At 38.8% G+C, this 57,671-nt stretch carries 46 protein-coding genes (1 of these 46 running past the window's edge); 31 read left to right on the forward strand and 15 right to left on the reverse strand.

What is annotated here, in order from left to right:
• Positions 1 to 144 precede the first annotated feature (144 nt).
• The 10 genes from ACKWBX_RS14570 (at position 145) to ACKWBX_RS14615 (ending at position 12,577) form a co-directional block, all read left to right on the forward strand.
• Positions 145 to 1,047: a DUF4238 domain-containing protein gene (locus tag ACKWBX_RS14570; protein ID WP_413969450.1), complete on the forward strand. Its 903-nt coding sequence runs from the start codon at positions 145 to 147 to the stop codon at positions 1,045 to 1,047.
• 244 nt (positions 1,048 to 1,291) lie between these two features.
• Positions 1,292 to 1,642: a transposase gene (locus tag ACKWBX_RS14575; RefSeq protein WP_413969451.1), complete on the forward strand. Its 351-nt coding sequence runs from the start codon at positions 1,292 to 1,294 to the stop codon at positions 1,640 to 1,642.
• Positions 1,642 to 2,499, forward strand: a complete 858-nt coding sequence (locus ACKWBX_RS14580; RefSeq protein WP_413969452.1) for an IS3 family transposase — start codon at positions 1,642 to 1,644, stop codon at positions 2,497 to 2,499. Before ACKWBX_RS14575 ends, ACKWBX_RS14580 begins: the two co-directional genes overlap by 1 nt.
• Before the next feature lie 45 nt (positions 2,500 to 2,544).
• Positions 2,545 to 3,147, forward strand: coding sequence for a hypothetical protein (locus ACKWBX_RS14585; RefSeq protein WP_413969453.1), 603 nt, complete (start codon positions 2,545 to 2,547; stop codon positions 3,145 to 3,147).
• Between the two features lie 1,962 nt (positions 3,148 to 5,109).
• On the forward strand, positions 5,110 to 5,865 hold the full coding sequence (locus ACKWBX_RS14590; RefSeq protein WP_413969454.1) for an FRG domain-containing protein: 756 nt from the start codon (positions 5,110 to 5,112) through the stop codon (positions 5,863 to 5,865).
• Between the two features lie 792 nt (positions 5,866 to 6,657).
• Positions 6,658 to 7,005, forward strand: a complete 348-nt coding sequence (locus tag ACKWBX_RS14595; protein ID WP_413969455.1) for a VOC family protein — start codon at positions 6,658 to 6,660, stop codon at positions 7,003 to 7,005.
• 582 nt (positions 7,006 to 7,587) lie between these two features.
• On the forward strand, positions 7,588 to 8,700 hold the full coding sequence (locus ACKWBX_RS14600; RefSeq protein ID WP_413969456.1) for a YaaC family protein: 1,113 nt from the start codon (positions 7,588 to 7,590) through the stop codon (positions 8,698 to 8,700).
• 508 nt (positions 8,701 to 9,208) lie between these two features.
• Entirely contained in the window at positions 9,209 to 9,907 is a 699-nt protein-coding gene (locus ACKWBX_RS14605; protein WP_413969457.1) for a hypothetical protein, read from the forward strand.
• 575 nt (positions 9,908 to 10,482) lie between these two features.
• On the forward strand, positions 10,483 to 11,091 hold the full coding sequence (locus ACKWBX_RS14610) for a hypothetical protein (protein WP_413969458.1): 609 nt from the start codon (positions 10,483 to 10,485) through the stop codon (positions 11,089 to 11,091).
• A gap of 511 nt (positions 11,092 to 11,602) precedes the next feature.
• Positions 11,603 to 12,577 (forward strand): hypothetical protein, encoded by a 975-nt coding sequence (locus ACKWBX_RS14615; RefSeq protein ID WP_413969459.1) that lies wholly within the window; start codon positions 11,603 to 11,605, stop codon positions 12,575 to 12,577.
• A 343-nt stretch (positions 12,578 to 12,920) separates the two neighbouring features.
• On the opposite strand, the gene ACKWBX_RS14620 is transcribed toward ACKWBX_RS14615, so the two are convergent.
• The 4 genes from ACKWBX_RS14620 to ACKWBX_RS14635 all read right to left on the reverse strand — a co-directional run bounded on the left by ACKWBX_RS14620 (position 12,921) and on the right by ACKWBX_RS14635 (position 16,127).
• The gene (locus ACKWBX_RS14620; RefSeq protein ID WP_413969460.1) at positions 12,921 to 13,388 is read right to left on the reverse strand and encodes a DUF6730 family protein; all 468 of its coding nucleotides are present in this window, start codon (positions 13,386 to 13,388) and stop codon (positions 12,921 to 12,923) included.
• Between the two features lie 17 nt (positions 13,389 to 13,405).
• Positions 13,406 to 14,275 carry a relaxase/mobilization nuclease domain-containing protein gene (locus tag ACKWBX_RS14625; protein ID WP_413969461.1) on the reverse strand — a complete coding sequence of 290 codons (870 nt, stop codon included), beginning with the start codon at positions 14,273 to 14,275 and terminating at the stop codon, positions 13,406 to 13,408.
• On the reverse strand, positions 14,272 to 14,616 hold the full coding sequence (mbpA, locus tag ACKWBX_RS14630; protein ID WP_413969462.1) for a mobilization protein MbpA: 345 nt from the start codon (positions 14,614 to 14,616) through the stop codon (positions 14,272 to 14,274). Before mbpA ends, ACKWBX_RS14625 begins: the two co-directional genes overlap by 4 nt.
• A gap of 302 nt (positions 14,617 to 14,918) precedes the next feature.
• Positions 14,919 to 16,127 (reverse strand): phage integrase SAM-like domain-containing protein, encoded by a 1,209-nt coding sequence (locus ACKWBX_RS14635; protein ID WP_413969463.1) that lies wholly within the window; start codon positions 16,125 to 16,127, stop codon positions 14,919 to 14,921.
• Between the two features lie 348 nt (positions 16,128 to 16,475).
• Here ACKWBX_RS14635 and uvrA point away from each other — a divergent pair, with 348 nt between their 5' ends.
• From uvrA to ACKWBX_RS14660, 5 genes are all read left to right on the forward strand, one after another.
• Positions 16,476 to 19,307, forward strand: a complete 2,832-nt coding sequence (uvrA, locus tag ACKWBX_RS14640; protein WP_413969464.1) for an excinuclease ABC subunit UvrA — start codon at positions 16,476 to 16,478, stop codon at positions 19,305 to 19,307.
• A 9-nt stretch (positions 19,308 to 19,316) separates the two neighbouring features.
• The gene (locus ACKWBX_RS14645) at positions 19,317 to 20,003 is read left to right on the forward strand and encodes an LOG family protein (protein WP_413969465.1); all 687 of its coding nucleotides are present in this window, start codon (positions 19,317 to 19,319) and stop codon (positions 20,001 to 20,003) included.
• 8 nt (positions 20,004 to 20,011) lie between these two features.
• Positions 20,012 to 22,861, forward strand: coding sequence for a gluzincin family metallopeptidase (locus ACKWBX_RS14650; protein WP_413969466.1), 2,850 nt, complete (start codon positions 20,012 to 20,014; stop codon positions 22,859 to 22,861).
• A 155-nt stretch (positions 22,862 to 23,016) separates the two neighbouring features.
• Positions 23,017 to 25,428, forward strand: coding sequence for an alpha-ketoacid dehydrogenase subunit alpha/beta (locus ACKWBX_RS14655; RefSeq protein WP_413969467.1), 2,412 nt, complete (start codon positions 23,017 to 23,019; stop codon positions 25,426 to 25,428).
• A gap of 118 nt (positions 25,429 to 25,546) precedes the next feature.
• Positions 25,547 to 25,924: a DoxX family protein gene (locus ACKWBX_RS14660; RefSeq protein WP_413969468.1), complete on the forward strand. Its 378-nt coding sequence runs from the start codon at positions 25,547 to 25,549 to the stop codon at positions 25,922 to 25,924.
• On the opposite strand, the gene holA is transcribed toward ACKWBX_RS14660, so the two are convergent.
• Complete coding sequence (gene holA, locus ACKWBX_RS14665) at positions 25,925 to 26,926, reverse strand: DNA polymerase III subunit delta (RefSeq protein ID WP_413969469.1); 1,002 nt, start codon at positions 26,924 to 26,926, stop codon at positions 25,925 to 25,927.
• Between the two features lie 26 nt (positions 26,927 to 26,952).
• Here holA and ACKWBX_RS14670 point away from each other — a divergent pair, with 26 nt between their 5' ends.
• The 3 genes from ACKWBX_RS14670 to ACKWBX_RS14680 all read left to right on the forward strand — a co-directional run bounded on the left by ACKWBX_RS14670 (position 26,953) and on the right by ACKWBX_RS14680 (position 29,368).
• A complete protein-coding gene (locus ACKWBX_RS14670) occupies positions 26,953 to 27,399 on the forward strand; it encodes a type I restriction enzyme HsdR N-terminal domain-containing protein (protein WP_413969470.1) in 447 nt (148 codons plus the stop codon).
• Between the two features lie 12 nt (positions 27,400 to 27,411).
• Complete coding sequence (locus ACKWBX_RS14675; protein WP_413969471.1) at positions 27,412 to 28,413, forward strand: glycosyltransferase family 2 protein; 1,002 nt, start codon at positions 27,412 to 27,414, stop codon at positions 28,411 to 28,413.
• Positions 28,414 to 28,510: 97 nt separating this feature from the next.
• A complete protein-coding gene (locus ACKWBX_RS14680; RefSeq protein WP_413969472.1) occupies positions 28,511 to 29,368 on the forward strand; it encodes an OmpA/MotB family protein in 858 nt (285 codons plus the stop codon).
• A gap of 112 nt (positions 29,369 to 29,480) precedes the next feature.
• On the opposite strand, the gene ACKWBX_RS14685 is transcribed toward ACKWBX_RS14680, so the two are convergent.
• From ACKWBX_RS14685 to ACKWBX_RS14705, 5 genes are all read right to left on the reverse strand, one after another.
• Positions 29,481 to 30,101 carry an L-threonylcarbamoyladenylate synthase gene (locus ACKWBX_RS14685; protein WP_413969473.1) on the reverse strand — a complete coding sequence of 207 codons (621 nt, stop codon included), beginning with the start codon at positions 30,099 to 30,101 and terminating at the stop codon, positions 29,481 to 29,483.
• 101 nt (positions 30,102 to 30,202) lie between these two features.
• Positions 30,203 to 30,811, reverse strand: coding sequence for a zinc-ribbon domain-containing protein (locus tag ACKWBX_RS14690; protein ID WP_413969474.1), 609 nt, complete (start codon positions 30,809 to 30,811; stop codon positions 30,203 to 30,205).
• 182 nt (positions 30,812 to 30,993) lie between these two features.
• Complete coding sequence (locus ACKWBX_RS14695) at positions 30,994 to 31,293, reverse strand: hypothetical protein (RefSeq protein WP_413969475.1); 300 nt, start codon at positions 31,291 to 31,293, stop codon at positions 30,994 to 30,996.
• A 209-nt stretch (positions 31,294 to 31,502) separates the two neighbouring features.
• Positions 31,503 to 31,868: a hypothetical protein gene (locus ACKWBX_RS14700; RefSeq protein WP_413969476.1), complete on the reverse strand. Its 366-nt coding sequence runs from the start codon at positions 31,866 to 31,868 to the stop codon at positions 31,503 to 31,505.
• 71 nt (positions 31,869 to 31,939) lie between these two features.
• Entirely contained in the window at positions 31,940 to 34,267 is a 2,328-nt protein-coding gene (locus ACKWBX_RS14705) for an ATP-dependent helicase (protein WP_413969477.1), read from the reverse strand.
• A gap of 130 nt (positions 34,268 to 34,397) precedes the next feature.
• Between ACKWBX_RS14705 and ACKWBX_RS14710 the strand changes: the two genes are divergently transcribed.
• From ACKWBX_RS14710 to ACKWBX_RS14730, 5 genes are all read left to right on the forward strand, one after another.
• Positions 34,398 to 34,949, forward strand: a complete 552-nt coding sequence (locus ACKWBX_RS14710) for a DsrE family protein (RefSeq protein ID WP_413969478.1) — start codon at positions 34,398 to 34,400, stop codon at positions 34,947 to 34,949.
• Positions 34,950 to 34,954: 5 nt separating this feature from the next.
• Complete coding sequence (locus tag ACKWBX_RS14715; RefSeq protein ID WP_413969479.1) at positions 34,955 to 36,235, forward strand: amidohydrolase; 1,281 nt, start codon at positions 34,955 to 34,957, stop codon at positions 36,233 to 36,235.
• A 100-nt stretch (positions 36,236 to 36,335) separates the two neighbouring features.
• Complete coding sequence (locus tag ACKWBX_RS14720; protein WP_413969480.1) at positions 36,336 to 37,892, forward strand: FMN-binding glutamate synthase family protein; 1,557 nt, start codon at positions 36,336 to 36,338, stop codon at positions 37,890 to 37,892.
• Between the two features lie 12 nt (positions 37,893 to 37,904).
• Positions 37,905 to 38,675, forward strand: coding sequence for an OmpA family protein (locus tag ACKWBX_RS14725; RefSeq protein ID WP_413969481.1), 771 nt, complete (start codon positions 37,905 to 37,907; stop codon positions 38,673 to 38,675).
• A 96-nt stretch (positions 38,676 to 38,771) separates the two neighbouring features.
• Positions 38,772 to 39,290 (forward strand): DUF7935 family protein, encoded by a 519-nt coding sequence (locus tag ACKWBX_RS14730; protein WP_413969482.1) that lies wholly within the window; start codon positions 38,772 to 38,774, stop codon positions 39,288 to 39,290.
• Between the two features lie 165 nt (positions 39,291 to 39,455).
• On the opposite strand, the gene ACKWBX_RS14735 is transcribed toward ACKWBX_RS14730, so the two are convergent.
• Together ACKWBX_RS14735 and ACKWBX_RS14740 are read right to left on the reverse strand one after the other, a co-directional pair.
• Positions 39,456 to 40,370 (reverse strand): patatin-like phospholipase family protein, encoded by a 915-nt coding sequence (locus tag ACKWBX_RS14735; protein WP_413969483.1) that lies wholly within the window; start codon positions 40,368 to 40,370, stop codon positions 39,456 to 39,458.
• A complete protein-coding gene (locus tag ACKWBX_RS14740; protein WP_413969484.1) occupies positions 40,367 to 42,478 on the reverse strand; it encodes a M1 family metallopeptidase in 2,112 nt (703 codons plus the stop codon). The genes ACKWBX_RS14735 and ACKWBX_RS14740 overlap by 4 nt, the downstream gene beginning before the upstream one ends.
• A gap of 137 nt (positions 42,479 to 42,615) precedes the next feature.
• Here ACKWBX_RS14740 and ACKWBX_RS14745 point away from each other — a divergent pair, with 137 nt between their 5' ends.
• The 4 genes from ACKWBX_RS14745 to ACKWBX_RS14760 all read left to right on the forward strand — a co-directional run bounded on the left by ACKWBX_RS14745 (position 42,616) and on the right by ACKWBX_RS14760 (position 48,636).
• A complete protein-coding gene (locus tag ACKWBX_RS14745) occupies positions 42,616 to 43,647 on the forward strand; it encodes a PorV/PorQ family protein (protein ID WP_413969485.1) in 1,032 nt (343 codons plus the stop codon).
• 122 nt (positions 43,648 to 43,769) lie between these two features.
• Complete coding sequence (locus ACKWBX_RS14750; protein ID WP_413969486.1) at positions 43,770 to 46,310, forward strand: DUF559 domain-containing protein; 2,541 nt, start codon at positions 43,770 to 43,772, stop codon at positions 46,308 to 46,310.
• 122 nt (positions 46,311 to 46,432) lie between these two features.
• The gene (locus ACKWBX_RS14755; RefSeq protein ID WP_413969487.1) at positions 46,433 to 47,551 is read left to right on the forward strand and encodes a hypothetical protein; all 1,119 of its coding nucleotides are present in this window, start codon (positions 46,433 to 46,435) and stop codon (positions 47,549 to 47,551) included.
• Complete coding sequence (locus ACKWBX_RS14760) at positions 47,542 to 48,636, forward strand: Ig-like domain-containing domain (protein ID WP_413969488.1); 1,095 nt, start codon at positions 47,542 to 47,544, stop codon at positions 48,634 to 48,636. The genes ACKWBX_RS14755 and ACKWBX_RS14760 overlap by 10 nt, the downstream gene beginning before the upstream one ends.
• A 59-nt stretch (positions 48,637 to 48,695) precedes the next feature.
• On the opposite strand, the gene ACKWBX_RS14765 is transcribed toward ACKWBX_RS14760, so the two are convergent.
• Entirely contained in the window at positions 48,696 to 49,814 is a 1,119-nt protein-coding gene (locus ACKWBX_RS14765) for a DUF2911 domain-containing protein (protein WP_413969489.1), read from the reverse strand.
• Between the two features lie 212 nt (positions 49,815 to 50,026).
• Between ACKWBX_RS14765 and leuC the strand changes: the two genes are divergently transcribed.
• The 4 genes from leuC to leuB all read left to right on the forward strand — a co-directional run bounded on the left by leuC (position 50,027) and on the right by leuB (position 54,790).
• Positions 50,027 to 51,448 carry a 3-isopropylmalate dehydratase large subunit gene (leuC, locus tag ACKWBX_RS14770; protein WP_413969490.1) on the forward strand — a complete coding sequence of 474 codons (1,422 nt, stop codon included), beginning with the start codon at positions 50,027 to 50,029 and terminating at the stop codon, positions 51,446 to 51,448.
• Between the two features lie 83 nt (positions 51,449 to 51,531).
• Entirely contained in the window at positions 51,532 to 52,128 is a 597-nt protein-coding gene (gene leuD / locus ACKWBX_RS14775) for a 3-isopropylmalate dehydratase small subunit (protein ID WP_413969491.1), read from the forward strand.
• A gap of 2 nt (positions 52,129 to 52,130) precedes the next feature.
• Positions 52,131 to 53,645, forward strand: a complete 1,515-nt coding sequence (locus ACKWBX_RS14780) for an alpha-isopropylmalate synthase regulatory domain-containing protein (RefSeq protein ID WP_413969492.1) — start codon at positions 52,131 to 52,133, stop codon at positions 53,643 to 53,645.
• A gap of 89 nt (positions 53,646 to 53,734) precedes the next feature.
• Positions 53,735 to 54,790 carry a 3-isopropylmalate dehydrogenase gene (gene leuB / locus ACKWBX_RS14785; protein WP_413969493.1) on the forward strand — a complete coding sequence of 352 codons (1,056 nt, stop codon included), beginning with the start codon at positions 53,735 to 53,737 and terminating at the stop codon, positions 54,788 to 54,790.
• Positions 54,791 to 54,864: 74 nt separating this feature from the next.
• Here leuB and ACKWBX_RS14790 read toward each other — a convergent pair whose 3' ends face one another.
• Positions 54,865 to 56,130: a serine hydrolase domain-containing protein gene (locus ACKWBX_RS14790; RefSeq protein WP_413969494.1), complete on the reverse strand. Its 1,266-nt coding sequence runs from the start codon at positions 56,128 to 56,130 to the stop codon at positions 54,865 to 54,867.
• 183 nt (positions 56,131 to 56,313) lie between these two features.
• On the reverse strand, positions 56,314 to 57,671 hold the 3' portion of the coding sequence (locus tag ACKWBX_RS14795) for an NADP-dependent glyceraldehyde-3-phosphate dehydrogenase (protein ID WP_413969495.1). Its footprint extends 229 nt past the window's final position; the window shows 1,358 of its 1,587 coding nt (coding positions 230–1,587); the start codon falls outside the window, past its right edge; it ends in the stop codon at positions 56,314 to 56,316.

Below are 57,671 nucleotides of genomic sequence, written 5' to 3' on the forward strand. Positions count from 1 at the left end.
ACAACAATGGCTATAAGTAATTGCTTTTACAGGCTTATCCTGAAAATTCCTGCGGAATTTTCAGCTTGTCGTGCACTTGCGAAAGTCCGTGCTAACCCACGCAACTATTCATAGCCGAGACCGTTGTGTGTCATTTGACTAAAAATGAAGAATATTTCTTGGCGACATCATTATTTACCTGTTTTCTATCTCAAAGGGTTTACAAACCAAAATCAAAAGTTTTTAATCTTCGACAAAGAGCAGAATAGATTTATAAAAAAAGGAAAAGAATTTTCACCATCCTCGTACTTTTTTGAAAAAGATGCAAACACCTTTTTTAAAGACGGAGAAAAAGATGATTTTCTCGAAACAAAATTCTTGGCTCGATTTGATGATAAAATCTCAAACTTATTTGAGCAAATTCAGTCATCTGGACCTGAAAATAAATTCTCTGTATCCGAAAATGATATGCCAATGCTTCAAAATTTTGTTAATCTAATGTATTGGAGATTACCTCACAGAAGAAATGATTTAGAAGAATACTTACAGAAAGAAGATTTAAAAGGTTTTGGACTTTTTGTAAAAAACGAAGATGGTTCTACAGATGAAAACACAATTAAATTTGAAGAAAAATTAAAAAACGATTCGGAGTTTAAAAAAAGTCTTGGATTTCTAATGTCAATGGTTGATACGGTTAAGATGGTTAACTGTAGAACACCATTAACTATTCAACCATTTATAGAGGGACTGCCATATGTTTGCTCGGACAATCCTGTATTATTTGAAAGTGAGAACAAACCAAAAGTTTATGAAGATGATTTCATTTTTCCTATGTCCGGTAATATGTTCTTTATTAGAGCAAATAAAACAAAAGAGTACAATCTAGTTTTCAAGCTCTTAGTGGACACTTTAGTTTTCAAACAAGCTGTCAAATACGTTAGCTTTTCAGATATGCGTTATTATCATTCTCTGAACGAATTTTATAATAAACATTTTAAGAATACTGCTGAATTAAGAAAAAAGATATTCGCGTATATAAAAGAAAACGACACACAACAAAACCTATAAACAATACGGGCTTCGGGCTTAAACGCAGGGTTTGTGTATTTTTATGAAGTCCGCAAAATCTTTCGGATTTTGCTCTGGACAGGAAAAATTAAATCAAAACAAAAAGATTTTGCTATGTACGTGGCGGAAAGCAAACGCTAGTTTGCTCCCGTACTGTTCATAGCTCAACCGTTGTAAAACATTTTGACCCGTCCTGAAATATGTATACAAAAAACAAATGTATATGTATAAAAATGATGGATACGTGAGACGTTATAGCGAAAGCTTCAAACTCAAAGTATTAGCAGAACTTACCAAGGGAAACCATTCCAAAAGACAAATTGCATTAACTTACGGTATACAATCCAGTACAATCAATGTATGGATCAAGAAGTATGACCGTAAAGATCTAATGAACACCCGTGTAACCGTGCAAACAGACGATGAATTAAGCCGTATCAAAGCCCTTCAGAAAGAGCTAAAACAACTTAAAGACCTTCTTATCAAAAAGGACCTTGATAAGCTAGTAACGGACAGTTATCTTGAAGTAGCTGCTGAGAACCTGGGATATAAAGATGTCGAAGAATTAAAAAAAAACTTAAACATCGAGCCCTAATGAAAACAGCACCTAAAAACCGAAAGGAGAGGCAGTTCACTATCGAAGCTATATGTGATGCTTTCTCCTTAAAAAGAGATGCCTATTACAAATTCCATAAACGGTATCTAGCTAAAAAAGAAGTAGAACAAATCGTTGTCGGACTTGTTCGAAATAGCAGAAGGACCCTGCCTAGGGAAGGCACTAGAAAACTGATGAAATCCCTACATGACGACTTTCGAAAACATCGCCTGAAAATCGGCAGGGACCAGCTATTCCGTATCTTGAGGGAGAACGGGCTGCTCATAAGGAGAAAAAAGTACTCCTCCAGAACGACCAACTCGCACCACAGGTTCTATAAATACGGGAACATCATAAAAGACCTGAAAATATATAGACCCAATCAAGTTTGGGCCTCGGATATCACCTATATCAGAACCATAAAGGGATTCTGCTATCTGGCGCTCATAACAGATATGTATTCAAGAAAAATAGTAGGCTTCGACCTAAGTGATAGTCTTGAACTAAAAGGCTGTGTAAGGGCACTCAACAAAGCAATTTACAATGCTAAGAACATTAAACAGCTTATTCATCATTCGGACAGGGGTATTCAATACTGTAGCAACATTTACACCCGAATATTAAAAAGAAAGAAAATAGAAATCAGTATGACCGAAGAAAATCATTGCTATGAAAACGCAATGGCCGAAAGGGTAAACGGAATACTCAAAGACGAATTCTATCTCGACCAAACCTTTACCAGCGTGGTCCAAGCTAAAAAAGCGACCAAAAACGCAATCAAATTGTACAACAATAAAAGATTGCATTTATCTTTAGAATATAAAACACCTAATTACGTGCACCAATATGCCGCTTAAAAACAAGTATTAACCTGTAGCCGTATTTTAGGACGTGACATTTGAATGAAAATTCCAATAACAATTATATTGCTTCTGAATTTTGGAGTTTCTAACTCTCAAAACTTTATCGAGGGAATAATTTATTGTGCGAAAGATCGAGCGGAAGAAAAATTACGATTTGTTGTTGGAAATGAATTATTAAAAACAAATTTCAAATTTGAAGAATCAAAAACAATCATAGAAATTCATAATCCAGAAAAAGGACTCGAACGGATAAGTTTAGCGGAATTTAAAAAATCTGAACATCCAGCGATACAATTTTGGATTAACTATAAAATATCGGACGAAAACCTTGAATTGACCGAATTGTCAGTCCCATTTAATCTTAATTGCACAACACCTTGGAATTCAAAAGATACTCAAGAAATATTAGAACCATATTTAAAAGTTTTACGAAACAAGACAAAAATAGACTTAAAAAAAGCACTTGAAATCGGAAATAAAAACGGACTGAATGAAATATATTTTTGGGAAATTGATTATGAAAAAAAGAAACTAATTTGGACTTTGAAAAGTAAACTGAAAAATAATCAATCAAAAGTGATAAAAATAAATTCTAAAAATGGAAAAGTGATGTCGGAATTTATTGAAATCCCAATTGATTAAAAAACGTTTTACAACAACGTGTATAATTAATTGCTACGGATTTTCCCATCGGAAAATCTCTCGCATTAATTATCTTAGCCAACAGCGGAATGTTTCTCGCGAACCATCCCGCAACTAATCATACACAAACCGTTGGCAAACATTTTGAAAAGATTTGGAACTAAAAGTAAAAATCGGGTTTACATTATTATTTATTGTGGGTTTTTTCATCCTCAAGGGAATCTCAAAACTGAATAATAATCGACTAAAAAAAAGATTAGAAGCAACGAATCCAAAGTTAGTGGAAAAAGCACCTGGATTCTTTTCTGAACGCAAACAGAACGCACTTAACTGGTTGGTCGGAATAATGATTTTTATCTTTCTGGTCTTAATGTGGGCTAATGTTATCGTTATTCCTCTTAAGTAGTGGATTTTAAAACTCTTTTTGGACTTCACTCTGACGCAACTGTTATGTTGATGGACTTACCAATCGTATGGAAAAGCTAACTCGGACGGAAAAAACGATTTGCCAACAATGCCTATAATTAATACGGACTTTGGTCTTTAAGCCAAGGTCTGTTTATATTTATAAAGTCGCAAAATCTTTCCGATTTTGCTTTCGAACAAAAAAGAAAAAACAAAACCAATAGCTTTTGCTTAGCGCGCCGCTGGAAATGCGTCGGATTTTCGCGCCGCACTAATCATAGCCGAACCGTTACCAACAATAAAAGTCTGTAAAAACACAAATGGCTTGGTTCTGTCCGCTAATGTTTTCTGTTTTGTTCACGTAAAAAAGCTCTAAAAATAAATATACTGTGTGTTTATCGTGGTACGCTTTTTTTTAGGTTTACTTGCTTTTGGTCTCTGTATTTTTGTGTAGGTTTTGCTAGAGTTGGTTGGCGCAAAAAAGCTCAAGAACAAATTCTCTTTGTGTTTATCGTTGTACGCTTTTTTCGCAGTCTATTTTTTGCGATTTTACTGATGACGTACGCCAGCTTTATATTACTATCCTGTAAGTCAGTTTTTATTCAAATCGTTCTCGTGGTGCTGCCCTATTTCGGCTTGTTGTGTATAACGGGAAGATTTTCCTTTTTCGCTATTGGCGAATAAAACAGTACTCTTGCATATTTTGGCTGCCTGATTTAAAAAAGTTGGTAACACTATGTATAGCTAATGCGGGCGGCTTGGGTGGCTCGAAGTAAGTTTTTGTTTTCAGTCCCGGCAATACTTTTATTCGTATTTTTATTCTTAATTTAAAATCAAAAAAAGTATTGCCTCGTGCTAGGCTTGAAATGCCCTGCATTTCTGCGCCGCACTAGCCATACATTTCACCGTTACCAACAATAAAAGTCTGTAAAAACACAAATGGCTTGGTTCTGTCCGCTAATGTTTTCTGTTTTGTTCACGTAAAAAAGCTCTAAAAATAAATATACTGTGTGTTTATCGTGGTACGCTTTTTTTTAGGTTTACTTGCTTTTGGTCTCTGTATTTTTGTGTAGGTTTTGCTAGAGTTGGTTGGCGCAAAAAAGCTCAAGAACAAATTCTCTTTGTGTTTATCGTTGTACGCTTTTTTCGCAGTCTATTTTTTGCGATTTTACTGATGACGTACGCCAGCTTTATATTACTATCCTGTAAGTCAGTTTTTATTCAAATCGTTCTCGTGGTGCTGCCCTATTTCGGCTTGTTGTGTATAACGGGAAGATTTTCCTTTTTCGCTATTGGCGAATAAAACAGTACTCTTGCATATTTTGGCTGCCTGATTTAAAAAAGTTGGTAACACTATGTATAGCTAATGCGGGCGGCTTGGGTGGCTCGAAGTAAGTTTTTGTTTTCAGTCCCGGCAATACTTTTATTCGTATTTTTATTCTTAATTTAAAATCAAAAAAAGTATTGCCTCGTGCTAGGCTTGAAATGCCCTGCATTTCTGCGCCGCACTAGCCATACATTTCACCGTTGTGCGCAAGCCAAAAACAATACTACTAAATGACAAACAAAACCGAAAAAATTAAAAGTTCGACAGAATTTGTTAAATATGTGAGTGATTTCAAGGCTAAAAACGAGACTTTAGGAAATAACTCTGAATTATTATTTCGGGGCCAAGGAGTGGACAAACCTCTTTTGCCCAAAATAGCAAGATTGAATTTGCGTATCAATAAAGATAAAATTGCAAAAACAGAAAAGCTTATTTTGAAGGAATTTAAGCGTGGAATTCTACCTCTATCGGAGTTTAGACCAGAAAACAATTGGGACTTATTAGCGCTTGCACAACATCACGGACTTCCAACAAGACTATTAGATTGGACTTTTAACGCTTTGGCGGCAATGTGGTTTGCTGTTCAAAGTGAACCTAAAAAAGACGACGACGGAAAATTAATGAATGGAGTAGTTTGGGTTTTAGCCGCTAACGTTGATGACTTCAGAACCAATACCGATAAAACCGACCCACTTTCAAATAAAATAACAAAGATATTTCGCTCAACCGTTGTTTCGAGACGAATCTCGGCTCAATCAGGAGTCTTTACAGTTCATAAAATAAATGACAAAGGAAAAATGTACCAGTTTGAAACTGTTTCTAATTTTAAAGACAAATTAACTAAGCTTATTATACCCCATGAAAATTTTGCGAATATAAGGAGTGAATTGAATATTTTAGGAGTGAATAACTTTACAATATTCCCCGATTTAGATGGTTTTTGTCGACATCTGACTTGGAGATTTGCAAAAAAAACTGACGAATAGGCCAGCGCACAACAACGAATATAAAACATAGCTACATTAAGGCTTTCGAGAGAATTAATGCCCGGAAAGACCGCCGAATTTTCGGATTCAACTTTTAAGAAAAAATAAGGTAAAAAGAGAATCCGAAAATACGGCTCCAATACAATACCAAGAACCAGCGTCGCTAAGACACGCTACGTTTCATATTCAATCCCGATGATGTCGAATACGCCTGCGGCGTACTTTTGTTGCACTGCTAACGCAGCTACCGCACCAAAAGCGGGTCGACATCATCGCCGCGCTATGCCGGATCGCCAAATCCGTAGGATAAGGGACCTTCTTGCCATAATCGCCGCAACGGCTTAACCACTCGACATATCAGGACACTAAATGCAATCCGGTCGGCGAATTTTATTCCCAATAACGCAAAATCCCAAGGCTTCACGGCCTGCACGGCAGGCCTGACCGAGAACCATGACAGAAGATAAAGCGGATGTCCGACTTCTCCTGTCATGGTTGAAAGGATTTTGCTATATTTCCTTAAAATTCGCCGGACTGCACATAGCGCGGCGTTGTATGGCATTACAAAAAAATGAATAAAGAGACAAAAGTATGTAATGAATGTAGTTCTGAGTACTATAAATTCACTTCAAAAATGACTAACCTATGTCCTGACTGTTCACATAAATTATACGGATATAAAAACTGCTCTCACAAGTTTGATAACGGGAGATGCATAAAGTGTTACTGGAATGGAAAAACCTCTGAATTCCTTAAAGACAAAACTAACTGAACAATAAATTGACATTTAAAATGAATATTAATCTTCTTGTAATAAGAACTGAAAATCCAGAAATTTTAAAAGAACAATACGAAAAGCTTGGTTTTGAGTTTGACTATCATAGACACAGAAAAGGACCTTACCATTATGCATCTGAGCAGAATGGATTTGTTTTTGAGATTTACCCTTTAACAAAATCAATGAAAAAAGCTGACGGAAATCTTAGACTTGGATTTGATATTTATGATTTAAGTGTGGTCATTGATAGATTAAAAGATACTGATTGGATTATAAAATCTGACATTAAAGAAACTGAATGGGGAATTATTGCTGTTATTCAAGACTTAGATGGACGAAAAATAGAATTGAAAAACAAATAAAAACGCCATACAACACTATATATAGCAAATTGGGCGATTAGTGCTTAATCGAAAGGTTGTTGTCTATTTGCAAAGTCGCCAAATCTTTTGATTTGGTATTAAAAGAGAAAAATTAAAACAAAATAAAAAGATTTGGCTTGTGCTTAATTCGAAATTAATCGCTTATTTTCTGCACAACTTGCCATATATTTAACGATGATGTCGAATACGCCTGCGGCGTACTTTTGTTGCACTGCTAGCGCAGCTACCGCACCAAAAGCGGGTCGACATCATCGCCGCGCTCTGTCAGATTGCTCAATCCCTAGGATAAGGGACCTTCTTGCCATAATCGCCGCTACGGCTTAACTACTCGACATATCAGGACACTAAATGCAATCCGGTCGGCAAATTTTATTCCCAATACCGCAAAATCCCTAGACCATAAGACCGCTGCGCGGTCCGGCCGGGAACCATAACGAGAGACTAAGCGGAGGAACCTTTCTCACGTTATGGTTTTACAGGATTTTGCTATATTTCCTTAAAATTCGCCGGACTGCACATAGCGCGGCGTTGTGCAACATTTAAATTAACCACCTGAACTAAATGACACAAATTGAAGACGAGCTTGGAGAGCAGGTAAGACGAGATTTTAAAGCTGTAAAATACTTTCCATTTAAGAATGATTCGGGAGCGCCCTTTATCCTAACATCAGACCCATTTAGCTATCTGCAGGCATGGTTAGACAACAAAATAAATCGTATTAAACGTGATAGGGGAAAACAAAGGAGTTTACTTATTAAAGCAAAATATTTTGCTGAATTGTCAGAAGGTTTTCATAATTCATCACAGCAGGCTAAAATGCCTTCAAAAGGGACTTTAATTTACTACACTTTCATAAATCTTGTTAAAACATTTCTCCTCGTCAAAGGATATGATTTGGAGACCAAGATGGAACACCACGGTCTTTCTCTTCCTTCTGATAAAAAACTTCAGTTGAAGCTAACGACCATTGGAAATGAAGGTATTTCTATATTTCATGAGTTCGCAAAGACCATCGGAATAGAAATAAATAATGGAGATGGATTAGAAATTAAGTTTGATGAAATTTTACGAGAACTCCCAGAAGTACACGAGATTGGGTATGCGCTAAATTTATTTCCTGGCACAAAAAGAAAACATTTACCTATAGATATTACAATTAGGACTAATAAAAACAGGAATCGGATTTATTACACGATAGCCTACGAAAAAAAATTTGATAAAATAATGAAGACTGATAAACTCTTGAAAGGAGTTTTTAAACAAAAAATCTATCCTATTGATTGCAACGCCGATTCTGGGAAAAAGTATTTTAGGTCAAAATTGATATTCAACTATACTTGTAATTCAGATATAAGCCATCGTCGAGCTTATAAACGAATATGCGCCGATATTTTACCACTAAGAATCAATCAATTGATAACTAGAAATGGTTATCGGAGTTATTTGAACTTGGAGCCAAGTCGAATGCATAGATTGTCCGCAACCTTGGCGTTTGGATATTATATAGGTACAGTTGCGAGATACAGACCAACCTTAAACAACGAGATTTTAAAAGGTAAATATCAAGCACTTGTTCAAGAAGCTGTTAGTTCTTGTCCAAATCAATTTTTTTACCTTTTGGTAAGCCACATAACAAATCAAATATGTGCAATTCCAATGGCAAAAATCGAATAGGAAAAACGTTGCACAACAACGAATAAACGCAATACGGGCCACTATGTTGAAATTGAACCTCTTAGGTCTTAAAATCAAAAGAGATAACCATAACCCTACACCGCTCCGAGCCCGTACTGCGCTTATTCAAAGCCGATGATGTCGAATACGCCTGCGGCGTACTTTTGTTGCACTGCTAACGCAGCTACCGCACCAAAAGCGGGTCGACATCATCGCCGCGCTATGCCGGATCGCCAAATCCGTAGGATAAGGGACCTTCTTGCCATAATCGCCGCAACGGCTTAACCACTCGACATATCAGGACACTAAATGCAATCCGGTCGGCGAATTTTATTCCCAATAACGCAAAATCCCAAGGCTTCACGGCCTGCACGGCAGGCCTGACCGAGAACCATGACAGAAGATAAAGCGGATGTCCGACTTCTCCTGTCATGGTTGAAAGGATTTTGCTATATTTCCTTAAAATTCGCCGGACTGCACATAGCGCGGCGTTGTGAGCAAGCTAAATATGAAAAGAGTTTTAATAATATCGATTTGTTCCATAGTATGGTTTTGTTCTTGCAAACAAAAAAGTACATCGAAAACAGAAAAAGTAGCCATTCAATCGGAAATAAAAACCATTGCCCATAGTAATAAGGGACAACCATCACGGAATCATGATTTTGAAAAATACATCTACGCGGATACTACATACACCCTCGTTAATGGAAAAAGGATTACCGTACAAAACAGTTTCCCAAAGGGAGGAATGATTGAACCGAATGGATTACAATATTCTAACTCAGCTGGAAAATTACATGGGTTTGCAGCCTTTTGGACTCGAATAATAAATGAAACTGATATCCCTTTAGAGTTGAACATAAATGTTCCCGCTGATTCATTTCCAATTTTCACTCCACCTGACTCATACTTGAAGTTATTTTTACCTAAAGAAAAATTCTCGGTTAATAAACTTTCAAAATTTAACTATGGCTTAACTGAAATAAAGTCATATTTAGACGCAAATTTTGATAATGCCAGCATATTACAAAGAACCATTAATCCTAATGAGGAGTATATTTTTTATGTAATAACATTATCTTATGAAGCAGCTGGAACCCCAAGGGCTGGACTTATCTTGAAAGAACAAGACCTATACTATAAAATGAGTATAGCGCCTCATGGTTCTGGAATTATTCCATTAGGTGCAATTACACTAAAAAAATAAAAAGCCAGCTCACAACAACGGCTATAAAACATAGCTAAATCAGGCTTTCCGAAAGGTTTGTGTGTGTTTGCGAAAACCGCCAAATTTACAATTTGACGATTTAAATGAAAGAAAGTTAAAGCGAAAATTGTAAATTTCGCTAAGTGATAATCCGAAATGTCAGCGTCAATTCGCACGCTACGTTTCATAGCCCAACCGATGATGTCGAATACGCCTGCGGCGTACTTTTGTTGCACTGCTAACGCAGCTACCGCACCAAAAGCGGGTCGACATCATCGCCGCGCTATGCCGGATCGCCAAATCCGTAGGATAAGGGACCTTCTTGCCATAATCGCCGCAACGGCTTAACCACTCGACATATCAGGACACTAAATGCAATCCGGTCGGCGAATTTTATTCCCAATAACGCAAAATCCCAAGGCTTCACGGCCTGCACGGCAGGCCTGACCGAGAACCATGACAGAAGATAAAGCGGATGTCCGACTTCTCCTGTCATGGTTGAAAGGATTTTGCTATATTTCCTTAAAATTCGCCGGACTGCACATAGCGCGGCGTTGTGCGTCATTTAGTAAACTATGAACCGAAAATTACTCATACTTATCATTTTTCTATTTATAGTTGCTTGTTCAACAAAGAAAAAAGACATTTCACAAGATAAGTCAGGTACAACATTTATCGACTCGACCGATTTCAAATATTTCAGACTTGAGAACTTCGATATACAGGATTGGTATGACGGAAAATTAAACCTTAAGTCTCTGAACAATGCTCAAGCTAAAAAATACTATCAATATCGACTTAGAGATGTCGCTGTTGATTCTAATTATTACCAATTCTATTCAATTCAAAAAAATAACGACAAACTGAAAATTATCACAATTGTAGACGGTGCGACTGGCAATTTTCCGGACTTAAGAATGCTGATTTATGACGAAAAAGACAGCTTAATCGGTTTTCATCCTGTGGCCGGTATTGGAACTGACACTGATCTGGATTTAAAATATAAGGTGACATCTGACAGAATTAATGATACAACTTACCTAAGTACTCAAATTAGAGAATATATAGGGGAGTTTGATTTGGGTAAAGTAAGGCGGGACTCTATCGTAACGGAATTTATAATTGAATTAGGATATATGAAAGAGAGCAAAACTAGTAGTAAACAGAAATATACCTTGGAATAAAAAACGAACGCACAACAACACCTATAATTAATTGCGGTCGGATTTTCCCTTCGGAAAATCCACGCTTATTTAGTATGTTTAGTCTGAGGGTCGAAATCCTGTCGGATTTCACACCGCAACTAATCATAGCTTAGACGATGATGTCGAATACGCCTGCGGCGTACTTTTGTTGCACTGCTAGCGCAGCTACCGCACCAAAAGCGGGTCGACATCATCGCCGCGCTCTGTCAGATTGCTCAATCCCTAGGATAAGGGACCTTCTTGCCATAATCGCCGCTACGGCTTAACTACTCGACATATCAGGACACTAAATGCAATCCGGTCGGCAAATTTTATTCCCAATACCGCAAAATCCCTAGACCATAAGACCGCTGCGCGGTCCGGCCGGGAACCATAACGAGAGACTAAGCGGAGGAACCTTTCTCACGTTATGGTTTTACAGGATTTTGCTATATTTCCTTAAAATTCGCCGGACTGCACATAGCGCGGCGTTGTGCGTCATTCTAAAAATATGGAGAAAATTAAACATCCTTTTAAACTTTCAAGAGCAAACTGGATTTTTGCCGTGATTGTAATAGCAATTTCTGCTTTTATCTTTTTAAGAAAAGATGGTGTCAATGCTTATAGTTTGGGTTCACTAACTGGTGGAATCGTAATTGCAGGAATAGTACCGTTAATAGCTGCACTTTTTGTTTGGCTAATTAGAGGTCGAAAAGAATATGCCGGAACACATACTTTCAACATTGTATTGGCTCTCTTGTGTTTTGGAATGATAAAAGAAATTGGGGTTATAAGCCAAGAAAAATCGGATAGTATTAATGAAATCACCAAATCCGTATCAGAATACAAAGAAAAAATAAATAATGATGGAGATGCTGTTTCTGCATATCAAGAGCATTCTGCAAATTTCAATGAAGAAATATCTAAAATGATTAGAAATAGCTCTGGCAATGAGCAAAAAGTATATCAAAATCTTCAAAGATTTAACTCAGTTAACAGCTCCGTTATGATAGCTTGGCAAAAAGCTTATGATTCAGTTATGGAACCGAGAATTTTAGATTATTCAGTTTTAAATAATCAAAAAGAATTTGAATACCAAATTGGTGTACTACAATATTATCAGGAGCAATCTGAACTATACAAAAGTCATTTTCAGAACAGAAAATCGTTAATTGAGGATCTTAATAAAAATATACCAAAAGAAAATCAGACGCTGAAAGGTGTCATGAAAGGCATAAACAAAAAAGATTCAGTTCAAAAACCAATCTTTAGGCCGTTTATAGATTCACACATCAACTACAGCAACCATTTGATTGAAATCGTGGAATTTCTCAATGCCAACAACGGAAAATGGGAATATCAAAACGACGAACTGATTTTTGATAACTCAGCCCTTGAGAAAGAGTATTCTGAATTAATTCAAAAAATCGTAGAAGACGAAAATCAGATTAATGAATGGACTGATAAAATGATTGAGGTGATGTAAATAACGACCGCACAACATTGGCTATAATTCATTGCTAGATTCTGACTAACTTGAGACCTTAAAACAAATAAACGGCTGGATTTCATACGGGGGAAATGCTCCGCATTTCAACCCCGCAACGAAATCATAGCCGAGACCGTTAGCACACATTAAAAAAGTCCTCCCTTCTTCTCGATTTTTTTTGCTGTTTAGGATAGTAAGAGCTCGTTTTTCAATCTCAAGGTAATTCTTAGCAACTATTGTGTCCCAAATTCTTACCCTAAAACTTTGCGCATGGTTCCTGTCCTGTTTTTGCAGTGTTCCGGTAGATAAACGTTAAGCAAAAACAGGATAGGGCGCATAACTACTTTTGATTTGGAACACTATCTTTCTTCTTAGTCCAATTTTTAAAATCTTCATGAATAACAGGGTGGTCTTCGAAATATCGTCTTACGCTTTCATTGCTTTCTTTTTGACCTTCAATGAATGCTACTTTGTTTCTCTCCTCGAAGTGGATGAAGTGATAACCAAAATAACTAAGTGAAAGAACCTGAATTGATAGTAGAACACAAAACAAGGTCGCCAACCAATTCGGGATTATCCGTGCCGATCTTAATCCCTGTTTGATTTCCGTTGTTTTCTCTTTGTAAATGTTTATGGCTTTCTTCTGTTCCTTTGTAAGGCTTTTTATGTAGTTTTCGATACTTGAAGTATCGGCCTTTATTTTCAAGTCCTTAAAATTCTTTGACAAGGCTTCCAACTTGCTTATCGATTTATGGAACCCTTCAATTTCCTCGGTCAGGAGTTCCATCATCTCTTCCATCTTTTTCATGCTTCGATTCTTTACGTTTATATTCCTATACCTCGATCCAATGTCCTTTTAATGACCTTCTTCAAGACTCTCTTCGCAATACTGGTCGCTATATTCGTGCTCAGCCCCGTTGTCTTTCCCGCTAGCTTGATTTTGTCCCCTTTTTTAAGTTGGATGCCCATTGTAGAGTTATTGGCTATTTGAATGGCCAATTTGCTACCCGACATTGAACGGTGTACTTCGCTTCCTTTTAGATTATGTCCTTTATAATCGAATCTAAACCCCTGTAACCGGTTTTGCCCATTGATGCTTGGTATGACTTTTATCCCGTTTTGTTTCATATACTTGAGATACTGGTCGAAATCCCTGGGCCTCTTTTCCGTCATTACCTTTTCATGAACTTTTTTTATCACTTTGCGTATCCTTTTTAGTTCGTTTAGTTTTTCCTGTTGTACTTCCCGTGCCGTTGTAAGTCCCATTTCCTTGGCAACCCACTCGGCCGCATATTGGCTTCTCTTACCAATGAAGTAGTCCTTATAGGCCGTCCCATCGAAATTGATCCTATTGACGTATACATGTACATGGGTATGCTGTTTGTCCCGATGAACAAAACCGATTCCCTGATGCTCTTCAAGTTTCATTTCAATAATGAATCTTTGGGTAAGTTCTTGGATCCGTTCACTGGATAAATCCTTCCCATCTTCTATAGTCGGACTTAGTACAAAACTTAGGGTATTGTTCTTCGTTCTTATGTTCTGCTCTTGGATGATCCTGAACTCCTCTGTGATCTCCCTTGGGTTATCCCCTGCCAAATGTTGCTTGTAGACTACCTCTGCACTTTTTTCCTGGTTCCATCCATAACCCATGGAAGCTCCTGTATGCGATATTGATTTTCCCTTTCCTATCATTTTTTGAAATTGAATAAATGCATCCGTATTTCATTGGCAAGCTGCTCCACTTCCCTTGCCAATTTGGGATTCCGTTTTTTGAACATATTGCTTATCCTTGTAAAGTTGTTCTTGTACTTGACCAGCATTGCATAATGTTCCAATTGTTCCGAGGTAAGCCTTTCTACGATGTCGTTTTCAAAAGCCGCACTCCTGCAATATTCGGATAGGGAGAGCCCTGCCTTTTTGGCCTTTAGCTTGAGCATTTTTTTCTCATAAATGCTACACCGGAACTGTACGAACTCTCGCTTCACTTTTCTTTTTTCTTTTGCGACCTTCGGGAGAAAAAGCAAGATTGTCATGACAATGACACATCTTGAATTGCCGCCCAACTACAAATTAGCTGTTGGATTGAGCGGGGGCAGCAAGTACTTTGATTTTAACTAAGGAAAGAAGGTTCTTTTAAGGAATATTCAAGGAAATCCAGCAATCATTGGAAATTCAAAATCCAATAAAAAGACAAGTTCTAACTGGGACTAAAAAGAAAATAGCATGTGCGCCCTATTTCGATTTTAACTGACGCTTACCCATCTGGACACTATAAAATCGAAACAGGATCCCGCGCGGTCAAGTTATGGTAAGATTTGAGGATGGGCTTTTAAATTTAAAAGTTGACCACTTTATCTAAAGCCTCGTCCTGTTCATCATTCATAAAATTAGCCTGATAAGAAATCGTAGTGGTTATCGAGGAATGACGATACAACTTCTGTAGCATTTGAATCGGGATTTTATCTCCCGAGATATTACCAAAGGTGTGCCTGGCAATATGCATACTTAAATTTTTATCTATTCCTGCCTTTTTGGCAATGCGTTTAAGATGTCGGTTAAAATTTCTAGTTGTAGTCTTGATTCTAGTACGCAGCTGTTTCGCATTATTAAAATCAGTGTTTCGAAGCTCCTTAAAAACAAACTCTTCCGAATCATTTGATGACTCTCTATAGATATTCAAAATCAACTTAGCTTTAATCGGTATTCTTAAAGAAACACGTTTATCATTCTTGCTCATACGGTAATGCAACCGATCATCACTGAAATCACTCCATCGTAACTGAATTATATCTGTTATTCGAATTCCAGCAAAATAAAAGCTTAAGAGCCAGACGTTCAATGCGTGCTGCTGGGCCTCGGTCAGGCCAACTGCATTTTCCAAAAGTTGAACCTCCTCAACGTTTAATCCGACCTTTTCTGAGTCTGGAAATTTAATCTGATACTTTCCACGACCGAATGGATAATTATTCCTTTCGGCAATAGATTCAGCAATGGCCAAATTATAAATGGTTCTAATAGGAATTATATAGTTCATTACAGTCCGAAATGCCAATCCTTTTTTGTGAAGAAGATGTGTTTCAAACCTACGAAGTAAATTAACCGTTATACTATTGAAAGGTAATTCTTGATGTTTGGTGAATTCCAAAAATCGATCAATTCTACTTTTTTCATTGTCATATCGGTGGAATTGTTTTCTATTTCGAAGGTTTGCGAGATATAATTCTGCCACGGAATAAAAATCATGCCTGTTCTTATTCTGAATATTATCCTTTATAGTTTGAACGGATTTATACTCCTTAGAAATTTCCGATTCTAGAAGTTTACTATTTACTTCAGATACCCGTGTTAAAATCAATTGATTTAAATGGGCAGAATTGGGATGTGAACGCTTTACTTTGCACTTGACTTTATCCCACAATTTTTTCTCGATATACTGACCTGTATAAATGAAAGATGACCTACGATTTTTAGTTATCCGAATGGCAATTGGATATTTATCGTGTGAATTTTTCTTATTTCTGAGGACAGCTTGTACCGTTGCCATAACTTATCTTTATTTTAAAGATACAAAATCTTAGGTACAACATAGGTACAACATTTATTGCTTTTAGACCCTATTATTTGATATCAAACAAGATTAAAATATTCATAACTAATTGAATATTAGTGTATTTGAATTATTTTGATAACATGTGTCGTCTTTTTCATAACCCGGAGGCCGAGGGTTCAAGTCCCTCTCTCGCTACAAAAAAGACCATCATTTTTATGATGGTCTTTTTGTTTCTTGAATGTTATAGTGATGTTATTTTAATTTCTTCTTAACAAAACCAAGATCAATACCGGTACCTAGTTAGTCCCCAAAATTGTACTTTTGCAACTTTGCTATGAATTCATGATCAACTACGAAGAAAATATAGAGGTTAGAGGAGCCCGTGTTCACAATCTCAAAAATATAGATGTTACCATTCCAAGGGGAAAATTGGTCGTTATTACGGGCCTTTCAGGGAGTGGGAAATCATCTTTGGCCTTTGATACGATTTATGCCGAAGGGCAACGCAGGTATATTGAAACATTTTCGGCGTATGCACGTCAGTTTTTAGGCGGGTTGGAAAGACCTGATGTGGATAAAATCGACGGCCTCTCCCCAGTAATCGCCATTGAACAAAAGACCACCTCAAAATCCCCTAGGTCTACTGTGGGCACTATTACGGAAATTTATGATTTTCTTAGGCTCCTTTTTGCCCGTGCAGGCGATGCGCACAGCTACAATACGGGAGAAAAAATGGTAAGTTATAGCGATGAGCAGATTAAAGATTTGATCATCGAGTCCTATCGGGACAAAAAAATAAACGTACTTGCTCCTGTAATTAAATCCAGGAAAGGACATTATAGGGAACTCTTTGAGCAAATTGGAAAGCAGGGTTTTGTAAAGGTCAGGGTAGATGGTGAAGTAAAGGATATTGTCAAAGGCATGAAAGTGGACCGCTATAAGACCCACGACGTTGAGATTGTCATTGATCGCCTAAAAGTGGTTGAAAATGAAGATTTGCACAAACGCTTGGCCGAAACTATCAATACGGCTATGTATAGTGGTAATAATGTATTAATGGTTTTGGAAGAAGGTACAGACGAGCCCAGGTATTTTAGCCGGGACCTAATGTGCCCTTCCACGGGCATCTCTTACCCCACTCCTGAACCCAATACGTTTTCGTTCAACTCTCCCAAAGGAATGTGCTCCCACTGCAATGGTCTGGGCCATGTGTATGAAGTAAACGAAAAGAAAATTTTCCCGGACAAAAAACTATCTATCAAAAAAGGCGGAATTGCGCCTTTGGGGGAATACAAAAAATCCTGGGCTTTCAAACAGATAGAAACCATAGCCCAAAGATTCAATTTTGAACTTACAGATGCCATCTCGTCCATACCAAAAGAAGCGATGGATATTCTGTTAAATGGAGGAAAGGAAAGCTTTGAAGTAGATTCTAAGGCATTAGGTGTAAAGCGAAGCTATAAAATTGATTATGAAGGCATTGCCAACTTTATAAAAAGTCAATATGAGGATGCGGAGTCTACTTCAATAAAAAGATGGGCTAAGGATTATATGGATAAAATCGAGTGTCCGACCTGCAATGGTGCTCGACTCAAAAAGGAATCGCTCTATTTTAGAATAACTGATAAGAATATTGCTGACTTGGCCAATTTCGATATTGCCGAACTATCCGATTTTTTTCAAGGGCTTGAAAAACAGCTTGGTGAAAATCAACTGAAAATAGCGGAAGAAATCATAAAGGAAATTAGGACTAGAATCAAATTTCTTTTAGATGTTGGGTTAGATTACCTTTCGCTGAACAGAAGTTCTAAATCCTTGTCCGGAGGAGAGGCACAACGTATTCGCTTGGCCACACAAATCGGTTCCCAGTTGGTAGGCGTACTCTATATCCTGGACGAGCCCAGTATTGGTCTGCACCAACGTGACAATACACGATTGATCAAATCCCTTGAATCTTTGCGGGATATCGGTAATTCGGTCATTGTGGTGGAACACGATAAGGATATGATAGAACGCGCAGACCATGTCATTGACATTGGACCTAAAGCCGGTAAACACGGAGGAAATATTATTTCGGAAGGAAGCCCTTCGGAACTCAAAAATTTTCGGACTTTAACGGCCGATTATATAAATGGCGTCAAAGAAATTGCCGTTCCCAAAAAGCGGAGAAAAGGAAACGGGAAAAGCATCGTCCTATCCGGATGCACCGGTAATAACCTAAAAAATGTCACCTTAGAATTTCCGTTGGGAAAAATGATAGGGGTCACCGGTGTTTCCGGAAGTGGAAAATCGACCCTGATCAACGAGACACTCTATCCCATTATGAACGCCCATTATTTCAATGGGGTCAAAAAACCTATGCCCTATAAGAAAATCAAAGGGCTGGAACATATAGATAAGGTCATAGATATTAATCAATCCCCTATCGGTAGAACACCTCGCTCCAATCCGGCTACGTACACAGGGGTATTCAGTGAAATCCGGTCGTTGTTCACCAAAACCCCGGAAGCATCCATACGAGGTTACAAACCTGGAAGATTCAGTTTTAATGTGAAGGGAGGTAGATGTGAAACTTGCCAAGGGGGTGGATTGCGCGTCATAGAAATGAATTTCTTGCCAGACGTATATGTAGAATGCGAGACCTGTAACGGGAAACGCTTCAATAGAGAAACTTTGGAGATTCGCTACAAAGGAAAATCTATTGCAGATGTGTTGGAAATGACCATAAACGAAGCGGTTGAATTCTTTGAATTGATTCCTAAAATACATCGTAAATTAAAAACCATTCAAGATGTAGGTCTGGGATATATTTCTTTGGGACAGCAATCTACAACCTTATCCGGTGGCGAAGCACAACGAATAAAACTGGCAACAGAACTATCAAAAAGAGATACGGGAAATACCTTTTATATTTTAGATGAGCCTACCACTGGACTTCATTTTGAAGATATTCGTGTTTTAATGGAAGTTTTGAACAAATTGGCAGACAAAGGAAACACCGTCCTTGTAATAGAGCATAATATGGATGTCATTAAAATGGTGGATTATATTATCGATATTGGATATGAAGGAGGGCGTTCCGGAGGGCAGTTGGTGGCCAAAGGAACACCGGAACAGGTGAGCAAGGACAAAAAAAGTTATACGGCATCCTTTTTGAAGAAGGAACTAGAATAAAATAAGTTTATGAGAAAAGAACAGCATCACAAAGGATGGAACGAGATTAAAACCAATGACTCATGGGCCATTTTTAAAATTATGGGCGAGTTTGTAAACGGTTTTGAAAGAATGAGCCAGATAGGACCTTGTGTTTCTGTCTTTGGTTCGGCCCGTACCAAACCGGATGAAAAGTACTATCAATTGGCGATTGATGTTGCCAAAAAATTGGCAGAATCCGGTTATGGAGTCATTACCGGCGGAGGACCAGGTATTATGGAAGCGGGGAACCGAGGGGCAAATCTTGCGGGAGGTACTTCCGTAGGTTTGAATATAGACCTACCTTTTGAGCAGCACGATAACCCCTATATAGATGATGATAAAAGTTTGGATTTTGATTACTTTTTTGTCAGAAAAGTGATGTTCGTAAAGTATTCCCAAGGATTCGTAGTCATGCCAGGTGGCTTTGGTACCTTGGATGAACTTTTTGAAGCCATTACCTTGATCCAGACCCAAAAAATAGGAACATTCCCTATCGTGTTGGTCGGTACGGAATATTGGAGCGGTCTATTGAGTTGGATAAAAAATACGATGTTGGAAGCCAAAACAATCAGTGCTTCGGATTTAGATCTTATCAAATTGGTAGATTCCCCACAGGAAGTTGTTGAAATTATTGATGCGTTCTACAAAGGACACACCATGAGTCCTAATTTTTAAGTTAAGATTTGCAGACGATTTCCCTGAAAAAAATAGCGTTATTCCTTTTGTTGTTGCTTTTAACGACGCAAGCCACAGTTTCCCAGTACGAAACAAAGCTACAGGTACGCCTCAATGAACATACCAAGGAATTGGACATAAAACAGGAATTCGTTTATTACAATAATTCCAACTATACCTTGGGCCTTATTTATTTTAATGATTGGGCCAATTCCTATTCCAGTAAAAAAACCCCCTTGGCCAAACGCTTTGCGCAAGAGTTTAAAAGAAGTCTGCACCTGGCCAAAAAAAGCGAACGGGGTTATACCACAATTGTTAGCGTTGTAGACAATGATTACCAAGGGCTGCAATGGGAACACACAAAAGAAAAGGATATCTTAAAAGTTAGGTTGGACAAACCTTTGCCCCCAAAAACTTCTACAAAAATTTTTATAACCTACACGGTAAAACTTCCTCCCAATAAATTTACTGCTTACGGTTATAACAAAGACGGTAGTTATTATTTAAAGGATTGGTATATTACCCCGGCAGTATATGATGGGAAATGGCACTTGTATTCGAATAAAGATTTAGAGGACCTTTACACGAATATGACCAAAACGGTCATCAATTTTTCATATCCGGACAGTTTATATTTAACCACCAATTTTGATAAGGTCGATGAAACGTATTATCCAAACGGGCAATTTGTAACGCTACAGGCCGATAAAAGGAAAAGTGCCGAACTTATTCTCCAAACCGAAAAAAGGTTTACCACTCATATTACCCCTCAAATGACCGTAGTCACTGATATTTCACCGCCAAGATACAGCCCTGTTGAGCAAGGCATATCCATAAATAAGGTCACGGCATTTATAGAAGAAAATCTAGGGAAGTTCCCACATTCCAAATTGGTAGTGAGCCAAATGGATTATCAAAAAAACCCTTTATACGGCTTAAACCAACTCCCCTCCTTTATACGTCCTTACGAGCAACAATTTCAATTTGAAATGCAGTTCCTAAAAACGGCCCTTACAGCAATCTTAAAGGAAACGATGTTTTTGGACCCAAGAAAAGAACAATGGTTGAATAGTGCCATTGCCAATTACTTGATGATTGCCTATGTGGACCAGTACTTTCCGGATCAAAAACTATTGGGAAAGCTCTCTCGCATTTGGGGAGTGCGTAGTTTTCACTTGGCTAAAATGGGATTCAATGAGCAATATCCGTTTTTATATAATCTGATGGCCCGTACAAATAGGGACCAACCATTGGACACTCCTAATGATTCCTTGCTCAAATTCAACCAGAAAATCGCAAATAAATATAAAGCAGGCCTTGGTTTGGCCTATATGGCCAATTATGTGGGAAAGGATAAGGTGGACGAAAGTATCAAGACCTTCTTCAAGTATTACCAAATGAACAAAGTCAAAGTGTTGGATTTTGAGTCCATTCTTAAAAGAGCAACGGATAAGGATATTGACTGGTTTTTTAAAGAATATGTTTCTACGGACCGAAAGATAGATTTTAAAATAAAGGATATTGAAAAGACCGATGATTCGTTAAAAGTCCTGATTAAAAATAAGGAGCGTACCAATGTTCCCATTTCTATGTTCGGGCTTAAAAATGATTCCGTTATTTCCAAATATTGGTTTAAGGATATTGATAGTTTAAAAACCTTCACCATTCCAAATAACAAAGAGGATAAATTGGTGCTGAATTATGACCAGAAAATCCCGGAGTTCAATCAAAGGGATAATTGGAAATCGGTAAAAGGCTCAATTTTTGGTAACAAGAAATTGCATTTTACTTTTTTTAAGGATTCCGAAAATCCCTATTACAACCAAGTATTTTATGTTCCGGTACTCAACTTTAATATTTATGACGGATGGACCCCTGGAATGAGGCTCTACAATAAGACTTTATTGGAAAGACCCTTTGTCTATGATTTTGCTCCCTCCTACTCTTTTAGGGAAAAAGCCTTTGTGGGCTATGGTAAGTTCAGTTACCGTAAATACTTGAGCAAAAGCGGACTTTATGTGGCCAATTATTCCATAAATGCCTCTACATCGCACTTTAACGTCAACTCAAGAGTGGTCTCGGTTACACCGTCAATCAGTTTTGGCTTTCGCCCTGCAGATTTAATTTCAAACAAGCGTGAATTTCTTTCCTTCAGATATCTCAATATTTTCAGGGACTTTGCCGATAATTCCCTAAACGACTCTTTTGACCCGGACAATCCGGATTATCGTGTTTTCAATGCGCGCTATATCAACAGGGACAATGATATTCTAGATTATAAATCATGGTTTTTGGATTTCCAATTGGCCGGTAATTTTAGCAAGCTCTCCTTTGAATATGAATATCGAAAGTTATTTGAAAACAACAGGCAATTGAACCTGCGTTTCTTTGCAGGTAAGTTTCTGAGCAACAAAACAGATTCCGATTTCTTCAGTTTTGCACTAGATAGACCTACGGATTATTTGTTTGATTACGGATATTTGGGCAGATCGGAAGATTCAGGTATTTACAGTCAACAAATTATCATAGCGGAAGGTGGGTTTAAATCTTTTTTGGACCAACGCTACCGCTTCTCAAACGATTGGTTGGCCACTACCAATGCAAGTTTTAACCTGTGGCGATGGATTGAGCTTTATGGCGATCTGGGACTCGTAAAAAATAGAGGGTTAGATGCAAAATTTGTTTACGATTCGGGGGTTCGCCTGAATCTAGTGACCGACTATTTTGAACTGTACTTTCCATTGTATTCAAATAACGGCTGGGAAATCGCACAACCTGATTACGGGGAAAAAATTCGCTTTATAGTGACCGTGGATATCAAAACAATAACGGGTCTGTTTACGAGAAGATGGTTTTAATTGTTATATTCTTAAAAAGAAGATTAAAATAAGTTGAATTTATACAAATTCAATAATTAATCATCAATATCCTTAACAAATATTTATTTTTTTAAGACATTTTACTATTGCTAAAACCCATTTGTTTAAGTATTTTTGCAGAAATTCCAGCATAAATGAAAGTATCTTCCAAAACGAGCAGTGATATTTCTTTTGAAGATTTTAAAGTGCAAATCATAAGTGATTATGAAATTGCTTTTCAAAGTAGAACCTGTAGCTTGTTGGGAAGAAAAGAGGTACTTACCGGTAAGGCAAAATTCGGAATTTTTGGAGACGGTAAGGAACTACCGCAATTGGCCATGGCCAGAGCTTTCAAAAATGGGGATTTTAGAAGCGGTTATTACAGAGATCAAACCTTTATGATGGCGCTGGGCCTCTTACGGCCCAAAGATTTTTTTCATGGGCTTTATGCCACTGCGGATATTGAAAAAGAGCCTATGAGTGCCGGAAGGCAGATGGGAGGTCATTTTTTAACCTATAGTTTAAATGCGGATGGTACCTGGAAGGACTTGACAAAGCAAAAGAACACTAGTGCTGACGTTTCATGTACCGCTGGCCAAATGCCGCGATTATTGGGATTGGCACAGGCATCAAAGATTTATAGGAGTTTGGACGGTCTGGACAGTGCCAAATTTTCCATTGAAGGCAATGAAGTTGCCTGGGGTACCATTGGCAACGCCAGTACCAGTGAGGGAATGTTTTGGGAAACCATTAATGCCGCCGGTGTTTTACAGGTGCCCATGGTAGTGAGCATCTGGGATGATGAATATGGGATTTCCGTGCCTGCCAAACACCATACCACCAAAGAGGACATCTCTAAAATTTTATCGGGATTTCAAAGAAACGAAAAGGAAAAGGGATTTGAAATACTGAAGGTCAACGGTTGGGACTACACTGCATTGATGCATGCCTATGAAAATGCATCGGACATCGCCAGACAGGACCATGTGCCCGTTGTAATTCACGTTAAGGAACTTACACAACCGCAAGGCCACTCCACATCCGGTTCCCACGAACGCTATAAAGACGATGAGCGTTTGGCATGGGAACGTGACAATGACTGTAATAAACGATTTAGGGAATGGATCTTAGAATCGGGTATTGCGAATGATGATGAGTTGGATGCACTTGAGAAAAAAATAAAAAGAACGGTCAGGGAAGCTAAAAAAGAGGCTTGGGCAGAATTTTTGGAAGAGCATATTATAGCAAAAAGAACTTTGGTTCAATTATTGGAAAAAGTAGCTCCGAAAAGCCCGAATAAAAATTTTCTCACCAAGATCAAAAATGATTTAATAGCGGTTGAGGAGCCCTTGAAAAAGGATTTGGCCGTTGCTTCCAGAAAATCGCTTCGCTATTTAATTGGGGAAGGTTCTAATGAAAAAGATGCGCTCGTTCATTGGACCACTACATTTTTAGGAGCATCACAATCAAAATTCAGTAGCCATCTTTATAGCGAACAGCCCAATAAAGCAACCAACATAGGTGCCGTTGCCCCAAAATATTCAAAAGACCCAGAGTTTGTAGATGGGAGAATAATCTTGAGGGACAATTTTGACCAACTTTTTGATAAATATCCTAACGCACTGGTTTTTGGCGAGGACACAGGTGCCATTGGCGATGTAAATCAGGGCTTGGAAGGGCTTCAGGAAAAATATGGGGAACTCCGTATTGCAGATACGGGAATACGCGAAACTACAATAATAGGCCAAGGAATGGGAATGGCTATGAGAGGGCTCCGCCCTATCGCCGAGATTCAATACTTGGACTATATTTTTTATGCTATGTCTACGTTGACCGATGATTTGGCTACACTGCATTACAGAACAGCGGGAAAACAAAAAGCACCCTTGATTGTCAGAACCCGTGGCCATCGCCTTGAGGGTATTTGGCATTCAGGCTCGGAAATGGGAGGACTCATTCACTTATTACGCGGAATGTACATCTTGGCGCCAAGAAATATGACACAGGCTGCAGGATTTTATAATACGCTCCTAAAGGGTGATGAACCCGCCTTGGTCATAGAAAGCTTGAACGGTTATCGTTTAAAAGAACCAAAACCTACCAATTTGGGAGAGTTTTGTACGCCTATAGGGGTAGTGGAAACCGTTAAGGAAGGAATAGATATTACTATTTTATCCTATGGCTCTACGCTCCGAATTGTAGAACAGGCTGCCAAAGAACTTTTAGAAGTTGGCATAAATGCAGAAGTAATAGACGCACAAACACTTTTACCGTTTGATATTCAACACGATACCGTGAAAAGTCTCCAGAAAACAAATAGGATTTTAGTAGTCGATGAAGATGTTCCCGGGGGTTGTTCCGCGTATTTACTTACAGAAATATTGGAGAAACAGGGAGGTTATCAATATTTGGACAGTGCTCCACAAACCTTGACCGCCAAAGCGCACAGACCTGCATATGGGACGGATGGCGACTATTTTTCCAAACCCAATGCCGAGGACATTTTTGAAAAAGCATACGCCATTATCCACGAGTCAGACCCGGAAGATTATCCCAAATTAAGATAGTTGACAATTTTTGTTTAAGAGGATACACATTTTGCTTCGGTAACTTACTTTGTTTTATCAAAAATTAAACAAAACCAGAAAAAATCAATATTTTTAAGTCAATTAATGAACACTGGCAATGAAAACTTCCCTCTTAAAAGATTTTGGTTTAGCATTTTTTAGAATAGCATTTTCTGCAATGATGCTTACCCACGGACTTCCTAAATTCCAGCAACTGCTTTCCGGGAATTTTGAGTTTGGCAACCCCATAGGCATTGGACAGGCACCATCTCTTTTTTTAACCGTTATTGGTGAATTTTTATGTCCTATTTTGATTATCATTGGATTAAAGACTCGTTTGGCCGCTATCCCCACGGCGATTACCATGTTGGTTGCAGCGTTTATCGTTCATGGTCCCGATCCGTTCGGTAAAAAAGAAATGGCACTGCTCTATTTGGTCGCTTTTATTGCGATAGCTTTAATGGGACCCGGAAAATTCAGTATTGACCGAAAGTGATCAGATAATTTTTACTAACAGCTCCTTTAGGAGGTCGGATTGGGTTTGACTGTTTGCCCCTACCCCTTTTCCTTTTAAATCCATTTCACGAAGTGAAGAAATAATTTTACTCACTCTTTTCATAGGATAATTTCTTGCCGCGGTCTGAAACTCGCTCACAAAATATGGGTTTATCCGAAGGGCACTGGCCACACTCTTTGGAGAATGGTCCTTTAATCCGTGATATTGTAATAGTTGACTAAAAAAGGAATGTAACAACGTAACGGTCAATACAAACGGATTGTCTTTTGGGTTTTGGGCGAAATAAGTAATGATTTTTGTTGCCTTCACTACATTACGTTCCCCAATAGCTTTCTTCAGTTCAAAATTATTGTAATCCTTACTGATGCCGATATGTTCTTCAATATGCTTGGGCGTAATTTCAGTTTGTTTTGGCAACACCAGCTTTAGCTTTTCCAGTTCATTATTGATGCGGCTCAGGTCCGTTCCCAGATATTCCACGAGCAATATGGCCGCTTTGTGGGATATGGAATATCCGCTAGAAAGGAGGTTTTTCCGCAACCATTCCGAAACTTGGTTCTCATATAACTTCTTGCTTTCAAAAATCACCCCGTTTTTCTGGATGATTTTATAGAGTTTTTTACGCTTATCAAGTTTTTTATACTTGTAACACAGCACAAGGACCGTAGTCTCTTGCGGATTTTCGGCATAACCGGACAAGTTCTCGATAGTTCGGGATAAATGCTGCGCTTCCTTAACAATGACCACTTGCCTCTCGGACATCATAGGGTATCGTTTGGCGTTGCTCACCAAATCATCAATGGAGACATCCTTACCATACAAAACCATTTGATTGAATCCCTTTTCTTCCTCAGTGAGTACTTCGTTGGTAATAAAATCCGATATCTTATCAATGTAATAGGGCTCTTCCCCAAAAAGGAAATAAATAGGCCTTATGATTCCTTTCCTAATATCGTTAACTATCTGTATTGCTTCATCCATTCGGAAAAAATCATCAAATTTGTGTTATGATAGCGCTAAGCTTTCCCAACTATAGCTTCCGGCTCAAAAATAGTCAAAATAAAACCCTCATTTTTGATGAAATAAGGAAAAAATTTGTGGTACTAACTCCTGAAGAATGGGTACGGCAACATGTGTTACACTATCTTGTTCAGAACAAAAAATATCCAAAGAGTATTATTAATGTCGAAAAACAAATTGAAATAAACGGACTCAAAAAAAGATACGATATGGTTGTTTTTAATCCTGATGGAAGCATTGCCATACTGGTAGAATGTAAGGCACCCAGTATAAAAATAACCCAAAATGTCTTTGATCAGATTGCCCGCTATAATCTGGACGTGAACGCAACTTTTCTTATGGTTACCAATGGTTTGCAACACTATTATTGTCAAATATCGCAGGAATCTAAAAAATATCATTTCTTAAGGGATATTCCTGATTTTAGCCGTTAATTTGCCAACGTTTTGAGAATAGCCGTAGTCATATTGAATTGGAATGGAGAGATTCTTTTGGAACGCTTTCTCCCTTCCGTATTGAAATATTCTTCCACAGCCGATATTTATGTGGCCGATAACGCCTCTACCGATGAATCTGTGCTATTTCTCAAAAAAAACTATCCGCAGGTAAAGATTATCCAAAATATCGCTAACGGTGGTTTTGCAAAAGGGTACAATGATGCTTTGGAATATGTAGATGCCGATGTCTTTTGTCTTTTAAACTCTGATGTAGAGGTGACCGAAAATTGGTTGGTTCCCATTGAGGCTCTTTTTCAAGAAAATCCCGAAGTAGCCATTGTACAGCCCAAAATATTGGACCTGTTAAAAAAAGACCATTTTGAATATGCCGGGGCGGCCGGTGGTTTTATAGACCAATTCGGCTACCCATTTTGCAGGGGAAGAATTTTTCAATCTTTGGAAAGGGATAACGGGCAGTATAATGATATTACCGAAATATTTTGGGCCACTGGCGCCTGTATGTTCGTTAGAAGTACTGCCTTTAAAGAACTAAATGGTTTTGATGCCGATTATTTTGCGCACCAAGAAGAAGTGGATTTTTGTTGGAGGGCCAAAAACCATGGGTATAAAGTATATTACAACGGCACCTCCAAAGTATATCATTTAGGAGGTTCCACGCTAAGCAACATGAATCCCAAAAAGACCTATTTGAATTTTAGGAATTCACTGTTTTCCATCACTAAAAACCTACCGTTCAAAAAAGCGTTCGCAATTATTTTTGTCCGTTTGGTACTCGACGGGATTGCTGCATTGCGATTTATATTTCAATTTCGATTTAAGCATTGTTTTGCCATTCTTAGGGCTCATCTCAGTTTTTATAGGCAATTCCCCAAGATGTACAAGAAACGTGAAAAGACTAAATTTTTATTAAAATACTACACTGCAAAGTCCATTGTGTGGTCGTACTTCGTAAATGGGATAAAGAATTTTAACATTTTAGTAAAAGATTAACTAAGAAGAGCAACCATCGAATTTCAAAATATATAATTTTGAAGTCGCTTAATTACGAAAACATTTTAAATAACAAACATTAATATAGTTAACAATTATGAAGAAAATCATTTTAGGATGTCTAGGAGCAACGCTTTTATTATCTTCTTGTGTTTCGAACAAGAAATATGCGGATCTTGAGGCAAAACAAAAAGAGACGCAGGATTTACTTAACTCCGCCACCGTAAAATTAAACGACTGTTTGGATGAAAAAGCCACAGCTTCTGCCAGGCTTCAAACTTTGGAGGACCAGAATGCGTTCTTAAAGGCCAACAATCAAGAGCTTATCAACAACATGGGCAATTTAACGACCTTAACGACCAAAGGTGCGGAAAACCTTGAAAAGTCTTTGGAGAGCCTACAGGAAAAAGATTTGACCATTCGTAAGTTGAACGATGCCATCACCAGAAGAGATTCCGTTAATCTTTCCTTGGTACAGAGCTTAAAAGGCGTGTTGGGCAATTTGGATGATGAGGATATTGAAATCAGCGTTGAAAAAGGTGTTGTTTTTGTCTCTATTTCAGATAAGCTTTTGTTCAGTAGTGGTAGCTACAGAATATCTAAAAGAGCGAAAGATGTACTTGGAAAAGTAGCCAAAGTAGTCAATAACAAGCCAGATTTCGAATTTATGGTTGAAGGTCATACAGATGACGTACCTTACAAAGGAAACGGTACCTTATTGGACAACTGGGATTTGAGTGTTAAACGTGCCACGGCTGTTGTTAGAATTTTACAGAACGATTTTAACGTAGACCCAAAACGTATGACCGCTGCCGGTAGATCTGAATATGTACCGGTATCTTCTACTGAAAAATCTAAAAACAGAAGAACCCGTATTGTAGTGCTTCCAAAAATTGATCAGTTCTATAGCATGATCGAAGAAGGGATGAAAGACCCTGCAATAAATAACAAATAATAGTTAAGACTAAAAGTCTTTGATTGTATTGGAAAGAGTGCTTGAAAAATCAAGCACTCTTTTTTTGGTATCAATCTAAGATAAATGGGTTCGAAAACCCGTTTGTGAAATATTAAATAATATCCAAATTCCCCTTCCCTTCCCTGATAATTTCTGGGTAACCGGTCGATAAATCAACTATCGTGGAAGCCATGTTGCCTCCATACCCGCCATCAACAACAATATCTACCAAGTTTTCCCATTTTTCATAGATCAGTTCGGGATCTGTGGTGTATTCCAAAACATCATCATCATCACGTATGGAAGTTGAAACAATAGGATTTCCCAATTCCTCTACTAGGGCCTTGGTTATGGAATTATTGGGAACGCGAATACCAACGGTCTTCTTCTTTTTAAATACTGTGGGCAAATTATTGTTTCCATTGAGAATAAAGGTATATGGGCCCGGTAATGCTCTTTTTAAAATTTTGAAGGTAGGTGTATCTATCTGTCTGGCATAATCGGAAAGATTGCTTAAATCCGCACAAATAAAGGACCAATTGGCCTTGGCCAGCTTAATCCCTTTTATTCTCGCTATCTTTTCCAAGGCCCGGGTATTCATGATATCGCAACCCAAACCGTAAACGGTATCGGTCGGATAGATGACCAGTCCCCCTTTTCGGAGCGTATCCACAACCCTCTTGATTTCTTTGGGATTGGGGTTCTCTTCGTATATTTTAATGAATTCTGCCATTGTCCATACCTAAAGTACGAACAATTTGGTTTTCATAGTTAAGACTTTGCGGATAATATGAACTCTATAAAACTATAAACCCTGACTAAGAAAAGCACCTATCAATCTCTTTTAATGTCTTTCAAATCTCCTGAAGTACTGAGCGTCTCCATATCGTTTGTCGTCAGTACGTAATACATGCTGTTATCATAATTGGCTTTGATGTCAATATTCTTGACGTCACTCAATTTATTGGTTTCGTACTTATTGTAGTTCACATAGATACTGTCCTTAAAAACCTCCAAAATCTTGAAGGTGGAATAATAATTCTGTTTTGTTCTGAACGTGTACACGTCATACATGGCCGGTTGTTCTACCAAAGTAGCGATGCGTTCTTTGTCTTTTTTATTTGAATATCCCGCAAACACGATAAGCAGGGCTATGATGGCCAGACCGGAAAACTTCCATATCGGTGTTTTTACACTGCCTTTAAAATTACTGTAAGCCAGCTGCGCGTCGTTGCCCAATTCACTCTTTTTGAATCCTTTGTGGCAATGCTGACACTCAAAAATAGCGGTTTTACCAACTGGGAATAAGGGAATCCAAAAGATGTGCACGTGACGGCCATAAACACTTACTGTCATTTTATGTTGCGATTCGCAATTCGTACAACGTACGTTGGGCAAGGAGGCGGATTTTAAATGGGTGGATCGGGTTCCGTATACAATCATAATAATCGGTTTTAAACAAAACGAAAGAAATAGGTTGGGTATTGTAAACGTATTTCAATTCGTTTTAAAATTGAACATTACAATATGACTACAAAGAAATTGCGAAAACCTATAAAAGTATTCCCCGAAAACAGGGATTTTAGGTTACTGGAAATTGGTTAATTAACGTTAGTTTGCTTTATTTACCAAGTTTCTTTTATATCTCTCACCCTATCTACAAATGTCGAAGAATCAATTTGGTATGTCCCGAACCTTTCTCTAAACTTTTCCGATATTCGGTTTATCCAACTTGAATAACCATCCATACCTTCAGACTCGACTACATCCATTGCAAAGTCATTATCGTTATAGTAGTCCTTTTTCGAAATCTGCTCAAAATTATCAGTAGAAATACAAAAACCCCACTTCACACAAAGGTCAGTGAGGAGATATATTAATTCGCGCTCCATTGGAGAGGTATCTTTTGGTACTTTAAATCCCATTTAATTTTTATTACACTTAACAGTCTCAGATATGATTTCGTGTTAGATAATTTCCAACTGAGATTGTCTTTATGAAATCCAGTGTTTTGTTCGTCACTAAACTTAAGTTAACAATAATGTCGCAATGAATTATAGTCCCTATCGTATGCAGTATTTTTTTACAGATTTAAATATCGTACAACTATAAATACTATCAGTATTATAACGAACTAAAATAAAAATCCTAACATTTTAACTTCGGAAGCTTGCTTTGCCTTTTTGTCAAATCCATATTTTTCAAATCGCTGAAACTCCGATTCAGTAAAGTGATCTTTTCTCCAGCTAGGATTTGGTGTGAAAAAAGGTAGAAAGAAAAAAGAAATCCATTCGTCTCGGTTTAATGACTCATCCTTTCGTTTAGATTTAAATTTAGAATATTTTAAATATTCCAATTCTTCAACCTTAAGTTCTTCTTGTGTCAAGTTCCGCTTTTCCAATTCTAATTTTGCCCTTTCCACCAGCGTTCTATTTTGTTCATTTTTTATCAAGTCCAAAAGTTCGACATTAGTGTATCGGTAGATTTTTTTGTCAGTCATGAAGGATTTGGTTTATATTACATAAAGCAATTTTCTAAGCAAATTATTAAGTATATATTTTTAATCACAACTCAAGAAATTACCTCCAATTTTGCAAAACGCAGCAAGAGCTTTTTAATATCGCCTTTATCAAATTGTATTTCAGCTTTTTTATCGTTTCCTACCCCTTCCAATTTCAGTACACGACCGCGACCAAAACGGGTATGATTCACCACGGAGCCTTCTTCTAGATTAGGGTCAATCGTATTCGTATTCCCAACAGGAACGCCCAATTGCGGTTTAATTTTACGCAATTTTTTTAATTGGTTTTCATTGGGTTTTCGCGTGGTGGGCGCTACTCCGCTAACCGGTTTGGTTTGCCGCAGTTTGCTTTTGTCCACATCTCCAAAAATATCCACATCAATGAGCGATTTATAGCGGTATCCGCCATCAACCGGCGTCAGGTTTTCCACATATTGTTCATCGATTTCCTCCAAAAAGCGACTGGGTTCCGCGTCTATCAATTTACCCCAGCGATAGCGGTTTTGTGTATAGGTAAGAAAGGCCTGTTTTTCGGCACGGGTCAGGGCTACATAGAACAAACGGCGTTCTTCTTCCAATTCGCTACGGGTGTTCATGCTCATCGCAGAGGGGAACAAATCTTCCTCCATCCCCACAATATACACATAGGGAAACTCCAATCCCTTGGCCAAGTGTATGGTCATCAGGGCTACGCGGTCATCATCACCCGTATCTTTGTCCAAATCGGTTGCTAAGGCTACGTCTTCCAAAAATTCGCTGAGTGCTCCCGTAGCATCGGCAATTTCTTTTTGTCCCTCTACAAAATCCTTGATACCGTTGAGCAATTCCTCAATATTTTCCATTCGGCCAATGCCCTCTGGCGTACCATCCTTTTTAAATTCCAGCAGAATTCCCGTTTTTTTGGAAATATGCTCCGCAAGCGTAAAAGCATCGGTGCCTTCGTTCATGACCTGAAAGCTTTTGATCATGGTCACAAAATCTTCCAACTTACGCTTGGTACCTGCGTTTATTTTTAAATCGATTTTCGAGATATTCTCCATCACTTCAAAAATGGAGCGATTATAATGGTTGGCGGCCACTATCAATTTATCAATGGTCGTTTGACCAATACCTCGGGCAGGGAAATTAATGACCCGTTTTAAGGCTTCCTCATCTTTTGGGTTGATGACCAAGCGCAAATAGGAAAGCACATCCTTTATTTCCTTCCGTTGATAGAAAGAAAGTCCGCCATAAATACGATAGGGAATATCACGCTTTCGTAGCGCATCTTCAATAGCCCTGGATTGGGAATTGGTCCGGTACAACACCGCAAAATCCCCATTGCCCATTTGCTGCTGCATCCTATTCTCCCAAATGGAACCGGCTACATAGCGACCTTCCTCAGCATCGGTGACGCTTCGGTGTATTTTTATCCGTCCCCCATCGTCATTGGCCGTCCAAACCACTTTTTCAAGTTGATTTTTGTTTTTGGCGATGATGGAGTTTGCGGCATTAACGATATTCTTTGTGGACCTATAATTTTGCTCCAAGCGGTACATGCCCACATTATCATAATCCCGCTGAAAATTGAGAATATTACTAATGTTCGCCCCGCGGAAAGAGTAAATACTCTGCGCATCGTCCCCCACTACACAAATATTCTGAAAACGGTCCGCCAACGCCTTTACAATCAGATACTGTGAGTGGTTGGTATCTTGATACTCATCTACCAGAATATATCTAAAACGGTCCTGATACTTCATCAACACATCCGGAAAACGCGTCAACAATTCGTTTGTACGCAGCAAGAGGTCATCAAAATCCATAGCCCCGGCCTTAAAACAACGGTCTACATAATTTTGATAGATATCCCCCACCCGTGGCCGTTTTGCCATCGCGTCGGCCTCCATCAACTCCGGGTTGTTAAAATAGGCCTTTACGGTAATGAGACTGTTTTTAAAGGAAGAGATTCGATTCTGTATCTGTTTGTATTTATAGATATCCTTATCCAGCCCCATTTCCTTGATAATTGAGGTAATGAGTCGCTGGGAATCCTGCGTATCATAAATGGTGAAATTGCTGGGGTAGCCCAATTTGTCCCCATCAAATCGCAACAGTTTGGCAAAAACGGAATGGAAGGTTCCCATCCATAAGTTTTTTGCTTCGGAGGCACCAACAATGTCCGCAATACGTTTTTTCATCTCACGTGCGGCCTTGTTCGTAAAGGTCAGGGCCAAAATATTAAAGGAGTCTACCCCCTGCTCCATCAAATAAGCAATCCTATACGTAAGTACCCTGGTCTTCCCGGAACCTGCACCGGCAATGACCATTAACGGGCCATCCTTATGCAAAACGGGTGCCTTTTGGGCATCGTTCAATTCATCTATAAATGCACTCAATCTAATTTCCTTTTAAGATGTGAATTTAGCCATAATCGCCCTATGGCGAAAGCGGTAGTTTTCAGAATTATAAACAATGCACGGTATTTCTTTTCAATTTGAATATATTTAGCTTTCAATAGCTGATTCAATGACAAAAAATAATATTAATGGAGTTCTTCTTTGCGCTATAGTTTTTCTTTTTGGTAACTACATTAATGCACAGACCAAAAATACCGGTCCTATCATCAAGGATTTTGGTAAGGTTTGGAAGGTAGATGCTCCTGATTATGCATTGGACACCACTAAAACATACAAAGCGGTTTTTGATATTATGAATTCCCCTGAGGACGTTGGCGAACTGAACCGAAGCATAGAGACGGCCGCCCGATTTTTGAATATGCATGCCCAAAGCGGAATCCCGTTGGAACAGCTGAAAGTAGCCTTGGTCGTGCATAACAAAGCCTCCAAAGATGTGATTACTTCCAAAAATTACAAGAAAAAATACGGCATTGAAAATCCGAACGAAAAACTCATAACCGATTTAATCGGTGCCGGAGCAGAAGTCATATTCTGCGGACAGTCCTCCATGTCCAGAGGTTTTCCGAAGGAAGAATTGATAGATGGTGTACAATTATCATTATCCGCCATGAGCGCACTCATACAATTACAGAACGAAGAATATAGACTAATCAAATTTTAAATCCAATGAAATATCTATTATTAGGTACTGCCCTATTGCTAAGCACTGTTGCTTTTTCTCAAAGTAAAATCGATAAACAAATTGATAATATTGAAAAAAAGGTTATTGAATGGCGAAGGGATATTCACCAAAATCCAGAGTTATCAAACCGGGAATTTGAAACGGCAAAAAAGGTAGCAGCTCATTTAAAATCCTTGGGAATCGAAGTACAGACAGGTGTGGCACATACCGGAGTTGTGGGCATATTAAAAGGTGGTAAACCGGGCAAAGTGGTGGCTTTAAGGGCTGATATGGATGCTTTACCGGTTAACGAGCGTGTTGACCTTCCTTTTAAGTCAACTGTAAAAACTACTTATAACGGAAAAGAATCCGGAGTTATGCATGCCTGCGGTCATGATACGCATGTTGCTATTTTAATGGGCGTTGCAGAAGTGCTTTCCAAGAACAAAAAAGATATTAAAGGAACTGTAAAGTTCATTTTTCAACCAGCCGAAGAGGGTGCGCCCAAAGGTGAAGAAGGTGGTGCCAAATTAATGGTCAAAGAAGGCGTTCTTAAAAATCCCGATGTAGATGCTATTTTTGGCTTGCACATTAGTTCTGGAACACACATAGATAATATTAATTACAAGCCAGGAGGCATTATGGCTGCTGCACAACGCTTTGAAATTAATGTGAAAGGAAAACAAGCACATGGCTCCAGGCCTTGGCAAAGTATTGATCCCGTAGTAGCCTCTGCACAAATAATTATGGGCCTACAAACGATTGTAAGTAGAGAAACTGAGCTTACAAAAGAAGCAGCTGTAATATCTGTGGGAATGGTCAATACGGGAATCAGAAATAATATTATTCCAGAATCGGCCACCATTATTGGAACGATACGAACTTTAGATTACGATATGCAAAAGAAATTAAACGATCGTATGAAAGAAATGGTTCCTGCCATTGCCAAGGCATATAAAGCTGAGGCAACCATAGAAATTAACGAAGGGGCAGCCATTACTTATAATAATGAAGAATTAGTAGCTAAAATGCTACCTACTTTGCAACGAGCGGCAGGAAAAGATAAGGTTCATTTAATTGATGCCATTACCGGAGCAGAAGATTTTTCATTTTTTCAAGAAAAAGTGCCAGGTTTTTACTTCTTTCTAGGAGGAACGCCTTTGAATATGAAGGAGTCCGATGCGCCATCACACCACACCCCTGATTTTTTTATTGATGAAGATGGAATGAAATTGGGTGTAAGAGCATTGACGAATCTGACATTTGATTATTTGAATAGTAAATAAAGTAAGCCTATGTCCTCTTGAGCGAAGTCGAGAGGTCTCTAGTAAATATGAAACTGTTTGAAATAGGTCTCGACTACGCTCGACCAGACACCTTACTATCATGCAAGATATTCTTAACTTTTTAGATAACATTCCTTGGTGGGCCTATGTCCTACTTTTTTTGGTACTCGTTTTTATATGGGATGTCTTTATCCAAAAGCGACACACCATCAAGCATAATTATCCCATAGTGGGACATTTGCGCTACTGGTTGGAAAGCATAGGGCCAGAAATGCGCCAATATTTTGTAGCCAACAATCGTGAAGAGCTACCCTTTAATAGGATTGAAAGAGGATGGATCTACGCCTCGGCAAAAAAGGAAAATAATTACGAAGGCTTTGGTTCGGACCGGGACTTCTATGCCCATCAACATATTTTCGTAAAAAATAGAATGATGGCGTTTAACGTTCCGGAAGGTCATCCGAACAAAGAAAATCCAACCTTTTTACCCTGTGCCAAGGTCATGGGTGCCTACCATAAGAGAAGAAAACCGTATCGCCCGGCAAGTGTCATCAATGTTTCCGCCATGAGTTTCGGTTCCTTGTCGGCAGCAGCTATAGAAGCGCTGAACAAAGGCGTAGGCATAGCGGGCGGGTATCACAATACTGGAGAAGGCGGATTATCGCCCTATCACAAACAGGGCGGTGATGTAATTTTTCATTTTGGAACAGGATATTTTGGTGTTCGCACGCAAGACGGTAATTTTTCCATGGAAAAAATGAAGAAATTGGTAGAAGAAAATCCATGCATCAAAGCCATTGAAATAAAACTTTCCCAAGGGGCAAAACCGGGTAAGGGCGGCGTGCTTCCCGGGGCCAAAATTACACCTGAACTTGCGGAGATAAGGGGTGTAGAAGTCGGTAAGGATGTTCTCTCCCCCTCTACGCACAAGGCATTTAGCTCCGTTCCCGAACTTTTGGCGCTTATTGAAGCTATCGCCGAGGAAACAGGACTCCCTGTAGGAATAAAGGGTGCCATCGGAAAATTGGACCAATGGGAAGAATTGGCCGATTTGATGATAAAAACGGGGAAAGGCCCTGATTTTATTTCTGTTGACGGTGGCGAGGGAGGAACCGGAGCGGCACCCCCCAGTTTTGCAGATCATGTTTCCTTACCATGGGTCTACGGGTTTTCAAGCTTGTATAAAGTTTTCTCCGAACGTAAACTCACGGAGCGGATCGTTTTTATAGGTAGTGGGAAACTTGGTTTTCCCGCAAAAGCGGCAATGGCCTTTGCCATGGGAGCAGATTGTATTAACGTAGCGCGGGAAGCTATGATGAGCATTGGCTGTATACAGGCACAGGTTTGCCATACCAATAAATGTCCTGCGGGAATAGCCACTCAAAAAAAATGGTTGCAAAACGGAATCAATATTCCGTTGAAATCCGAACGTTTGGCCCAATATTTTAAAACATTCCGAAAGGAGTTTCTGGAAATTACCCATGCTTCGGGTTATGAGCATCCATGCGAATTTACCATGGACGATATTCAGGTAAACGTAGACGACAACGATTTAAATCGCAGTTTGGCCTCGGTCTACGGGTATCATAAAACCAAAGTTGACTTTAAAGGAGTTCAAGAATTAAAAGACTGTTCGTATCTTGGTAGCCGAAACTAATTAGATATTCCCATGAAGAGAATTATACTCCCTACCCTACTTTGTATACTTTGTTTTGCTTCGGTAGAAGCACAAAAGAAAAGTGAATTGATAGCCCAGAATCAGGATTTAAAATTTCAGTTAGATTCCATAAAACGAACCATTTCCGGGGCCATGAAAGATAAAAAAATAGCGGAATTAAAAACGGCCGAATTTGAAAGTCAGGTTTCCGAACTACAAGAAGCCAATGCCACATTGCTCAAAAACCTCAACAATTTTGCGGCCTTATCCAGTCAAAACTCTAAAAATATCAATAAAACATTAGGGACTTTGGAACGGAAAGAAGCGCAATTGAAAGGAATTGTGGATGCAATTGCCGGTAATGATTCTACAGCGGTCGTGGTTTTGACCAGAGCAAAACAGATCCTGGGCGAAAACGCAAAAGTGAGTGTTTCTGACGGAACCGTAATCCTGAGCGAAAAAATGGATTTCTTCTTTGAAGGTGGTCTTGGCACCGTTTTGCTGGAACCCACCAAGGATTGGTTGGCAAATTTAGCAAAACTGTTAAACGCAAACCCCAATATTCCTGTTACGGTTGAAGGTCTTAGTATTACAGGAGAATTTGATGTCGCGCTTTCCCAAGCTGCCACTGTAACTGCTGCCCTGATTAAGGAACATGGCGTTTCCGGCAATAATATAACGGTGGCTGCCGGTGATGGAGGATTTTCGGAATCCTTGCGGGTAAAAATCCATCCGGATTATAAAGCGTTCTATGATAAGGCCAAGGCCGATATGAAGAATTAAAAAAATATGTATTTCATCGATTAGCTATTATACTAATTGAAAGAAATGGCCGTTCTACTAGCATAAATCAACACTAATTACACTAAACTAGTACGAATGAGTTCTGACCAAATTTTTCAACTTTTTGCTTATTTATTACCTTCTGTTGTAACAGGAGCCATTGCATTTTATTTTTTTAGAATGCACACCAACAATGAAGAGGGCCGCAGACGCTTTCTTTTGCACAAAGACTCACAAAAAGATGTTCTGCCCGTTCGCTTACAGGCCTATGAGCGTATGGCCCTTTTTTTAGAGCGTATTTCCCTACCTAATCTTGTGGTACGTGTAGCACCAACTTCCAGCAATAAATCGGAATATGAAAATCAATTGATCAAAAGCATCGAAACGGAATTTGATCATAACCTTTCACAGCAGATTTATATGACGGACGAATGTTGGAACATCATCAAAGCCGCAAAAAGTGCTACGATACAAATGATCAGAAAAGCCGCTATGAGCGATACCGATTCTGCCGATAAACTCCGAGAGGATGTTTTGACCGAAACAATGGAAAAATCTTCACCGTCCGCAACAGCCCTATCTTTTGTAAAAAAAGAAATTGGGGATTTGTGGTAGACTTTGGTTAGCAGTTAGCAGTTAGCAGTTAGCAGAAAAAATATTTGAAAACTATAATTACAAATAAATTTGATACGAATCACTCTGTACTTAATACTAACTACTTAATACTAACTACTTAGTACTTGATACTTTTTACTGAATACTGAATACTGAATACTCATTTTACTCATTTTCATTGGGCTCAATAGGGTTGGTCTCTTCGTTCTTGTTTTTCGCATATAGATAACCGCGTTTCCACCACAATGTCATTTTTGCTTTATCAAATATCAAGGAATTGGTCGTCAGGATAGTAGGCGTATAAAAAAGATTGATAATGGCGTTATTTTGGTTGGCTACCAATTTCCCAATTCTAATATTTTGATGTTCTATCCTGTCCAGAATAAAGCTCATCATGGTCGTCAACAATTCAAAAGGATTTCTAGAAGGCATCCTATTTAAATAATTGACTTCGGTATGAAGCACAATCACGTCCACTTCGGTAGCACCTCGTTTTATGGCCTCCTCTATGGGTACAATGCTTCCAAGACCCCCATCGGCATACTCACATCCATCTTTACGAACCAAACTCATAAAAGGCGTATAATTCGAGGACATCCAAATCCAATCACAGAATTCGTCATAGGTACAGTCATTGATGGATTTATATTCTACCTGGTTCAGGGTTAAATTAGAAACGGTAACGACGACATCTGTATCGCTGTTCTTCAGCTTCTCGAATTCTTCGACCGTAACACTATTGCGTATGAGCTTTCTTAGATTCTCGCTCTCCCCAAAGGTCTTTTTGCCCTGGATGAAATTCCACAAAACCCGCCAATGGTTTATGGATATTTCATCTATCCCATATTTTTTCTTGATGACGAACGGGCAGTTATTAAAAATGGTTTTCTGGTTTACGTTGGAGTAGATTTCTTTTATTTTATCCAGTTTACCCAGTGCCAGATGCGATATCAATAAACTTCCTGTGGAGGTTCCCACAAATAAATCATACTTTTTTCCAGATTCTTGAATCAGGAATTGTGCCACTCCACCCGCAAATGCTCCCTTGCTCCCTCCTCCTGAAATAACCAACGCTTTCATGGTAATTTAATTTTGGTCTGAAGATAACGCAAATCAGATTCGTTTAATTGCTGCGCTATTTTTAATATCAGGTTTTTTTGTTCTTCATTTTCCAACTGTGTGTCCAATAAACGACGCGCAAAATTTCTAAACTGCCATGAATGGTGTGTTGTAGCTTTGACCAATTCCGTTAGGGCATGGTAATCCAACGCGTCGATTTCGGACAGATATTGAAATGCCATGCTACGTATTTCAGCATTGTAAATCGATGTGGTATAGCTAGTCAATTCCTTAAGATATCCTTGTTTTTTATCATCGTTAAAATCAGGAGTGGCCAATGCCAAGGTCAACCACAACAGGCGCACATTTTTATTGGGAAGGCCCATTATAGATGGCGTTCTTTCCAAATATTGCTTTCTTCCTTCGGGGAAATTTACCCAGAGTTTTAACAGTGCCGTTTCAACGGTTATATAACTTTCGTCCAACAAGAGCGATTCATACTGAGTTTTTAGTTTTGTGGTCGATGTACGAGATCCCGAAATACCGTATAGCGAATTGGCCAAGGCCTGTCTGATTGGAACGGTATCCGAAGCAAATGCCCTATCGATAATGACTTCGGGTAAAATTTGATGATGGTTTTCTATCAGCTGTTTTTTTAAATGTACAGAAGTAGTTTTGTTCCAATACGTTTCATAATCCAAATCGTCACTTTTGACCTGTTGGAATTCGTTCTCCATTTCAAACAGAATTTTTAACGACGGGGAATATTTTTTTAACATCGATTTTATAGATTCAAAAGGAAAGTCCACATGCTCCAACCACTGCTTCTTAAAGTCGGACAAATCCATCTTACTTGACAATTCCATTTCCGTTAAGAAGTCCGTTACCGTTACATTTTTGAACTGATGTTTTACCAGATAATTTTTAATTCCCTTTTTGAAAGCCATTTCTCCAAGTTGTTCCTTGAGCATGAATAACGCCAAGGCTCCTTTTTCATAAAAGGTAAGACTACTTGCTTTTGGGTTTAATAAAGACTCCCCTTCTCCCTTTTGGGATTGTGCCTGTAACTGTTGTGCCGATGCATATAGTTTCCAATACAAATGGTCGTCACCAAAAATATGTTGTTCCGCTAAATAGGCGTAATAGGTGGCAAAACCCTCATGGAGCCAATGATGCTTGCCATTTTTCTCCGTCACCAAATTCCCGAACCATTGGTGCGCCAACTCATGTGCATTTACATTTACATAATTTTTGTCCACAAAAGCAGTGGAATCGATAACATATTGATCAGAGAAAATAGTAGCTGTCGTGTTTTCCATTCCGGCATATAGAAAATCATGTACCGGAATTTGCTTGTAGATTTGCCATGGATAGGGCACTCCTATTTCGGCCTCCATGAAATCAAAAATTTGTTCGGTGTATCTATAGGTCGGTTCTACTTTAAGACTATCCATGGAATAATAATAGTTCTCGATAGGAATCCCGCTTTTGGAAACCAATTCCTGTTTTTTGTAATCCCCAATCGCAAAAGCCAAGAGATAGCTGCTCATTGGTTTTTTCATATTTAAAGAAATTATCCAACTACCATTATGATTGCTTACAACTTCTTTTATAGTACCGTTTGCTATGATTTCCAGATCTTTAATTTCACTCGTATCAAAACTTAAATCAAATTCAATTTTCTCCTCCATGTCATCAAGACTGGGCAACCAATGGCTGGTGTATTTTCCCTGACCTTGGGTCCAAATTTGTTCATTGCCTTCTATTTTATCTTCCCATCCGGAAAAGTAGACCGTTTGCTCAGGTACACAAGCGTAATTTATAGAAAGTATATTCTTATCTGATTTAGGTATATTCTTGGAAATAGTAATACGTTTTCCGTCATATTGATAGGCGATTCTTTTTCCATTCAAATTAACCCATTCAAAATTCATATTCTGGGCATCCAAAAAAACCGAATCCAAATCCTGTAAAACATTAAACTCATAAACTACTAATCCTTCTACTCGCTTCTCTTGAGGAATAGGTTTGATCGAAACGTCTGCCCTAATAAAATCGACTTTATCCTGATGTTGTCCCATCAAGAAAAATCCAAACAGGGAGAAAATGAAAAAATGAAAACCTTTCATAAGATAAAGATATTGAAATGGAACAAGTTCGTTGGATGATACCAATCTTAAATAATATCGATTCAAATCCACGCATACGAAATAGGCGATAAACCAGTTTACCTAGTTACAACCGCCAACCCGTTAAACCAGCTCTGATGAAAGGAATCTTCCTTTTATATACCCTTTTTCTATTACATTATGTATCAGCACAGCAAAGTGGTATAAATCCGGTACGAGATGCCTTTCTAAGCATTGCGACCGATGCCCGTGCGGCAGGCCAAGGCGATATCGGCGTAGCCACTGCTACCGATGTATTTTCGCAATTATGGAATCCCTCCAAATATGTTTTTTCGGCCAAAAAAATTGAGGTCGGTATTATCCAAATATTCACAAGCAGTCAAGACTTTGATGAGTTTTCCCAACTTAACTTTAATTTTTATAATAAACTAAATGACCGCAGTGCCTATGCTTTGAGTATTCGTAGTTATGCCAATTCCGTTGGTTCCTTTGTTGAGACCGGAATAGTTAATCGTGCCAATGAATTGTCCATTGGTGGTTCATATACGATGAAGTTGAGCAATGAGTTTGCCATGGCCGTAGGGGGTCGCTATATTTCTTTAAATGAAAAAGCACCTATGTTGGACGGTTTTAACACTAATTCCAGTCTTTACGGTATTGATGTTTCCGGGTTTTACCAAGGGAACGAAATAGCCTATAAAGCGTTCAATGGCAGATGGCGGGCAGGGTTCAACTTTTCGAATCTGAGAGGTAAATCTTTTGAAGATAAGAAACACATTGAAATCTATGCACCTTCCACATTGAAAATAGGACTAGGTTTTGATTTTATTTTTAATCAAGATAAACGGTTGGCAGTTACTTCAGAATACAAAACACTGCTGGATTCTTATACCGAAAACGAAGCGGGCGAACCTTTAGAATTTGTTCTTGAGGGTTCCGCAATGGGTGCGGGACTAGAATTTACATTTAGGGAAAAATTAGTTCTGAGAACAGGTTACTCCATTGGAATTAACAGGGCAACGGATACTTTCGCCACATTGGGCACTGGTTTCAAAGGTAGATTTGTTGACTTGGATGTTGCCATTTTGTTAGGTGTCTCTGATGCAGAAAATCTGATACGGCAAAAACTACGTTTGTCCCTTGGGTTAAATTTAGACGAGGTGTTTTGATCTCATAATCTCAACTAATTGGCAACCCGCACTTATTAAGGTTGTTACTAAAAATTTCAGATTTTATGATGCCTTGTCGCAATTGGCTTGCACTTCATTATGTGAACGACTAATTTAGACGAATGAACGCTAATTTTCTTCAAACTCCTGTAGCCTATTTAAAGGGCGTTGGTCCCAATAGGGCAGAAAGTTTGCAATCGGAATTGGGCATTCACGTATATCAAGATTTATTGAATCTTTTCCCCAACAGATATATTGATAAGACACAGTACTATAAAATAAATCAACTTCAAAAAAGCAATGCCGATGTCCAGATCATTGGCAAAATTGTACACCTCAAAACGGTTGAGCAAAAAAGGGGAACACGACTGATCGCAAAATTTCAGGACGAAACTGGGGCTATGGAGCTGGTCTGGTTTAGAGGTCAAAAATGGATACGGGAAAATTTAAAATTAAATACGTTTTATGTCATTTTTGGAAAATGCAATGTGTTCAACAATGTATTTTCCATGCCCCATCCGGAAATGGAATTGTTATCGGAACACGAGCAAGGCTTAAAAGTGCACATGCAACCCGTGTACCCTTCCACGGAAAAATTGAGCAACAAAGGCATCACCAATCGTGTCATTAGCAAACTCATGCAACAATTGTTTCTGGAAACCAAAGGGAAGTTTTCAGAAACCCTATCGGACAAGTTATTATTCGAACTTAAGTTAATATCAAAAAGCGAAGCATTATTCAATATACATTTTCCTAAAAGCCAAGCGTTGTTGGCAAAATCACAATTTCGGTTAAAATTTGAGGAGCTTTTTTACCTACAAATGCAGCTTATCGCCAAAAATATGTTGCACAAACAAAAAATAAAGGGTTTTACTTTTGACCAAGTGGGTACGCTCTTTAATGATTTTTATGCCCATCATTTGCCTTTTGAATTGACCAATGCCCAAAAAAAGGTCATCAAAGAAATTAGGGCAGATTTAGGAAGTAATGCCCAAATGAACCGGCTTTTACAGGGCGATGTAGGTTCCGGCAAGACCATTGTTGCCGTTATGACCATGTTGTTGGCTATAGACAATGGTTTTCAGGCCTGTTTAATGGCTCCTACAGAAATATTGGCCAATCAGCATTTTCAAGGTATTTCGGAATTATTGGAAGGTACAGGGGTAACCTGTGCCCTACTTACCGGTTCCGTAAAAAAATCAGCTCGAAAACCTATCCATGAACAATTGGAAAATGGCGGATTGAACATCCTTGTCGGTACACACGCATTGTTGGAAGATAAAGTAAAGTTCAAGAATTTGGGCCTAGCGATCATAGATGAACAACATCGGTTTGGCGTTGCACAACGATCAAAGCTTTGGCACAAAGGAAGCCCACCCCTGACCCCTCCCAAAGGGAGGGTAAAAGAGATTCATCAAAAATATAAAACTGCCCAACCATCAATATACGATCTGTTGAAAACGAATGAACAAGAAAGAAAAAAACACACTACGGCATCAAAAAAAATGCTATGGGAAAAATTAAACGATGAACAACTTGGAATAAAATTTAAAAGACAACATCTCATAGATGAATTCATCGTCGATTTTGTATGCATCTCCAAAAAGTTGATTATTGAGATTGATGGTGAATACCCTAATGAGCCATCTCAAAAAAAAGCCGATGCTTTAAGGACAGCAATCTTAACTGAATTTGGATATAAGGTAATTCGCTTTAAAAATGAAGAAGTTATTGGAGCTATCGATACAGTCGTACAAAAAATCAAGTACGTATGGAATAGCCTCCCCTCTGGGGAGGATGGAGGGGCTTTACCACCCCATATTTTGGTGATGACGGCAACGCCTATCCCAAGAACCTTGGCCATGAGTTTGTATGGCGATTTGGATATTTCTGTAATCGATGAACTACCGCCAGGGAGAAAACCCATTAAAACCGTGCATCGGTATGATTCCAATCGGTTAAAAGTATTTCAATTCATAAGGGACGAAATCAAAAAAGGGAGACAAATCTATATTGTTTATCCGCTTATTCAAGAATCAGAAGCATTGGATTATAAGGATTTAATGGATGGTTACGAGAGTATTGTCCGTGATTTTCCCCAACCGGAGTTTCAAATTTCCATAGTTCACGGGCAAATGAAACCGGCCGATAAAGAATATGAAATGGAACGGTTTGTAAAGGGCGAAACCCAAATCATGGTCGCCACTACCGTTATCGAGGTAGGTGTAAACGTTCCAAATGCTTCCGTAATGATTATTGAAAGTGCCGAACGTTTTGGACTTTCTCAGTTACATCAGCTACGTGGGCGTGTGGGGCGTGGTGCGGACCAAAGTTTCTGCATCTTAATGACAAGTCATAAACTCTCCGCAGAGGCCAAAACAAGGTTGGAAACCATGGTACGCACCAACGATGGTTTTGAAATAGCCGAAGTAGATCTGAAATTACGTGGACCGGGCGATATTATGGGAACACAACAAAGTGGTATCCTCAATTTAAAAATCGCCGATATCGTCAAGGACAATGAAATCTTGAAATCCGCTAGGTACTATGCGTTACGCATTCTAAAGGACGACCCATCCTTGGAAAAACCTGAGAACTTGGTCATACGTCATTCTTATGCGCAATTAATCAAATACAAGAATATTTGGAATTATATAAGTTGAATTGAGGATATTTATGTAACTCATAACTACATGTATATCAACGCGTTAAAATTAGGTTAATTCTAAATATTTAGCATTACAACTTCTGAAAATGCAATAATTTACAGGCAAAACTACCTATCATGAAAAAAATAATACTTGGTATAGGCATTTGCACCTTAGCCCTCATTGGAATTTCTGCTTCCACGAACAACCCCACATCTGAATTAACGAAAGATTTTGCTTTTGGCAATCCTGAAATAAGTTCTATTAATAGTTTGAGTTTTGGTCCTGACGGCATTTTGTTCGTAGGCGATTCCAAAAACGCTTCCATTTATGCCCTTGACACTAAAGATGTTGAAAAGATAGATAAAAGTGAAGGTATTGATATGGGTGAATTTGACGCTAAAGTTGCAGCCGCATTAGGTACCACGGCCGATAAAATTAAAATAAATGATATGGCGGTAAACCCCATATCCAAAAAGATATACTTTGCTATAAATAGTATGGACGGTACGCCGGTTCTTTTAAGCTTGAGCAATGGTAACTTTGAAAATATTTCTTTAAAAGCAATAGGCTATTCTCAAGTAGAACTTGAAAATGCCATAGCAGAAGATGCAAAAGACAAAAGAGGCAGACCACAACGCATCTGGTCAATTTCAGATATAAAATACCACAAAGGCAAGGTTTTGGTATCAGGGCTTTCTAACAAAGAATTTGCTTCTACATTTAGAAGCATTCCTTTTCCTTTTAAAACTGTCCAAGATCAGGCATCATTGGAAATATGGCATGCAGCACATGGTCAATATGAAACCCACGCACCTATTAAAACCTTTGATGTTATCACTATGGACAATACAGAATATCTCATGGCCAGCTATACCTGTACTCCGTTGGTTCTTTTTCCAATGAGCGATTTGAAAGATGGCGTACATACCAAAGGGCGTACTGTTGCGGAGTTAGGTGCAGGTAATTCTCCTTTAGATATGATATCTTATGAAAAGGAAGGAAAAAAGTATTTTTTAATGGCCAATACCAATCGTCCTGTGATGCGATTGGATTATGAAGATATTGCCAATTTTAAGGAGACCATTACCGATACAGTTTCAGAATTTGGAGTGGCTACCGGAGTGCCTTATGATAATCTTCCTATGCCTTATGTTTTTCAAATGGATACGCTAGATAGTGAAAATGTAGTTTATGTACAGCGAACAGCTTCTGGAGAAATGGTTCTGAGAAGTCGCCCTACCAAGTGGATGTAATCTTATACAAAATAAGTTTAAAAAAGATCAAGTCAGTCTTGGTCTTTTTTTGTGTCACCTTTTTTCTAGGTTGTGATACAAAGTCTACTGCTATAGATATCGAATTGATATATGAAGGTGATAAAGCAGTAAGTGTTCTATTCAAAACAAAATCGGAGACAGATAAGCTACAGGTTTATATACAGAAAAATACGATCACTCCTATTCTAGGTGCTATGACCACAGATGGAAACAGCCATAGTTTTATACCTGTTATACCTTTTACTCCTTGTGAAAAATATCAAATTAAAAATGGAGAACAGATTATAGGAGAATTTATGGTAGCACCAACAAGGTTAGAAGAAAAACCAAAATTAGAAGCTATATATCCAAGTAACGATACCATACCGGAGAATCTTCTGAAAATGTATTTTATTTTTTCGGAACCTATGCAAGAGGTTGGCAACATTTTAGATTTTATTACGGTATTTGATAACACTGATAAGAGTTATAAAAAGGTGTTTCTAGAATTGCCATCGCACCTATGGAACAGAGAACATAACCGATTAACACTTTGGTTAGACCCAGGCCGTATAAAGACTGATTTAATTCCGAATAAAAGAGAAGGACTACCTGTAAATAAAGACCATTCTTATACGCTAAAAATCGATAAAAATTTAAAATCTGCGAAAGGAATACCCCTGAGGCAATCGTATTCAAAAGTTTTTTATGTCAATTCAAAGGATACAGAAAAACCTAACCTTTCTAAATGGCAAATTGGCAATCCTAAAAAAGATTCAAAAGACACGCTCATAATTAAGTTCAATGAACCTATGGATGCAATTTTGGCAAAAGAGACCATTCTTATTAAAAATAGTTATGGTAGAGTTATCGATGGAAAGTATGCGCTCTCAGAAAATGAGCAACAATTAAATTTTTATCCAAAAAAACCATGGCCTGCCGGGACTCATGAAATAGAAGTACTTTCAATATTTGAAGATTTAGCTGGTAACAACCTTAATCATCTTTTTGACAACAATCTAAAAAATGAAGTCAAAAAGGAAAAATATACCGAAACAAAAAGTATTCCGCTCATTATTGAATAAAAGGGTCTTGTACATATGCACAAGACCCTTTTTAATTGTTTTGACAACTAAATTGATGTTTAGTTGGCAGGAGTATTAATGTCTTCTCCCTTTTTAAGTCTTTCTAAAGCTTGTTCAAGTCTTGGTTTAAAATTTTCCGGGGCAACGGCCAATGATTTATTAATGGATTTTACGGCATTTTTATAATCCCCTTTGGCAGAATAAGCCCTAGCTAAACCATAATTACTAGGCCATACCCCCTTATTTTTCTTTACGTTAGCCTTTAGTATGCTTAAGGCTTTATCATTATCCGCACCTATTAATTGCGTTCCCGCACCATATATTTCACGAGCACTCCCCAAACTAACTGCCTTATCCAATAACATGTCCGCTTCAGAGGTGTTTCCTTGTTTTCTGAGAATTCTAGATTTTAAAGCCAGATTGGCAAAGGTTTCCTCACTGAAAAATTGTCCAGCTATAGAAGCATTTACCCATTCCAAAGCCTTATCCATTTCACCTGCATTAAAAGCGTAGTTAGCGGCTTGGTCCCAAGTAGATTGTTGAAAACCGGTCGGGTTCCTAAGGTCATTGGCAATACCTTCCAGTACAATGTTTTTTACATCAACTTCTATCTTGAAAGGAATTTCTTTTTTTTCCCATTTTAAACTGGCCACGGCACTTGTTGCATCTACAGTATCAAAGCCAAAAGTCAACATTTCTACAAATGAATCCAATTCTTTGGATTTTGTATTGAATCGAAGAACATCCTCAGCTTCATCATAAAAGTAGCTACCCCAAGAAGTGGTATTACTTGAAAGGATACCCAAAACATCACCATTTTCCTCCAACGCAAAAAATAAGGCGTATTTGCCCGCTTTTACATCGTTTCCTTCAATCTTGACATCATGCGTAAACTCAATTGTCGTGTTATAATCGGCACCTGCTCTCCAAGGGGCTGACTTTGAGGTACCAAAACCAAGGTCGTTAAATCCATAGGGAACTAATTTTCCCCAAATTTCTCTTCCCTTTACGTAAGGTCTGTTGTAATGTATAGTGATATCCGTTATTCCTACGCGCTGCATTACTTCGGCCTCAGGACTACCGGCCGGAGTAGTTAGTTGTGCTGATAAAGTAGGTATTAAAAAGGGGGCAAGTAAAAAAAATAGGCATAGGTATGCCTTAGCGTTAAACTGTTTCATATTGTTCTTAAATCAAGTTGTTAATTTTGCAATGTAACAACTCTCAAAGCCCTTTAGCGTTACCATTTTGTTAAAATACCCCATTGCCATGTTAAACCTCAAATGTTTCTAACAAACCTGACAATCTTTGTTGAACATCGTAATTTAAGGGGCCTGAATTTCTATACACTATACCTTTTTAATAATTTCGTCAGTCAAGAATTTTAAAGTATATGAGTGCTAAAAAGACATTATTTGATAAAGTTTGGGATTCCCACGTAGTTCATCAAATTGAAAACGGTCCGGATGTATTGTTCATTGACCGTCATATGGTTCATGAAGTGACCAGCCCCGTTGCTTTTTTGGGGCTTAAGAACAGGAATATTAGAGTAATGCATCCTGAGAAAACGTTCGCAACGGCAGATCACAACACCCCTACTATAAATCAACATTTACCGGTACAAGACCCTTTGTCCGCCAACCAATTAAAAATGTTGGAAGAAAATGCAAATGAGTATGGTATTTCCTATTGGGGTCTGGGTCATGAAAAAAATGGTATAGTCCATGTAGTTGGCCCGGAATATGGAATTACGGTACCCGGTGCTACCATTGTTTGTGGCGACTCGCATACATCAACACATGGAGCCTTTGGAGCTATAGCATTTGGTATTGGTACTTCTGAAGTAGAAATGGTTCTGGCCACACAATGTATCATGCAACCCAAACCAAAGCGAATGCGCATCAATATCTCGGGAAATCTACAATATGGTGTAACCCCAAAGGATGTGGCGCTTTTTATCATCTCACAATTAACAACTTCCGGGGCTACGGGCTATTTTGTGGAATATGCCGGTGATGTCTTTAAAAATATGACTATGGAGGGCCGTATGACCGTTTGCAATCTAAGTATAGAAATGGGTGCTCGTGGTGGTATGATCGCTCCCGATGAGACCACCTTTCACTATATAAAAGGCAGAGAATTCACGCCTAAAGGTACTGATTGGGACAAGGCCATGGACTACTGGCAAACACTTCACACAGATCCGGATGCCATTTTTGATAAAGAGTTGACATTTGATGGATCCTTGATCGAACCTATGATTACCTACGGCACCAACCCTGGAATGGGGATGGGCATTTCAAACGATATTCCAAAATCCGATGCGGTACAAGGAGGAGCAACGACCTACAAGAAATCCTTGGAATATATGAAGTTTGATGAAGGTGATTCCATGATAGGAAAAGCTATCGATTTCGTATTTCTGGGAAGCTGCACCAACGGAAGAATAGAAGATTTTAGAGCTTTTGCATCTATTGTAAAAGGAAAACGAAAAGCTGATAATGTGACGGCCTGGTTGGTTCCCGGCAGTCATAAAGTAGAGTCGGCAATCAAAGAAGAAGGTATTTTGGATATTCTCACAGAAGCAGGTTTTGAATTAAGGGAACCAGGTTGTTCCGCTTGTTTGGCGATGAACGATGATAAAGTGCCTCCTGGAAAGTTGGCGGTAAGTACTTCTAACAGAAATTTTGAAGGAAGGCAAGGTCCCGGCTCTAGAACGCTCTTGGCCAGTCCTTTGGTTGCCGCAGCTGCCGCAGTAACGGGCAAGGTTACGGACCCACGTGAACTAATGGAAAAAGAAGTAGTTGCTGGTTGATAGTTGTCGGTTGACAGTTATTTTATAACGCAACCACCATCAGAACCATCAACTAACAACTATTAACAAACAACTAAATAAAAATGGCATACGATAAATTCAATATACTCACCTCTACCGCAGTTCCTTTGCCCATAGAAAATGTGGATACGGACCAGATCATACCGGCTCGTTTCCTAAAAGCCACGGAGCGAAAAGGGTTTGGCGACAACCTGTTTAGGGATTGGAGGTACAATCAGGACAATACCCCAAAGGCGGATTTTGTTTTGAACAATCCAAAATATTCAGGAAAAATACTGGTAGGTGGAAAAAATTTCGGTTCCGGCTCTTCCCGTGAACATGCTGCTTGGGCGGTTTACGATTATGGCTTTCGATGTGTAATCTCTAGTTTTTTTGCAGATATTTTTAGAGGGAATTGTCTGAATATTGGAGTGCTGCCCGTACAAGTAGGTGCCGAATTTTTGCAACAGATTTTTGTTACCATAGAAAAAGACCCTGAAACCGAAATTGAAGTGAACCTTTCCGAGCAGAAAGTTACCCTGTTGGCCACAGGAGCAAGCGAGTCTTTTGAAATTAACGACTACAAAAAAGGGAATATGAGTAATGGCTTTGATGATATTGATTACTTGTTGAATATCAAGGATGATATCAAGGAGTTTGCAAAGACGAGACCTTTCTAAAAATGAAGAGACGGCTCGAAATTATGGATACCACCCTTCGCGATGGCGAGCAAACATCGGGTGTTTCCTTTTCCGCTTCTGAAAAATTAACATTGGCCAAGCTCCTTTTGGGCGAGCTTAAGGTTGATCGTATTGAAGTGGCTTCGGCTCGGGTTTCCGATGGCGAGCTAGAAGCGGTACAACAGATTACGGATTGGGCAGCTACCCAAAACCATCTTGATAATATAGAAGTGCTCACTTTTGTAGACGGAGGCGTTTCTTTACAATGGATGCAAAAAGCAGGAGCCAAATCCCAAAATTTGCTGACCAAAGGTTCCCTAAACCATCTGGAGCATCAGCTTAAAAAAACACCGAAACAACATTTTTCCGAGATTGCTGAAATTTTTGAATCTGCCCAAAGTAAAGGTATCATCAATAACATATATCTAGAGGATTGGAGCAATGGTATGCGAAATTCTAAAGAATATGTATTTGAATTCTTGGATTTTCTTTCAACACAGCCAGTGAAACGGGTACTATTACCGGATACACTCGGAATTCTTACCCACACGGAAACCTTTGATTATTTAGCCGAAATTATAAAGAAATATCCTGACCTTCATATTGACTTTCATGGTCATAATGATTATGATTTAGGAGTAGCCAACATTATGGAAGCCGTAAAAGCGGGGTGTCATGGATTACACTTGACCGTAAATGGTATGGGCGAACGTGCAGGGAACGCACCAATGGCAAGTGCCATTGCAGTCATCAATGATTTTTTACCTCAGGTGAAAATCAATATCAATGAAAAAGCATTATTTAAAGTAAGCAAGTTGGTTTCAGCTTTTACTGGTATAAGCATTCCTTCCAACAAACCTATTGTTGGAGATAATGTTTTCACACAAACCGCTGGAATTCATGCAGATGGAGATAGCAAAAAGAATCTTTACTTTAGTGATTTAATGCCGGAGCGTTTCGGAAGAAAACGTAAGTATGCTTTGGGTAAAATGTCGGGAAAGGCAAATATCCAGAAAAATTTACAGGAACTGGGACTTACCTTGAACAACGAGGAACTAAAAAAAGTGACTGCCAGAATTATTGAATTGGGCGATAAAAAAGAACGTGTCACCAAAGATGACCTTCCTTTTATTATTTCAGATGTATTGGATACCGATACGCACAAACAAAAGGTCTTTGTCAAATCCTACGTGTTGACGCATGCCAAGGGTTTAATGCCATCTACCACGTTATCGGTAGAGATAGAAGGCAAAATGCACGAAGCCAATGCCCAAGGTGATGGTCAGTATGATGCTTTTATGAATGCCTTGAAAAAGGTTTACGAATCCAAAAAGATTGAATTACCAAAACTAGTGGACTATGCGGTACGTATTCCACCGGGAAGTACTTCCGATGCACTTTGTGAAACCGTAATTACGTGGGAATCCAATGGTACAGAATTTACCTCAAGAGGATTGGACTCGGACCAAACGGTAAGTGCTATAAAAGCTACGGAAAAAATGTTGAATATGATTTGAATCAGTTGACATTTGACAGTTCTAAATAAAAATATAACTATCACAATAACAAACCTCAATACTATTATCTTACATCTCAACACTAAAAAATGAAACTAAACATAGCACTTTTAGCCGGTGACGGAATAGGACCGGAAGTCATAGCACAGGCCGTAAAAGTATCCGATGCGATTGCAAATAAATACGGTCATGAAATCACATGGAAACCAGCACTAACCGGAGCGGCGGCCATTGATGCAGTGGGCGAACCATACCCAGATGACACCCATGAAACCTGCGTACAGGCAGATGCCGTACTGTTTGGCGCTATTGGTCATCCTAGATTTGATAATGACCCATCCGCCAAAGTACGTCCGGAACAAGGTTTATTAAAAATGCGTCAGAAATTGGGATTATTTGCTAATGTAAGGCCAACCTTTACCTTTCCATCGCTGATCGATAAATCCCCATTGAAGAGAGAACGTATAGAAGGAACCGATTTGGTTTTTCTTCGGGAGCTAACGGGAGGTATTTATTTTGGGGAAAGAGGAAGGCTAAACAATGGTAATACCGCCTATGACACCTGTACCTATCATAGGAACGAGGTGCAACGTATTGCCAAAAAAGGTTTTGAACTGGCCATGAAGCGTTCCAAAAAGCTCTGTTGTGTGGACAAGGCCAATGTTTTGGAATCTTCACGCCTGTGGAGAGAAACGGTTCAGGCTATGGAAAAGGATTATCCGGAAGTAGAAGTCGCCTATGAGTTTGTAGATGCAGTGGCTATGCGATTGGTACAATGGCCCAACGATTATGATGTGCTCATTACCGAAAATCTTTTCGGTGATATTTTGACCGATGAGGCCTCGGTTATATCTGGCTCAATGGGATTAATGCCTTCAGCATCCGTAGGGGAAAAAGCAAAATTATATGAACCCATTCATGGTTCCTACCCACAAGCCGCCGGAAAGGACATCGCCAATCCGTTAGCAACCGTTTTATCGGCAGCCATGATGTTTGAAGATTTTGATTTGGCCGAGGAAGCAAAGGCAATTCGAGATGCCGTCAACAAATCATTGGCAGAGGGAGTTGTTACCGAGGATTTAGCCGAAGGAGAAAAATCATACAAGACCAGCGAGGTAGGTGATTGGTTGGCCTCCAACATTTGACCATTTAAATCCCGTATCTATTTTATAATAGTAAAAGCCTTTGGTTTGTGGGGTTTAACCACTCGACATACAAATTATAAGGATACATTTTTAGTCTCTGTATTGTAGATTCTTTCAATTATCTTACGAAGGTCTGGAATAACCGTTCTGGCCAATCTGGAATTTCCATTTAATAAAACACAAATCCCCAAATCGGTTTCTGGAAACAACGCGATTTCATTTCGGTAGTTGTTAACACTCCCCCCATGATGCCAAACCTTGGTTTCCTGTTGTGTTTCAGCATCCTCGAATTCGTGTATTCTCCAGCCAAAACCATAATAGGATTGTTTATGGTTTGCCCATCGTTGATAATATTTACTGTGGCCCGGTATTTCAATAAAAGGGCTAAATGCTTTTTCTATGACTTTAGGTTGAAGAACTTCTGGGTTATGGCCTAACAAAAAACGCATCCATTTTGCCATATCCAAAGAACTGGCATTGATACCACCAGCTGCTACGGCATTATAATATTTATTTCGGAGTGCCGTCTTTTTCCATCCTCTCCTGCTTCTTACATGAGGCATCGCTACATTCTCTACCTCCAAAAGTGAATCATGATCCATGGAAATCGTTGACATACCCAGTGGACTAAAGAATTGATTTTTTAACTGTGTTTTAATGTCTTCCCCACATATTTTTTCCATGACTTCTTGACTAAGGGAAAACATTGCATTTTGATAACTATATACAGACCCCGGTTCACTTATGGGAGTGACTTCGTCAAAACGTTTTGCAATACTTGAAACGGATAATCCTGCTTCTACAAGGTTGGTAAAACTATGGTAAGGTGTCCCGGAACTATGGGATAAGATATGGGAAAGCCTTACTTTTTTTGTGTTTGACCTATCTCCAAATTGAAACTCGGGAATATAATCTACCACTTTGTCGTCCCAATCCAATTTACCTTCAGCTTCTAGACTAGCGGCCAAAACCCCGGCAAATCCTTTTGATAAAGACCCCAAACGAAAAACAGTTTCTCCGTTTACCTTGCTTTTATTATTTACGCTACGCTTTCCGAATCCGTCCGAAATCACAATAGAATCTCCTTGAACAATACTGACGCCTGCACCAACTATAGTACCGGAGGCAATAGCTTTGTTGAAGTATTCTTCTAAAGCAGTCTTTAGTTTTTGCTTTTTCGATGCATACAATGCTATCGCTTTTTTATCTACTTCTTTTTTATAAGATATCGATTTTGAAATACGAATTGTGGCTTCGTTTGAATGAATCTTTGAAGCTGTTATGACGGGAAGTATAAGAACTACTAGGATAGTTCCTATCAAAATTCTATAATGGCGCACGGGAATATTAGGTTAAGATTTTGGGTTAATAATATGTAAATAGGGTACCTATATAACTCATATATACCCAATTTATTTTATCGCCCTATCTTTTGAATTCCACAATTAAGGAAAACAACCCTCTATTTTATATCCGTTCATAGACTGATTTTCATCCCAACCAATCTCAGAAAATTGCAATAGCTATAAAATATAGTCGGTGCTTAAAAAATTGCTCACTTTAGCATCAAGCAATTGCTCCACGGTCTCATTGTTCAGCTCATTGTCCTTAAATGCCAAAAAAGTCCTGATGCTGAAAGAACGCAGCGCATCATGTACGCTCAATGTAGCTTGGGCAGAATCTTTTCTTCCCGTAAACGGATACACATCCGGTCCGCGTTGGCACGAGCTGTTCAAGTTTACCCTGCAGACCAAGTTGGCCAACGTATCTATCAATGGGGATAAGGTGTACACGTCCTTTCCAAATAAGCTTACCTGTTGACCGTAATTACTTTCGGCCATATCATCCAAGGGCTCCTCTATATCCTTAAATGAAACTACGGGAATTATGGGTCCAAACTGCTCTTCCTGATACACACGCATATCTTTGGAAACAGGATACAAAACCGCTGGCCATATATAATTGTCTGAATGCTCTCCACCTTTTTTATTCTGTACCGATGCTCCTTTTGCCAATGCATCATCCAATAATTCCTGGATATAAGCAGGTTTTCCGGGTTCAGGTAAGGGCGTCAATTTCACCCCGTCTTCCCAGGGATTTCCGAATTTCAATTCATCCACTTTTTTAGAAAATCGACTTAAAAATTCCTTTTTAATATCTTCATGTACATAGACCACTTTTAGAGCGGTACAACGCTGGCCGTTAAAAGAAGTGGTACCCGCTATGACTTCATCAATGGTTAGATCTAAATCTGCATCGGGTAGAATTATCGCAGGGTTTTTTGCCTCCAGTCCCAATACCAGACGCAATCTATTACTCTTTGGGTGCTGTTCCTGTAGAGCATTGGCAGATTTACTATTCCCGATCAAAGCCAGTACGTCCACTTTTCCCGTTTTCATAATCGGAGCGGCAACCGCCCTGCCCCTACCGAACAAAATATTTACGACACCTTTGGGGAAACTGGATTGGAAGGCTTCCAGCAAAGGAGTAATCAATAAAACTCCATGTTTTGCTGGCTTAAAAACCGTAGTATTTCCCATGATAATGGCAGGAATCAATAAGGCAAACGTCTCGTTCAGCGGATAATTATAAGGCCCCAAACAGAGTACGACCCCCAATGGACCCCGGCGAATATGTGCATATACTCCCTGATGTTTTTGAAACTTGGCACTTCCCCTATCCAAATCCTTATATTCTTCTATGGTATCCTCAACATATTCGACCGTACGATCGAACTCTTTTTGGGAATCCGGTAACGATTTCCCAATCTCCCACATCAACAATTTCACTACTTCGGCACGTTTTTCCTTCATCTTACCAACGAAGGTTTCCATACACTCAATACGGTCTTTTACTTTCATTGTAGGCCAAACTCCTTGTC

The organism is Maribacter algae (assembly GCF_047345745.1).
Lineage (GTDB): Bacteria > Bacteroidota > Bacteroidia > Flavobacteriales > Flavobacteriaceae > Maribacter.

What these genes read in the sequence shown, in the direction of transcription:
- ACKWBX_RS14570 (WP_413969450.1), top strand. Translation starts at nt 145, where the DNA reads ATGAAGAATATTTCTTGGCGACATCATTATTTACCTGTTTTCTATCTC.
- ACKWBX_RS14580 (WP_413969452.1), top strand. Translation starts at nt 1,642, where the DNA reads ATGAAAACAGCACCTAAAAACCGAAAGGAGAGGCAGTTCACTATCGAA.
- ACKWBX_RS14585 (WP_413969453.1), top strand. Translation starts at nt 2,545, where the DNA reads ATGAAAATTCCAATAACAATTATATTGCTTCTGAATTTTGGAGTTTCT.
- ACKWBX_RS14590 (WP_413969454.1), top strand. Translation starts at nt 5,110, where the DNA reads ATGACAAACAAAACCGAAAAAATTAAAAGTTCGACAGAATTTGTTAAA.
- ACKWBX_RS14595 (WP_413969455.1), top strand. Translation starts at nt 6,658, where the DNA reads ATGAATATTAATCTTCTTGTAATAAGAACTGAAAATCCAGAAATTTTA.
- ACKWBX_RS14600 (WP_413969456.1), top strand. Translation starts at nt 7,588, where the DNA reads ATGACACAAATTGAAGACGAGCTTGGAGAGCAGGTAAGACGAGATTTT.
- ACKWBX_RS14605 (WP_413969457.1), top strand. Translation starts at nt 9,209, where the DNA reads ATGAAAAGAGTTTTAATAATATCGATTTGTTCCATAGTATGGTTTTGT.
- ACKWBX_RS14610 (WP_413969458.1), top strand. Translation starts at nt 10,483, where the DNA reads ATGAACCGAAAATTACTCATACTTATCATTTTTCTATTTATAGTTGCT.
- ACKWBX_RS14615 (WP_413969459.1), top strand. Translation starts at nt 11,603, where the DNA reads ATGGAGAAAATTAAACATCCTTTTAAACTTTCAAGAGCAAACTGGATT.
- ACKWBX_RS14620 (WP_413969460.1), bottom strand. Translation starts at nt 13,388, where the DNA reads ATGAAAAAGATGGAAGAGATGATGGAACTCCTGACCGAGGAAATTGAA.
- ACKWBX_RS14625 (WP_413969461.1), bottom strand. Translation starts at nt 14,275, where the DNA reads ATGATAGGAAAGGGAAAATCAATATCGCATACAGGAGCTTCCATGGGT.
- mbpA (WP_413969462.1), bottom strand. Translation starts at nt 14,616, where the DNA reads ATGACAATCTTGCTTTTTCTCCCGAAGGTCGCAAAAGAAAAAAGAAAA.
- ACKWBX_RS14635 (WP_413969463.1), bottom strand. Translation starts at nt 16,127, where the DNA reads ATGGCAACGGTACAAGCTGTCCTCAGAAATAAGAAAAATTCACACGAT.
- uvrA (WP_413969464.1), top strand. Translation starts at nt 16,476, where the DNA reads ATGATCAACTACGAAGAAAATATAGAGGTTAGAGGAGCCCGTGTTCAC.
- ACKWBX_RS14645 (WP_413969465.1), top strand. Translation starts at nt 19,317, where the DNA reads ATGAGAAAAGAACAGCATCACAAAGGATGGAACGAGATTAAAACCAAT.
- ACKWBX_RS14655 (WP_413969467.1), top strand. Translation starts at nt 23,017, where the DNA reads ATGAAAGTATCTTCCAAAACGAGCAGTGATATTTCTTTTGAAGATTTT.
- ACKWBX_RS14660 (WP_413969468.1), top strand. Translation starts at nt 25,547, where the DNA reads ATGAAAACTTCCCTCTTAAAAGATTTTGGTTTAGCATTTTTTAGAATA.
- holA (WP_413969469.1), bottom strand. Translation starts at nt 26,926, where the DNA reads ATGGATGAAGCAATACAGATAGTTAACGATATTAGGAAAGGAATCATA.
- ACKWBX_RS14670 (WP_413969470.1), top strand. Translation starts at nt 26,953, where the DNA reads ATGATAGCGCTAAGCTTTCCCAACTATAGCTTCCGGCTCAAAAATAGT.
- ACKWBX_RS14680 (WP_413969472.1), top strand. Translation starts at nt 28,511, where the DNA reads ATGAAGAAAATCATTTTAGGATGTCTAGGAGCAACGCTTTTATTATCT.
- ACKWBX_RS14685 (WP_413969473.1), bottom strand. Translation starts at nt 30,101, where the DNA reads ATGGCAGAATTCATTAAAATATACGAAGAGAACCCCAATCCCAAAGAA.
- ACKWBX_RS14690 (WP_413969474.1), bottom strand. Translation starts at nt 30,811, where the DNA reads ATGATTGTATACGGAACCCGATCCACCCATTTAAAATCCGCCTCCTTG.
- ACKWBX_RS14695 (WP_413969475.1), bottom strand. Translation starts at nt 31,293, where the DNA reads ATGGGATTTAAAGTACCAAAAGATACCTCTCCAATGGAGCGCGAATTA.
- ACKWBX_RS14700 (WP_413969476.1), bottom strand. Translation starts at nt 31,868, where the DNA reads ATGACTGACAAAAAAATCTACCGATACACTAATGTCGAACTTTTGGAC.
- ACKWBX_RS14710 (WP_413969478.1), top strand. Translation starts at nt 34,398, where the DNA reads ATGACAAAAAATAATATTAATGGAGTTCTTCTTTGCGCTATAGTTTTT.
- ACKWBX_RS14715 (WP_413969479.1), top strand. Translation starts at nt 34,955, where the DNA reads ATGAAATATCTATTATTAGGTACTGCCCTATTGCTAAGCACTGTTGCT.
- ACKWBX_RS14720 (WP_413969480.1), top strand. Translation starts at nt 36,336, where the DNA reads ATGCAAGATATTCTTAACTTTTTAGATAACATTCCTTGGTGGGCCTAT.
- ACKWBX_RS14725 (WP_413969481.1), top strand. Translation starts at nt 37,905, where the DNA reads ATGAAGAGAATTATACTCCCTACCCTACTTTGTATACTTTGTTTTGCT.
- ACKWBX_RS14730 (WP_413969482.1), top strand. Translation starts at nt 38,772, where the DNA reads ATGAGTTCTGACCAAATTTTTCAACTTTTTGCTTATTTATTACCTTCT.
- ACKWBX_RS14735 (WP_413969483.1), bottom strand. Translation starts at nt 40,370, where the DNA reads ATGAAAGCGTTGGTTATTTCAGGAGGAGGGAGCAAGGGAGCATTTGCG.
- ACKWBX_RS14740 (WP_413969484.1), bottom strand. Translation starts at nt 42,478, where the DNA reads ATGAAAGGTTTTCATTTTTTCATTTTCTCCCTGTTTGGATTTTTCTTG.
- ACKWBX_RS14745 (WP_413969485.1), top strand. Translation starts at nt 42,616, where the DNA reads ATGAAAGGAATCTTCCTTTTATATACCCTTTTTCTATTACATTATGTA.
- ACKWBX_RS14750 (WP_413969486.1), top strand. Translation starts at nt 43,770, where the DNA reads ATGAACGCTAATTTTCTTCAAACTCCTGTAGCCTATTTAAAGGGCGTT.
- ACKWBX_RS14755 (WP_413969487.1), top strand. Translation starts at nt 46,433, where the DNA reads ATGAAAAAAATAATACTTGGTATAGGCATTTGCACCTTAGCCCTCATT.
- ACKWBX_RS14765 (WP_413969489.1), bottom strand. Translation starts at nt 49,814, where the DNA reads ATGAAACAGTTTAACGCTAAGGCATACCTATGCCTATTTTTTTTACTT.
- leuC (WP_413969490.1), top strand. Translation starts at nt 50,027, where the DNA reads ATGAGTGCTAAAAAGACATTATTTGATAAAGTTTGGGATTCCCACGTA.
- leuD (WP_413969491.1), top strand. Translation starts at nt 51,532, where the DNA reads ATGGCATACGATAAATTCAATATACTCACCTCTACCGCAGTTCCTTTG.
- ACKWBX_RS14780 (WP_413969492.1), top strand. Translation starts at nt 52,131, where the DNA reads ATGAAGAGACGGCTCGAAATTATGGATACCACCCTTCGCGATGGCGAG.
- leuB (WP_413969493.1), top strand. Translation starts at nt 53,735, where the DNA reads ATGAAACTAAACATAGCACTTTTAGCCGGTGACGGAATAGGACCGGAA.